Annotated in this window: 48 protein-coding genes, 2 tRNA genes and 2 pseudogenes (1 of these 52 running past the window's edge); 21 read left to right on the forward strand and 31 right to left on the reverse strand. The window is 39.8% G+C overall.

The features are described from left to right. Positions 1-288: 288 nt before the first annotated feature. Positions 289-2,136: an ABC transporter ATP-binding protein gene (locus I6E78_RS14250; protein ID WP_197182754.1), complete on the forward strand. Its 1,848-nt coding sequence runs from the start codon at positions 289-291 to the stop codon at positions 2,134-2,136. An 82-nt stretch (positions 2,137-2,218) separates the two neighbouring features. Here the strand turns inward: I6E78_RS14250 and I6E78_RS14255 are convergent, their stop codons facing one another. The 4 genes from I6E78_RS14255 to I6E78_RS14270 form a co-directional block, all read right to left on the reverse strand. Beyond that, complete coding sequence (locus tag I6E78_RS14255; RefSeq protein WP_197182755.1) at positions 2,219-3,595, reverse strand: NAD(P)-binding domain-containing protein; 1,377 nt, start codon at positions 3,593-3,595, stop codon at positions 2,219-2,221. Between the two features lie 352 nt (positions 3,596-3,947). Next, positions 3,948-5,384, reverse strand: a complete 1,437-nt coding sequence (nhaD, locus tag I6E78_RS14260) for a sodium:proton antiporter NhaD (protein WP_197182756.1) — start codon at positions 5,382-5,384, stop codon at positions 3,948-3,950. A gap of 365 nt (positions 5,385-5,749) precedes the next feature. Further along, positions 5,750-6,169: an MAPEG family protein gene (locus I6E78_RS14265; protein ID WP_011328379.1), complete on the reverse strand. Its 420-nt coding sequence runs from the start codon at positions 6,167-6,169 to the stop codon at positions 5,750-5,752. Between the two features lie 240 nt (positions 6,170-6,409). Next, the gene (locus I6E78_RS14270) at positions 6,410-7,492 is read right to left on the reverse strand and encodes an endonuclease/exonuclease/phosphatase family protein (protein ID WP_197182782.1); all 1,083 of its coding nucleotides are present in this window, start codon (positions 7,490-7,492) and stop codon (positions 6,410-6,412) included. Between the two features lie 533 nt (positions 7,493-8,025). On the opposite strand from I6E78_RS14270, the gene I6E78_RS14275 reads away from it, so the two are divergent. Together I6E78_RS14275 and I6E78_RS14280 are read left to right on the forward strand one after the other, a co-directional pair. Then, the gene (locus I6E78_RS14275; RefSeq protein WP_197182757.1) at positions 8,026-9,288 is read left to right on the forward strand and encodes a valine--pyruvate transaminase; all 1,263 of its coding nucleotides are present in this window, start codon (positions 8,026-8,028) and stop codon (positions 9,286-9,288) included. Positions 9,289-9,589: 301 nt separating this feature from the next. After that, positions 9,590-10,789, forward strand: a complete 1,200-nt coding sequence (locus tag I6E78_RS14280) for an Nramp family divalent metal transporter (protein ID WP_197182758.1) — start codon at positions 9,590-9,592, stop codon at positions 10,787-10,789. Between the two features lie 105 nt (positions 10,790-10,894). On the opposite strand, the gene I6E78_RS14285 is transcribed toward I6E78_RS14280, so the two are convergent. Continuing rightward, on the reverse strand, positions 10,895-11,335 hold the full coding sequence (locus I6E78_RS14285) for a hypothetical protein (RefSeq protein WP_058373532.1): 441 nt from the start codon (positions 11,333-11,335) through the stop codon (positions 10,895-10,897). Here I6E78_RS14285 and I6E78_RS14290 point away from each other — a divergent pair. Together I6E78_RS14290 and I6E78_RS18850 are read left to right on the forward strand one after the other, a co-directional pair. Then, positions 11,320-12,510 carry a PQQ-dependent sugar dehydrogenase gene (locus I6E78_RS14290; protein WP_197182759.1) on the forward strand — a complete coding sequence of 397 codons (1,191 nt, stop codon included), beginning with the start codon at positions 11,320-11,322 and terminating at the stop codon, positions 12,508-12,510. The genes I6E78_RS14285 and I6E78_RS14290 overlap by 16 nt on opposite strands. Positions 12,511-12,591: 81 nt before the next feature. Beyond that, entirely contained in the window at positions 12,592-12,717 is a 126-nt protein-coding gene (locus tag I6E78_RS18850; RefSeq protein ID WP_269435631.1) for a hypothetical protein, read from the forward strand. Positions 12,718-12,756: 39 nt separating this feature from the next. Here I6E78_RS18850 and I6E78_RS14295 read toward each other — a convergent pair whose 3' ends face one another. Further along, complete coding sequence (locus I6E78_RS14295) at positions 12,757-13,191, reverse strand: hypothetical protein (protein ID WP_197182760.1); 435 nt, start codon at positions 13,189-13,191, stop codon at positions 12,757-12,759. Between the two features lie 132 nt (positions 13,192-13,323). On the opposite strand from I6E78_RS14295, the pseudogene I6E78_RS18710 reads away from it, so the two are divergent. Beyond that, positions 13,324-13,635: pseudogene (locus tag I6E78_RS18710) on the forward strand (hypothetical protein); the annotation flags it as partial. Positions 13,636-14,055: 420 nt separating this feature from the next. On the opposite strand, the gene I6E78_RS14300 reads toward I6E78_RS18710, so the two are convergent. The 8 genes and pseudogenes from I6E78_RS14300 to lrp all read right to left on the reverse strand — a co-directional run bounded on the left by I6E78_RS14300 (position 14,056) and on the right by lrp (position 22,033). Then, positions 14,056-14,730, reverse strand: coding sequence for a hypothetical protein (locus I6E78_RS14300; protein WP_197182761.1), 675 nt, complete (start codon positions 14,728-14,730; stop codon positions 14,056-14,058). Between the two features lie 218 nt (positions 14,731-14,948). Beyond that, positions 14,949-15,020 (reverse strand): annotated as a pseudogene (locus tag I6E78_RS18915) (transposase); the annotation flags it as partial. A 201-nt stretch (positions 15,021-15,221) separates the two neighbouring features. Further along, entirely contained in the window at positions 15,222-16,526 is a 1,305-nt protein-coding gene (gene serS / locus I6E78_RS14305) for a serine--tRNA ligase (protein ID WP_011328389.1), read from the reverse strand. Between the two features lie 8 nt (positions 16,527-16,534). Further along, the gene (gene crcB / locus I6E78_RS14310; protein ID WP_041454454.1) at positions 16,535-16,915 is read right to left on the reverse strand and encodes a fluoride efflux transporter CrcB; all 381 of its coding nucleotides are present in this window, start codon (positions 16,913-16,915) and stop codon (positions 16,535-16,537) included. Continuing rightward, entirely contained in the window at positions 16,908-18,251 is a 1,344-nt protein-coding gene (locus tag I6E78_RS14315) for a replication-associated recombination protein A (protein ID WP_197182762.1), read from the reverse strand. The genes crcB and I6E78_RS14315 overlap by 8 nt, the downstream gene beginning before the upstream one ends. Beyond that, on the reverse strand, positions 18,244-18,870 hold the full coding sequence (gene lolA, locus I6E78_RS14320; RefSeq protein WP_197182763.1) for an outer membrane lipoprotein chaperone LolA: 627 nt from the start codon (positions 18,868-18,870) through the stop codon (positions 18,244-18,246). The genes I6E78_RS14315 and lolA overlap by 8 nt, the downstream gene beginning before the upstream one ends. Beyond that, positions 18,870-21,356 carry a DNA translocase FtsK gene (locus tag I6E78_RS14325; protein WP_197182764.1) on the reverse strand — a complete coding sequence of 829 codons (2,487 nt, stop codon included), beginning with the start codon at positions 21,354-21,356 and terminating at the stop codon, positions 18,870-18,872. Before I6E78_RS14325 ends, lolA begins: the two co-directional genes overlap by 1 nt. 197 nt (positions 21,357-21,553) lie before the next feature. Beyond that, positions 21,554-22,033, reverse strand: a complete 480-nt coding sequence (gene lrp / locus I6E78_RS14330; RefSeq protein WP_011328394.1) for a leucine-responsive transcriptional regulator Lrp — start codon at positions 22,031-22,033, stop codon at positions 21,554-21,556. A gap of 138 nt (positions 22,034-22,171) precedes the next feature. Here lrp and ald point away from each other — a divergent pair, with 138 nt between their 5' ends. Continuing rightward, complete coding sequence (gene ald, locus I6E78_RS14335) at positions 22,172-23,293, forward strand: alanine dehydrogenase (protein ID WP_179807343.1); 1,122 nt, start codon at positions 22,172-22,174, stop codon at positions 23,291-23,293. Positions 23,294-23,410: 117 nt separating this feature from the next. Here ald and pssA read toward each other — a convergent pair whose 3' ends face one another. Then, a complete protein-coding gene (gene pssA / locus I6E78_RS14340) occupies positions 23,411-24,736 on the reverse strand; it encodes a CDP-diacylglycerol--serine O-phosphatidyltransferase (protein ID WP_197182765.1) in 1,326 nt (441 codons plus the stop codon). A gap of 288 nt (positions 24,737-25,024) precedes the next feature. On the opposite strand from pssA, the gene trxB reads away from it, so the two are divergent. The 4 genes from trxB to infA all read left to right on the forward strand — a co-directional run bounded on the left by trxB (position 25,025) and on the right by infA (position 27,795). Beyond that, a complete protein-coding gene (gene trxB, locus I6E78_RS14345; protein ID WP_011328397.1) occupies positions 25,025-25,975 on the forward strand; it encodes a thioredoxin-disulfide reductase in 951 nt (316 codons plus the stop codon). Positions 25,976-26,072: 97 nt separating this feature from the next. Further along, positions 26,073-26,789 (forward strand): leucyl/phenylalanyl-tRNA--protein transferase, encoded by a 717-nt coding sequence (gene aat, locus I6E78_RS14350; RefSeq protein WP_011328398.1) that lies wholly within the window; start codon positions 26,073-26,075, stop codon positions 26,787-26,789. Continuing rightward, positions 26,782-27,486, forward strand: coding sequence for an arginyltransferase (locus I6E78_RS14355; RefSeq protein WP_041454455.1), 705 nt, complete (start codon positions 26,782-26,784; stop codon positions 27,484-27,486). The genes aat and I6E78_RS14355 overlap by 8 nt, the downstream gene beginning before the upstream one ends. 90 nt (positions 27,487-27,576) lie before the next feature. Next, entirely contained in the window at positions 27,577-27,795 is a 219-nt protein-coding gene (gene infA, locus I6E78_RS14360; protein ID WP_002962494.1) for a translation initiation factor IF-1, read from the forward strand. A 210-nt stretch (positions 27,796-28,005) separates the two neighbouring features. Here the strand turns inward: infA and clpA are convergent, their stop codons facing one another. Both clpA and clpS read right to left on the reverse strand, forming a co-directional pair. Continuing rightward, complete coding sequence (clpA, locus tag I6E78_RS14365; protein WP_011328400.1) at positions 28,006-30,267, reverse strand: ATP-dependent Clp protease ATP-binding subunit ClpA; 2,262 nt, start codon at positions 30,265-30,267, stop codon at positions 28,006-28,008. A 68-nt stretch (positions 30,268-30,335) separates the two neighbouring features. After that, positions 30,336-30,644 carry an ATP-dependent Clp protease adapter ClpS gene (clpS, locus tag I6E78_RS14370; RefSeq protein WP_011328401.1) on the reverse strand — a complete coding sequence of 103 codons (309 nt, stop codon included), beginning with the start codon at positions 30,642-30,644 and terminating at the stop codon, positions 30,336-30,338. A gap of 209 nt (positions 30,645-30,853) precedes the next feature. Here clpS and cspD point away from each other — a divergent pair, with 209 nt between their 5' ends. Next, on the forward strand, positions 30,854-31,072 hold the full coding sequence (gene cspD, locus I6E78_RS14375; protein WP_011328402.1) for a cold shock domain-containing protein CspD: 219 nt from the start codon (positions 30,854-30,856) through the stop codon (positions 31,070-31,072). 797 nt (positions 31,073-31,869) lie between these two features. Further along, on the forward strand, positions 31,870-34,092 hold the full coding sequence (locus tag I6E78_RS14380) for an NADP-dependent isocitrate dehydrogenase (protein ID WP_197182783.1): 2,223 nt from the start codon (positions 31,870-31,872) through the stop codon (positions 34,090-34,092). A 154-nt stretch (positions 34,093-34,246) separates the two neighbouring features. On the opposite strand, the gene I6E78_RS14385 is transcribed toward I6E78_RS14380, so the two are convergent. The 4 genes from I6E78_RS14385 to I6E78_RS14400 form a co-directional block, all read right to left on the reverse strand. Beyond that, a complete protein-coding gene (locus I6E78_RS14385; protein ID WP_197182766.1) occupies positions 34,247-35,488 on the reverse strand; it encodes an amidohydrolase family protein in 1,242 nt (413 codons plus the stop codon). Positions 35,489-35,500: 12 nt separating this feature from the next. After that, complete coding sequence (locus I6E78_RS14390) at positions 35,501-36,883, reverse strand: amidohydrolase (protein ID WP_058373548.1); 1,383 nt, start codon at positions 36,881-36,883, stop codon at positions 35,501-35,503. A gap of 100 nt (positions 36,884-36,983) precedes the next feature. After that, the gene (locus I6E78_RS14395; RefSeq protein ID WP_011328406.1) at positions 36,984-37,769 is read right to left on the reverse strand and encodes a hypothetical protein; all 786 of its coding nucleotides are present in this window, start codon (positions 37,767-37,769) and stop codon (positions 36,984-36,986) included. Between the two features lie 115 nt (positions 37,770-37,884). Next, positions 37,885-38,577, reverse strand: coding sequence for a hypothetical protein (locus tag I6E78_RS14400; RefSeq protein ID WP_011328407.1), 693 nt, complete (start codon positions 38,575-38,577; stop codon positions 37,885-37,887). 109 nt (positions 38,578-38,686) lie between these two features. On the opposite strand from I6E78_RS14400, the gene I6E78_RS14405 reads away from it, so the two are divergent. Beyond that, positions 38,687-39,547: a fructosamine kinase family protein gene (locus I6E78_RS14405; protein WP_197182767.1), complete on the forward strand. Its 861-nt coding sequence runs from the start codon at positions 38,687-38,689 to the stop codon at positions 39,545-39,547. A 135-nt stretch (positions 39,548-39,682) separates the two neighbouring features. Continuing rightward, complete coding sequence (locus tag I6E78_RS14410) at positions 39,683-39,886, forward strand: CPXCG motif-containing cysteine-rich protein (protein WP_011328409.1); 204 nt, start codon at positions 39,683-39,685, stop codon at positions 39,884-39,886. Here I6E78_RS14410 and I6E78_RS14415 read toward each other — a convergent pair. Further along, entirely contained in the window at positions 39,883-40,509 is a 627-nt protein-coding gene (locus I6E78_RS14415; protein ID WP_197182768.1) for a riboflavin synthase subunit alpha, read from the reverse strand. The genes I6E78_RS14410 and I6E78_RS14415 overlap by 4 nt on opposite strands. A gap of 171 nt (positions 40,510-40,680) precedes the next feature. Between I6E78_RS14415 and I6E78_RS14420 the strand changes: the two genes are divergently transcribed. The 5 genes from I6E78_RS14420 to I6E78_RS14440 all read left to right on the forward strand — a co-directional run bounded on the left by I6E78_RS14420 (position 40,681) and on the right by I6E78_RS14440 (position 45,389). Then, the gene (locus I6E78_RS14420; protein ID WP_011328411.1) at positions 40,681-42,036 is read left to right on the forward strand and encodes an MATE family efflux transporter; all 1,356 of its coding nucleotides are present in this window, start codon (positions 40,681-40,683) and stop codon (positions 42,034-42,036) included. Continuing rightward, entirely contained in the window at positions 42,014-43,066 is a 1,053-nt protein-coding gene (locus I6E78_RS14425) for a DUF3080 domain-containing protein (protein ID WP_197182769.1), read from the forward strand. Before I6E78_RS14420 ends, I6E78_RS14425 begins: the two co-directional genes overlap by 23 nt. Positions 43,067-43,180: 114 nt before the next feature. Further along, a tRNA-Val gene (locus I6E78_RS14430) sits at positions 43,181-43,257 on the forward strand. A gap of 120 nt (positions 43,258-43,377) precedes the next feature. Continuing rightward, a tRNA-Val gene (locus I6E78_RS14435) sits at positions 43,378-43,454 on the forward strand. Between the two features lie 414 nt (positions 43,455-43,868). Beyond that, positions 43,869-45,389 carry a catalase gene (locus I6E78_RS14440; protein ID WP_197182770.1) on the forward strand — a complete coding sequence of 507 codons (1,521 nt, stop codon included), beginning with the start codon at positions 43,869-43,871 and terminating at the stop codon, positions 45,387-45,389. A gap of 309 nt (positions 45,390-45,698) precedes the next feature. On the opposite strand, the gene I6E78_RS14445 is transcribed toward I6E78_RS14440, so the two are convergent. Next, positions 45,699-46,142, reverse strand: a complete 444-nt coding sequence (locus I6E78_RS14445; RefSeq protein WP_197182771.1) for a hypothetical protein — start codon at positions 46,140-46,142, stop codon at positions 45,699-45,701. Between the two features lie 403 nt (positions 46,143-46,545). On the opposite strand from I6E78_RS14445, the gene I6E78_RS14450 reads away from it, so the two are divergent. Then, the gene (locus tag I6E78_RS14450; RefSeq protein WP_192532103.1) at positions 46,546-47,277 is read left to right on the forward strand and encodes a FadR/GntR family transcriptional regulator; all 732 of its coding nucleotides are present in this window, start codon (positions 46,546-46,548) and stop codon (positions 47,275-47,277) included. Positions 47,278-47,342: 65 nt separating this feature from the next. Here I6E78_RS14450 and I6E78_RS14455 read toward each other — a convergent pair whose 3' ends face one another. The 8 genes from I6E78_RS14455 to I6E78_RS14490 all read right to left on the reverse strand — a co-directional run. Beyond that, on the reverse strand, positions 47,343-50,393 hold the full coding sequence (locus I6E78_RS14455; protein WP_197182772.1) for a TonB-dependent receptor: 3,051 nt from the start codon (positions 50,391-50,393) through the stop codon (positions 47,343-47,345). Between the two features lie 694 nt (positions 50,394-51,087). Beyond that, positions 51,088-52,068, reverse strand: a complete 981-nt coding sequence (locus I6E78_RS14460) for a class 1 fructose-bisphosphatase (RefSeq protein ID WP_197182773.1) — start codon at positions 52,066-52,068, stop codon at positions 51,088-51,090. After that, a complete protein-coding gene (fbaA, locus tag I6E78_RS14465; protein ID WP_011328419.1) occupies positions 52,065-53,147 on the reverse strand; it encodes a class II fructose-bisphosphate aldolase in 1,083 nt (360 codons plus the stop codon). Before fbaA ends, I6E78_RS14460 begins: the two co-directional genes overlap by 4 nt. Before the next feature lie 13 nt (positions 53,148-53,160). After that, the gene (gene eda / locus I6E78_RS14470) at positions 53,161-53,778 is read right to left on the reverse strand and encodes a bifunctional 4-hydroxy-2-oxoglutarate aldolase/2-dehydro-3-deoxy-phosphogluconate aldolase (protein ID WP_197182774.1); all 618 of its coding nucleotides are present in this window, start codon (positions 53,776-53,778) and stop codon (positions 53,161-53,163) included. Positions 53,779-53,835: 57 nt separating this feature from the next. After that, positions 53,836-54,768, reverse strand: coding sequence for a sugar kinase (locus tag I6E78_RS14475; RefSeq protein ID WP_197182775.1), 933 nt, complete (start codon positions 54,766-54,768; stop codon positions 53,836-53,838). Between the two features lie 73 nt (positions 54,769-54,841). Continuing rightward, positions 54,842-56,149 (reverse strand): MFS transporter, encoded by a 1,308-nt coding sequence (locus I6E78_RS14480; protein WP_011328422.1) that lies wholly within the window; start codon positions 56,147-56,149, stop codon positions 54,842-54,844. A 2-nt stretch (positions 56,150-56,151) separates the two neighbouring features. Further along, positions 56,152-56,496: a cupin domain-containing protein gene (locus I6E78_RS14485; RefSeq protein WP_011328423.1), complete on the reverse strand. Its 345-nt coding sequence runs from the start codon at positions 56,494-56,496 to the stop codon at positions 56,152-56,154. A 5-nt stretch (positions 56,497-56,501) separates the two neighbouring features. Continuing rightward, positions 56,502-57,671, reverse strand: partial view of a heparinase II/III domain-containing protein gene (locus I6E78_RS14490; RefSeq protein WP_197182776.1) — the 3' portion only. 1,047 nt of this gene lie beyond the right edge of the window; the window shows 1,170 of its 2,217 coding nt (coding positions 1,048-2,217); the start codon falls outside the window, past its right edge; its stop codon occupies positions 56,502-56,504.

The raw sequence follows: 57,671 nt of genomic DNA on the forward strand, positions 1-57,671 counted from the left end.
GGTCAGTTGTTTGTAATGTCTCATTGTAAAATCTCTTGCCTGAGAAAAAGCAGTTAGCTTATGAGCAACTGACCACTTAATCTAGCCAAAACAAGTTATGCACTTACAATTTGAATCTAGGTTATTATTTTTAACCTAATGGCTGATCATTGCAATCTTAGTATTGTTTTAATGCTTACTAATATTAATTATACCTTAGAGTATGAGTAATTAAGCCTCTACTAAGCTGCATTTAAAAACACAAAAATGCTATGATAGCTGCAATTACTTGCCATTTAAGCTATTAAAATGTATCGATTATTTGAGCGCATTACTAAGCCGTTCCCACAAGATAAACCAACGCAGCCACCTAACACGCTGCTTGCGTTTTGTCTTCATTACACCAAAGGCATGGGGCTGTCGCTAGCACTACTCTCGTTAAGTGCCGCCTTGCTCGCTATTTTAGAAGTATCGCTATTTAGCTATATGGGGCAACTAGTTGATTGGCTGGCAATTTATACACCACAAACACTCTTTGTAGAGCAGCAGTCCGAGCTGACAAAAATGGCCCTTATGCTCCTTGTGGTGCTGCCTGTAGTGGTGTTTTTTCATTCTGCAATTTTGCACCAGGCATTACTGGGCAATTACCCCATGTCGATTCGCTGGTTAGCACATAGATATTTATTGCGCCAAAGTGTTAGTTTTTATCAAAATGAATTTGCCGGACGCATCGCCACCAAGGTATTACAAACCTCTCTGGCTGTGCGCGAAGCTGTAACAAAACTACTCGATGTATTAATGTACATAATCGTTTATTTTGGCTCTATGTTGTTTTTAGTAGCCGAGGCCGATTGGCGCTTAATGTTACCCTTACTTGTTTGGCTTGTTTTGTATATTTGCATTCAACTTTACTTTGTACCGCGTCTTAAAAAAGTGGCTACCTCACAAGCCGATGCCCGCTCAGAAATGACCGGCCGCATTGTCGACAGCTACACTAATATTGCTACCATTAAACTATTTTCGTACACCCAACGCGAAGAAGAATACGCAAAACAAAGTATGGATGTTTTTTTACAGCCGGTGTACAAGCAAATGCGTTTAGTTACCAGCCTCAACTTTGTTATTCAAACTTTAAATTACTTATTAGTGTTTTCGGTCACTGCGGTATCACTTTACTTGTGGTCGCTAAGTGCCATTAGCGCAGGAGCAATTGCCGTTGCGATAAGTTTAGCCCTTAGATTAAACGGCATGGCGCAGTGGATCATGTGGGAAATAAGCAGCTTATTTGAAAATATTGGCACCGTGGCCGATGGCATGCAAACCCTCTCTAACCCAATTGCAGTAGCCGATAAACCCAATGCCAGCACTCTTAACGTTAGCCAAGGTGCAATTGAATTTAACAATGTGCACTTTAACTACGGCAAAGCAGCAAGTGAAACGCTGCGTGGCCCGGTTATTAACGGTTTAAACTTAAATATTAAAGCCGGTGAAAAAATTGGCTTAGTGGGTCGCTCTGGCGCGGGTAAATCAACGCTAGTTAATTTACTACTACGCTTTTACGACACCGACTCTGGCAGTATAAAAATTGACGGCCAAAACATTACCGATGTGAGCCAAGAAAGCTTACGCCGTTACATTGCCATGGTAACTCAAGACACTTCCCTGCTGCACCGCTCAGTAAAAGACAACATTTTATACGGCAGACCAGATGCCACTGAAGCCGAAATGATCGATGCCACCAAGCAAGCTAAAGCGCTAGAGTTTGTAACCGACTTAGTTGATAGCAAAGGTAATAAAGGCTTTGACGCGCAAGTAGGCGAACGTGGCGTTACCTTATCGGGTGGGCAGCGCCAACGTATTGCTATTGCGCGTGTACTGCTTAAAAACGCCCCTATTCTCATACTCGACGAAGCCACCAGCGCGCTTGATTCAGAAGTAGAAGCTGCTATTCAAGCAAGTCTTGATGATTTAATGACAGATAAAACAGTAATTGCTATTGCTCACAGGCTATCAACCATAGCGCAAATGGACAGGCTTATCGTACTTGATAACGGCGGTGTTGTTGAGCAAGGCACACATGATGAGTTAATAGCTAAGAATGGGATTTACGCTGCACTTTGGGCACATCAAACAGGTGGGTTTATTGGCGTTGAATAGTTTTTTTAAGTATTAACAACAAACTTAAAATATTAAACCATAACGAAAAATGCGTTATGGTTTAATATTGTTTTATTACGTGCTAGCTCGCTTTACTTTTTTCTATGGTGTGAGTAGCCGATAATTCTAAAAAGTATTCTAATGAATCATCAAGTACATCTAACCACGGCACAGGAAGCTCAGGTGCCAAGGTATTTGTTAAAGTAGAGCGATACGCTTTTTCTCTAAAACACATAATGTCTTGTTGTTTATCTTTTTGCCATTCTTTGAGAATATCTGCCTGTTTTTCAACTGCAAATTCAGGGTAATCTGTGGCATTAGTTAAATCACGAATATACGCTGCTTGATAATCAATAGAGCCTTCAACATTCGTTACTTCATCGTACTTAGCTAACCAATTTTTTTCATCTTCTTGTCGTGCTGCTAATGCTGGTATTTTTATTCTGTCTAAAATTTCGTCGCGTACATACCATGCTTGCGCATCAAACATATTAAAAGTGAAGTACTGATCTTGCATGCCTAAATAAACTAACTTAGGGTTTGGCTGCCAAAAAACACCCTTATACAAGTTTGCCGGATACAAACAGTTATGTGTTTGTAAACGTAGTTCGTCAGGTAAAAATGGAAAATGAAATAAATACCCAGTACACATAATCACAGCATCAAAGCGCTTACTAGTGCCATCTATAAAATGCGCAATGTCCCCTTCAAAGTGGGTCACAAGTGGCATTTCTGCAATGCCGTCTGGCCAATTATAGCCAAGTGCTTTAGTACGGTAGCTTATAGTTACCGATTTAGCGCCATACTTATAACACTGCGTACCTATATCTTCGGCAGAATAGCTACTGCCTATAAGTAAAACTTCTGAATCTTTAAATTCTAGCGCATCTCTAAAGTCATGAGCATGTAATACTCGACCAGAATACTCTTCTAGCCCTTCAAAATAAGGCATGTTTGGTGTAGAGAAATGACCTGTAGCAACAATAACATAATCAAACTCATTCACTTCCTGCTCGCCGGTTTTATGGTTCATAACCGTTACAGTAAACATTTGTGTTTCGTCGTCAAATGTAACCCAACGAACCGGGCACTCAAAGCGAATGTATTTACGAATATCTTGCTTGTTAATACGCCCCATTATGTAGTCTTTAAGCACTTCACGAGGGGGATACGAAGGAATAGGTCTACCAAAATGTTCTTCAAAAGAATAATCAGCAAATTCTAAGCATTCTTTTGGTCCGTTAGACCAAAGATAACGATACATACTGCCATGTACCGGCTCACCATTTCTGTCTAGCCCAGTGCGCCATGTATAGTTCCACATGCCACCAATATCATTTTGTTTTTCGTAACAAACAACTTCCGGTAAATTCTCAATACCGGCTAAACGAGCTGCTTCAAATGCACGTAATTGTGCCAAACCGCTTGGACCTGCGCCCAAAATAGCAATTTTTTTCATTATAAAAGTCGACTCCTAATAGCTAATACGAGCCTTACTATAACATTTTTTCATGCAAATTATTTGCCACAATAAAAATAAATCCTTTTTTATAACATTTACCTTTAAAAAAACATAAAATAAATCAATATTTTATTAACTAGCCGTCTATTATCACCGCAACTTATTTGGCTTAAAAAATTTAATCAGTAAGCACTCAGCCATTAGTTTATAACAGCTTAAATTTAAGTAATAAAAAAAGCGAAGATGCTGTTTATGCTCCTTCGCTTTTACTACCATTAAATACTTAAATTAAAGCTTTATAGTATTATTACTATGATAAAAAATAGCTTATAGGCGTTTGCTGGTATCTTTAAAATAATGATGCGTTAAGCCATAAGTGCAGCATTATGCTGGCCCCGTAACCTAACGCAATCACAGGCGTCCACTTTAGGTGACCAAAAAAAGTATAGTAGCCGCGTGCTTGCCCCATTAATGCCACTCCCGCAGCCGAGCCAATCGAGAGTAAACTACCGCCTACCCCCGCAGTTAATGTGATCAGCAACCATTGCCCATGCGACATTTCAGGATCCATAGATAACACCGCAAACATAACCGGTATATTATCGATCACTGCAGAAATCACCCCAAGAAAAACATTTGCCGTTGTAGTAGACCAATTGCCGTATAGCATCTCAGACATAAAGTTTAAATAACCTAAAAACCCTAAGCCACCCACGCACATAACAATACCGTAAAAAAATAATAACGTGTCCCACTCTGCCCGTTGCACTCTACTAAATACGTCAAATGGTACAACACTGCCTAGTTTAGCTAATCGTTCTTGATCGCCCAACTGCTCTGCATGGGCTCTTTTACGAGCCAGTGATCCTGGTAAAGTCATTCTTAAAAAATAACCAAAAAACTGTAAATAGCCTAGCCCCATCATCATACCTAATACTGGTGGCAGGTTTAAAAAGCTATGGCAAGCAACGGCAGTGGCTATGGTAAGTAAAAACAACACTAATATTCGCACTGCGCCGCGTTTTAGCTCAACCGCTTCGTATTGTGCGGTTGGGTGCTTATCGGCGACATAAAAGCTCATAATGGCTGCGGGCACTAAGTAATTAACTAAAGCAGGTAAAAACAGCACTAAAAACTCGTTAAAATGCACCAATCCAGCTTGCCACACCATTAGCGTGGTTATGTCGCCAAAGGGGCTAAATGCGCCGCCTGCATTAGCCGCAATAACAATATTAATACAGCTGATGTTTATAAATGGCTTATCACCTTCGGCAACTTTCATTACCACTGCACACATTAATAACGCGGTGGTAAGGTTGTCGGCAATCGGAGAGATAAAAAATGCTAAAAAACCGGTTATCCAAAATAAATTTTTATAGTTAAAGCCTTTACGGATCATCCAAGCGCGCAATGCATCAAATACTCCTCTTTCTTCTAGCGCATTTATGTAGGTCATAGCGACCAGTAAAAAGAGCATAAGCTCAGCAAACTCAAGTAAATTATGCCTAAATGCAGTTTCGGTAAGTTCAGTAATATCATGGCTAACGTAATAGGCACCTATTAATATCCAAATTAATCCTGCTGCAACCAATACTGGTTTCGACTTTCTTAAATGTAGCTTTTCCTCGAGCATAACCACGGTATAAGCAATTAAAAATATACCAATACATAACCAACCAATACTCGATGATGTTAAATCTAACTGCCCTTGCGCAGCCCAAACTGGCGAGCAAAAAAACAACATAGCAATACATACTATGTTGAACCCCCGTAGCAAATTCTTCATTTTACATTTCCTGTTTTAATTACATAAATCAGCTGGCTTTAATTACAATAAAGCAATTTATCTGCTTTATTGATACGCATTTTGGTGAGTATTTATTGGTTATTATTTTTTCACCACAATAAAATAGCACAGCATTACCAAGTGGCTATTGTACTGAGGTCTATATATGCATAGATGGTTGCTATATTGTAAATAGAGTGTGTGAATGGTGGTTGTGCAAGCTTTGACATTTATAGATTAATTATTTAAAATTCAATTGGTTATATTGTTTTTATTTAGTGCTTCGAAAGTAGTTTACAAAAAAACGAAGTTGCTATGTAAGCAACTTCGCTCTTGGTTAATTGTTGTTTGTTATTTAATTTGTATTAGGCAATTAACCTTAAACCTACCATTACTAGCATCACAACATTGGCAAGTACCCCAATTAAAAAGAAGTAGCTACGTGGGCTAGGATTTTTATTAGTAGCAATTGCGTAGTACAGCACCATATGAATTAATCGCGCAATAACGTATATCCATACACATAGTGCAAATATTGGGCTTTGATAATTTATTACAAAAGCAAACAACACTGTTCCTATAAATAACGCACTATTTTCAAGGGTATTGTGAAAAGTACGGTGTGCTCTAAATATAAAACTATCGTGAGATAAATCGTCACTTATTTTACCCGGCACTGCATTAGGCTGTTTTGCTTTACTAAAAGTTGCTACCGCCCACTGTACAAGCAACATAATTAAATACAGGTAAAACGCCAAATACGCCGAAAGTGCAATATTAGTCATAGTTAATTTCCTTGTTTTTATTAAAGATTATCAATTTTTAGATGTTTAACATTAATAACAGGCAAGTTTTAGGCCGAGTTTAATTATTTGATAGTTATACAAATAATTAAAGCTATCGTTTAAACTCAGTAATTTATTCCGACGTTTTTACATAAAAGCACTTAATACTTAAATTAAAAACCGTAAAAGTAATATTGCTAAACAAATATTCTTAGCAATATTAATCATTAAAATTATAGCCTACGACCTCAAAGTTAAAGTAACTATAACCACCCCATGGTCGGTACTTAAATCGTCTCGCTCAAATACTGGGTTAATTAAATGCCGATCGTAAGTGTTATAATCACTTACTTCAAAAAAGCTATCATGGTAGCTGGCATCAAATTCACTAGACAATAAAATATAGTCAAGCACTGAACTGCTCGCGCCATAATAATGGGTTGGCGTGCGTGGAGTTGCTGGCTTAGCCACATTATTTGCATCACCTTGCTCAATTATAACACTCACTATATCACCATCAACACGCAAGTCGTCTGTTGGTGCTTGTGGCTCAGCACTTGCCAATTGCGACTTTGTAAATAAGTCCCATGCATCATTTAAACAATATTTAGCAAGGTAAGTTTTAGCGTCAAAAGCAGAGGCAAAACGCAGTGTATTAGTAAGCATGTGGCTTAACACACCATCGGCTATGCTGTTATTAAAGTCGCCCATTAAAATCATAGGCTGCTGCGTAGCTTCGCGGCGCGCAATCATTTGTATCATTAATAATGTGGCTTCGCTGCCGCGCTGAATAGTTGATCCCCAGCCACCCGCTACATTCGCTTTTAAAATCTCAATTATGTTCTTTTCGGGCGAAAGTGCTTTATTGTGCTCATCAACCTCAATCATTGGGCGTTTAGATTTAAAATGCACCACATAACAATCGGTATTACCTATGTGCGGCAAAGTTACTGTGGCTCTTAATACCTTGCGGCTAAATGTAAAATCAGCACTAAGCCCAAGGGTAGCTACAAGTTCATTATCGTGCTGCACCGCAGCCACTTCAACAATAGGATATTTTGCGGCAATTGCCACTACGGGGCGTTTATAAATAAAGTCGTCAATCACCTCGGGCGTATCTACCACTGCAAAGTGCTCATAACCTTGCCCACGTACTAATTCTTGTAACGACTCAATACTAAACACTTCCTGAAAACCAATCACATCAGGTGCGTGCTCTGTTAAATAATCAATAACCCACTGCTGCTTTTTAGCCCACTGTTGCGCGGTATAAATTTTCTCAAACTCATAGTATGCATTGGGTGGCTCAAGGTAATTAAACAAGTTAAATGTGGCTATTTTTAGTTGAGTGTTTTTTATCAAAAGAGGTTCCACTGCTGTACATTTTAAAATAACAAACATCGCTGAGTTATTAGCCCTAATGCTTGCTTAAATGAATACGTAAAAGTATGTAATAGCAGTATACCCTATTGCTTATCGTTTTTAAGGCTTTAGGGGGGTGTTCAAAACCTGTGCTATTTCAGTAAATTAGTAAAAACAAGATCATACATGGTAAATCAATTCAATTTCATACATCAAACAATAGCATTACAAATTTAGCTGCTTACGTATTCGTACGCTTTATTTTTACCCTTGAGTATCGCTACGCGCTATTAAAACCAACCCCCCCCCCCTCATCTTTTACAAATATCTCCAAAAAGCACAGTGCCTATTTTATTACTGCTTTATTATGCTTATATGCAATGAGGTTGCAGTAACAACCTTTAAAACTACGCATTGAATAATTCTCAACTTACTATTTTAGCCCGTTATTTAGGCTATACTGCCCTTTCCATTACCAACAAACGCTATGTATTATGAACTACTCAAACTTTGGCACTAAATTTACACAACCCAACGGCATTACTCAGTTAATGGAAGACTTAGGCAGTGCTAAAAGCAGTAACAATCCTAATATTGTTATGCTTGGTGGCGGTAACCCTGCATTAGTACCACAAGTAAATGAGGTTTTTTTAAGTGAGTTACAAAAGCTCGTTGCCAGTAATAAAGTATCGCAAGTATTTGGCCTTTACGACGGCCCAACCGGTAACGACGAGTTTAGAGCTGCATTGGCAGGCCAACTAAGTAAAGAATATGCATGGGATATAAGTGCCAATAACGTAGCACTTGGTAATGGCAGCCAAGCTAACTTTTTTGTGCTGTTTAATATGTTTGCAGGCGAAATGCCTGATGGCAGCCATAAAAAGATTTTATTTCCCCTCGCGCCAGAATACGTAGGTTATGCCGACCAAGGTTTATCGGACGATATGTTTGTTGCCATAAAGCCCGATATCGAAATTTTAAATACCGGTAGCACATCTAAACAATTTAAATACGTTATTGATTTTAAAGCGGTTGAAAAAATATTAGCAAACGACAGCAGTATCAGCGCGCTGTGCGTATCGCGCCCTACCAATCCAACCGGTAATGTAATAACCGACGATGAAGTAAAACACCTTGATTTACTCGCTAAGCAATACAACATTCCACTCATTATAGATAACGCATATGGCGATCCATTCCCGGGCTGTATTTACACCGACGCAAACCTAACCTGGAACTCAAACATAATTTTATGTATGTCGCTTTCAAAGCTTGGCTTACCGGGTTTACGCAGCGGTATTGTGGTTGCAAACAATGAAATTATTAAAGCAATTGGCCGCGTAAATGGCAGCATGGTTTTATCGCCAAATAGTATAGGCCCAAGCTTAGTTACCCGTTTAATTAACGACGACGAACTACTGCCGCTGTGTCGTAATGTTGTGTTGCCTTTTTATCGTAATAAAGCACAAATAGCGATTGAACTGTTTGATGAAATATTTGCCGATATGAGTGTTTACTTGCATAAAGTTGAAGGCGCATTTTTTATGTGGCTGTGGTTTAAAGATGCAAAAATAACAAGCGAAACACTATACCAAAAGCTTAAAGAGCAAGATGTGTATGTAATTCCTGGACACAACTTTTTTATTGGCATTGACGATAGCTGGGCGCACAAGCACGAGTGTATTCGCATTAACTATGCAACCGATGAAGCAACACTACGCAAAGGTTTACAAACCATAAAGTATTTAATGGCGTAAATTAATGCTTATGCTATCTACGCTTTGGCTATAACTTAACATCCACTATAACGGCACGCTATTGAGCAAGTGTTGCCTTTATCCCTTATTTACCTCTGTAATACTGTACTCTTTTTGTGCGAACGCGCGCTATATTCTTTAAATTTATATATAAACTGTTATTCTACGCGACCTTTTTTACACGCTATTTACTAGCGGGTAGCATAAAAGGTAGTTCAGGCTGCAAACGCTTACTAAGTGGCAGTAATAAAACGCGCGCCCATACAGGTGCACACTTTAAACACCAACATACAGGTAAATTATGCGATTAGGACCAGGACTACTAGTCACCGCAGCCTTTATAGGACCAGGCACCATAACGACTGCTAGCGTAGCAGGTGCAAACTTTGGCTTTGCACTTATCTGGACATTACTTTTTTCAGTAATAGCCACTATATTATTACAATCTATGGCTGCTCGCCTTGGCGTAGCAACAGGCAAAGATCTTGCTCAAGCACTGCGCGCGCATATTCATACCCCAGTGCTTAAAATTCTCGCTAGCTTTTTGGTAATAAGCGCCATTGGAGTGGGCAGCGCCGCCTATGAAGCGGGTAACCTTAGTGGCGCTAGCATGGGTTTAATAAAGATATTTCCGACAATAAATGCGCAAATATGGACGCCGCTCATTGCTTTTATTAGCGCATTGTTACTGTACAGCGGAAAACATAAAGTGGTAGAAAACGCGCTCATTTTATTAGTGATTTTAATGAGCTTAGTGTTTATTTCTACTTTAGTTATGGCTGCTCCGCCTATAAGCAAAGTACTAGCGGGTTTTATTCCGACTATGCCTGAGGGCTCTGTTACCACTGTACTTGCACTGATTGGCACCACCATAGTACCTTATAATTTATTTTTGCATTCAGGAGTGCTCGCAGCAAAGTACAACAATAGTAGCGATAAACGTAAAATAATTAAGCAAACAAATATCGATACCAGCTTATCAATCACTTTAGGTGGAGTGATCACTTTGGCTATTTTATCTACCGCCTCGGTGGCTTTTTATGGTACCGACGCAGGTAAAGTTAGCGCAGCCAATATGGCTGTACAGCTTGAGCCATTATTAGGTGGCGCTGCCCATTACTTTTTTGCTATTGGTTTATTTGCTGCAGGTTTAACTAGTGCAATTACTGCTCCTTTAGCGGGAGCCTATGCAGTTTGCGGAATGCTTGGTTGGTCTAACAAAATGCAGAGTAGCCGTTTCAAATCGGTAGCATTAGTTATCTTATTGTTTGGCGCAGCTGTTGCCTCTTTGGGGTTAGATCCGGTTGCCGTGATCATTTTTGCCCAAGCTGCTAATGGCTTATTACTGCCTATTATTACTGTTTATTTACTCTGGTTGGTAAATCAAAAAGCGGTGATGGGCAATTACACCAATTCTGTGTTATTAAACCTTATCACTGTGCCTATATTACTGCTTATTTTTGGCTTAAGCAGCTACAAGCTGATTAGTTTGATTTTTTAATTAAACTAAAAACATCTAATTAAAAGCCACTGTTTATTAAAAACAGTGGCTTTTACCTTATTCACTATTATAAAAAACCTTACCTGTATCCTGCAGTAATTAAAATCAGATAATATTTGTTTTTGTTAAGCGTGAAAACACATAGCCACCGGCCGCACCTGCAAGTAATTGAGTGTAAAACCCCCAACCTCTTGCGCCCGCTATAATATGTATATTCATAATCGATTCAATGGCAATTAACACCATAGCAAATGCCACAATGCCAGCAATAACAAATAGCTGAGTACGGTATTTTTGAACCTTTTTATTAAGCTGCACCGTAACTAAAAAAGCGATGGCAAGTGCAATGGCAATAATAGCACCATAGGTAGGTAATAAGCCCAGCCAATCATCCAGTGTTAAACTAACACGGTCGCTAAAGCCCACTACAACACCTACATTAACTAATTGATTGACAACGTATTGGCTATGAAACAAGCTAGCAAGTGTGAATGTAAATAACCAAGAAACTAAAAATGAGGGCAATATACGTGTTAAAAATGACATGGTTATCTCAACTTAAAATAAAGTTTTTTTCTTATATAAGCCATGCTAGCAAAGGCTTACCCCGTAAACAATGTATCTCTTTTTTTACTCTGCTTTCGCTTTTTGCGTTTTCTGTTAATGCAGGCGCTGCGTTACCAAAAAAGCAATACAGTACAAAAACCCTTGCTACACAATTACAGTCTCCGTGGAGCATGGTTGAACTAGCAAACGGTACATGGTTAATTACAGAGCGCGATGGCCACGTAGTTATAATTAAAAATAATGCGCAATCAAGAGTAAAACTAAACCTAGAGGGCTTATACCTTGCAGGCCAAGGTGGCTTACTCGATATAGTATTATCGCCAGATTATAGCAATTCCAAAGAAGTAATTTTTACCTACGCCCAAGGCGATGCCAACGCAAACAGGCTTGTTGTTGCCAAAGCCACCTTTAATGGTACTCGTTTTTCAAAGCCGCAAATTATTTATAAAGTAGCTACCAATAAAAACACACCACAGCATTACGCTGGGCGCGCCCTTGTCCTACCCGACAATACGTTATTAGTTTCAACGGGCGATGGCTTTGACTTTAGAGAGCAAGCACAGGTTATTACCAGCCAGCTTGGTAAAATATTACGTATAAACTTAAACGGCAGTATTCCAACAGATAACCCATTTATTAACCATACAAATCCAAATGCCCATGCTGTTTACTCACTTGGTCATCGTAACCCTCAAGGCCTTGTATATGATTACGATACACAGCAAATTATTAGCCACGAACACGGCCCCGCAGGCGGCGACGAGCTAAACTACTTAACCGCAGGCACCAATTATGGCTGGCCAGTAATTACTTACGGTAGGGATTATTCGCAAGCGCGTATTTCACCTTTTACTCAATACCCAGGCATGCAAAAACCAAGTGTTAATTGGACGCCATCAATCGCCCCATCAGGCATGGCGTATTACGGCTCTAAGCACGCGGCTTTCCCTTCACTACAAAAACATGTGTTAATTACGACTTTGGTTGATAAAAAGCTCTACGCTGTAAATTTAGCTAATGGTGAATTTACCCAGTCTCATATATTCCCAGAGGCCACAGGCCGATTAAGGGATGTGTTTGTAACCACTGAGGGTAATGTAGCAATATTAACCGATGGGGAAGATGCAAAGCTGATGTTAGTTAAATCAAATTAGTTCACAAGAGGGTTAGGGAGACTTCGCTTTTAGGGGGGATAGCACCTTTTAGTAAGCCGCTTTAATAGGTTTAATAACTCTGTGGGTGGCGCCTTCGGCTTAACCAACCTACCTTTTGACGTAAGTCGGATAAGTGGCGAAGCCACGCCATCCGACAAAAGTGATGAGTTTACTAGAAACAACCCAACTTACCGCGTTATGCAGTAACCGAAAAATGTATTAAAGGTAATTACAGGAGCTTTACACCTAGTTTTTACCCGATTCTAATTTCTGTTTTAATAATTCAATAAGTTGAATATTAAGCCCGGTAATTTCACCTTCTAGCACCTTCACTTTTGCCTGCGACTCTTCATCATCTTTACTGCGTAACAATGCAGTTTCTTGCAGTAGTTTTTCAAGCTTCTCTTGTATTTCAGCAATTAGTTCATCAAGGGGGTCACCTTCAGATTGTGATGCTTGATCTACATCTTCATTACCTAATAACTTGCGAAACGCCGCTTGATTTTTATCTGCCAGACTTTTTTCCGCCCCCTCTTCAGATATGTCTACTTGGACGCCTTGAGCCACTCCCTTTTGCACTGTCTCTTTTTCAGAAACGTCATCAGCCACCACCTTTAAAATTTGTTTTTTCGGGTAAGTTTCTAAAGGTTTAGACGTTATATTAACTGACATTTTATTCATTGTAATACCCCTTATTTAATCAATTATTGGTGGCTATTGTTCAACTATAAATATAATGCTTTGCCAACTGTTATTTATTCTTGTATATAAAAATTTTGTGCCTGTCCTATTTTACTTGCTATTTTAATTCTCTGGCGATACTCGTGCACTAAATTTTTAAGGCAAACATTTGTTGAATGGGCAGGATTATCTGTGCGTTATTCATTTTGGGCAAAAGCATATTATCGGCAGCAAGAAACCAAAGGAAAACCCCATAATACCATCATCAGATCATTAGCATTTAAGTGGATAAGAATACTATTTAGGTGCTGGAAAACACATACGCCCTACGATGAATCAACTTACTTAATCGCATTGAAAAGTAAGAGATCACCGCTGTTAAAATTTACGGTGGAAAGTGANAGATCACCGCTGTTAAAATTTACGGTGGAAAGTGAGATTTAGTGCTTGCTGTCCACCTCAGGGCGTGTTGTTAGTTGCTGGTAGTTAAAAGCACCAATTTTACAGTAAGTTACCATGTTTTAGGGGTAGTAGGAAGAAGCAATAAATACTTCTGCACTACACACCAAAACATAAACTTTGAGCCTTAAAAACTAAAGACTTTTAAAGCATTAAACTACGTTTGGCGAAAACTGGGTTGGGCAAAAAGGAAGAGTAAATTGAACGGCACTTCCATCGCCAAACCAAAGAATTGAACCAAACGCAAAGCTATGCGATTTGCACTAAACGATAAATAAAATCATTCGATTTAGTGCGGACAACTAACGCCGTTTTAAGCGGCAAATTTCTGTTGGCTAAAATAAGTGAGGCACGAACAAAAAGCCAACTGTAATTTGTCCGACTTGAAAACCCTTGTTATACGTTTTAACTCCGAGGGTTGAAATTTGATTCAATTACATGAAAAGAATCTTTCAATTCAGGACGAATTTTAACAGCTAATTCATAGCAACATTGGCTACATATTGGTGAGTTAACATAACGCTCTGGGATACCTGAATTTTGAAACTCAGCAAGAGTTTCCTCATAAGAACTACATATAGATACATCTATTTCAGCAAACTCCCATGGGTAGTGATATTTAAAAGACTCTTTCTTACTTTTTTTATCTGCGCATGAAACACAAAGTAATCTATCAGGTACGTGATGAAAACCATCATATTTTCCAGATTCAACTGCCTTTAATATTTGGAGCTTTTTCTGTTCATTAGCAGAGCATTTTTTAAGAAAATTCTCTGTATTGTCGAATTCAATATTTGCTTGCAAATCACAAATAGTATCAGACAATTTACAACACCAAATATCCTCAGGAAGCTTAATGCAGCCTTCTGGACAATTAATTCTATTTTCATTTTCTGACGATGATTGAATCCACTCTTTACCTGAAAATTGTAATTGTTCAGACACAAACCTATTTGCTACAGCTAAAGCATGATCTTTATTCATCGCAGCATAAAAAAGAGAAAATATAGGTCTAAAAAACGTTAAGTGAAAGCCACCATCAACATGGCTAATTATTTTTACCAATGATTTAACTTTCACCAAAACCTCCGAAACGTATAACGAGCCTGTAGATTAACTCGTTTTTTTATTTGTTTTTATTGATAAACAAACCATAGCTGAGTTCCTATTTTGGTTCAATCGATTACTGTATTTTATGCAGAATATAAAGTGGGAGTTTGATGTTGTTTTAATTGGCATTTTAGAAGGTATTACTGGTGTTTAAGTGGCTTTATTGAGGTTAAAAGGGCTTACCCCTCTTAATGCATCGTGTTTTGCAGCTTTTCTATATTATGAACAAGGCAATACAGTTGCCATTGCGCATTCACTTGACACAGTAACAGATAAAAAATCGTAACAAATAAAAAGGACAGCGCATAACTTTGGCAAATAACTGTAACGCGCTAAAGCACGCCCTACATATTAGCTGAACCTTTTTACTTTTAACCTATAATAAAAAAGCCGCTGTTTGTAATTAACAGCGGCTTTCTTTTTAAGCTCATAAGCCTAAAACCTGACTTAAAGTTTACGTTTTATTGCTTGCCAATCACTTCAAGGCCACCCATGTACGGGCGTAATACTTCTGGTACTACTACTGAGCCATCGGCTTGTTGGTAGTTTTCTAGTATGGCGACTAGTGTACGGCCAACGGCTAAACCTGAGCCATTTAGTGTATGTAATAACTCTGGCTTTTTAGCCCCTTCGCGGCGAAAACGTGCTTGCATACGACGCGCCTGAAAATCAGCCATGTTTGAACATGATGAAATTTCGCGGTAGGTGTTTTGCGCTGGTAACCATACTTCTAAGTCGTAGGTTTTAGCTGAGCCAAAGCCCATGTCACCCATACATAAAATTACTTTACGGTACGGTAGTTCAAGCTCTTGTAGTATTTGCTCTGCATGACCTGTTAACTCTTCAAGCGTTGCCATTGAGTCTTCTGGTTTTACAAGCTGTACAAGTTCTACTTTATCAAACTGGTGCTGACGAATTAAGCCGCGAGTGTCGCGACCATAGCTGCCGGCTTCACTTCTAAAACATGGCGTGTGTGCGGTTAAACGAATTGGCAAATCGCTTTCGTCGTAAATTTCATCGCGTGCACTGTTAGTAAGTGGTACTTCTGCTGTAGGGATTAAGCTAAAGCCTGATTGCTGTTCGCCATCGTCGTTTACAAGGCCTAGCGTGTGGAATAAATCGCCCGCAAACTTAGGTAATTGGCTAGTACCGTATAGACTTGCGCTATTTACTAGGTACGGTACGTACATTTCTGTGTAACCGTTTTTGTCTGTGTGGGTGTCTAGCATGTATTGCGTTAATGCACGATGCATACGCGCTACTTGGCCGCGCATTACAGTAAAGCGTGCGCCACTAATTTTAACGCCCATTTCAAAGTCTAAGCCGTTTAAGTCTTGGCCTACATCAACGTGATCTTTCACGTCAAAATCAAACTTTTTAGGTGTGCCCCACGTTAGTATTTCAACGTTGTCGTCTTCGTCTTTACCTGCAGGTACTGATTCGTCTGGCAAGTTTGGAATTGCTAAGGCAATGTCGTTAATTGCGGCTAATACTACATCTTGCTGCGCTTTTGCTGCGTCTAGCTCGCTACCTAAGTTAGCAACTGCATCTAGTAGCGGTTGAGCGTCTTCGCCTTTGGCTTTAGCTTGGCCAATTGCTTTTGCGCTTGCATTACGCTGACTTTGAAGTTCTTGCGTTTTTACTTGTAATGTTTTGCGTTTTTCTTCAAGTGCCGTGACCGTCGCTACATCGAGTTCGTAACCGCGAGCCGCTAAGCGTGCTGCAGTTTGTTCGATATCTTGACGTAAAAATTTAGAATCTAACATGTTAGTTTTTAACCTTTTTGCATTACTAGCTGAAGGCCCAGCCAAGCCATAAAAATACACACCATCACGTTTAAGATGATATTGAGGGCCATTTTAATAAAGTGACCTTGTTGTAACAACAACAGCGAATCCATTGAAAATGTTGAAAAGGTGGTTAACGCACCTAAAAAGCCAACCCCGATCAGGGCTTTAGCAGGGCTTTCGGCGATTATATCTTTATCTAGTAAACCGTACAAAATGCCCATCAACAATGAACCCAGAATATTAACCGCCAACGTGCCAAAAGGGAATCCCCTACCGAGGAGTTTTAGCATGCTTTCGCTAATAAAAAACCGTAAACACGCTCCTGAGGCTCCGCCAAGGGCGATCATCATATAAAGTTTAATCATTTTCGTATCGTTTAAGTGGGCTTTGCGCGTCGCGCTCTTTTAAGTAATCGAGCTTTTGCTTAATTTTTTGCTCAAGGCCACGATCGCTCGGTAAGTAATACTCCCTACCTTGTATTTCTGGTGGTAAATACTTCTCTCCGGCTGCAAAAGCACCTTCTTCGTTATGCGCATAACGATACTCAGCGCCATACCCCAAGTCTTTCATTAAGTTGGTTGGCGCATTACGTAAATGCTCGGGCACGGGATAACTTGGCTCGTTTTGGGCATCGGCCTTGGCTTGATTAAACGCCATATACACCGCATTACTTTTAGGTGCGCTGGCTAAATAAAGTGTGGCTTGGGCAATTGCACGTTCGCCTTCGCTTGGGCCTACTCGCTGAAAAATATCCCATGCGTTTAGCGCCACTTCCATAGCGCGCGGATCGGCGTTGCCAATGTCTTCTGTAGCAATGGCAAGTAAACGCCTTGCTACATATAAAGGATCGCCACCACCGGCTAAAATACGGCAATACCAGTACAGCGCGCCATCGGGGGAGCTTCCTCGTACCGATTTATGAAAGGCCGATATTAAGTCGTAAAATTCATCGCCGCCTTTATCGTATTTAGCTAAATGTGTGGGCAGCACTTGGCTAAGTACATGCTCGTCTACCTTGTATTGGCCGTTTTGCTCCGTGGTTAAATCAACCGCTTGCTCTAGTAAGTTAAGTACTTTTCGCGCGTCGCCACCACTTGCTTGGCACAGTGCTTTTTTAGCGTTGTCGGCAATTATTATGTGTTTTTGGTTTAATTGTTCGTCTTGTTTGAGTGCACGATCTATTACTGTGTATAGGTCGGTATCGGCAAGCGATTTTAAAACATACACCCGCGCCCGCGACAAAATAGCGTTATTAAGGGCAAACGATGGATTTTCGGTGGTTGCACCTACAAATATAAACGTACCGTCTTCTATATGTGGTAAAAATGCATCTTGCTGAGATTTATTAAAACGGTGTACTTCGTCAACAAACATTAAGGTGCGTTGGCCACGGCTTTGTAGGTTTTCGCGCGCCTGCGTAACGCTGTCGCGAATGTCTTTAACGCCTGCAGTAACTGCCGACATTTGAATAAGCGCAGCATCGGCATGATTAGCTATTATTTGCGCGAGCGTTGTTTTACCTACGCCCGGCGGGCCCCACAATATTAAACTATGGCAGCGCCCTGCAACAATTGCCTGATGCAGTGGTTTATCGGCGCTGAGTAAGTGCTGCTGGCCAATGTATTCATCAAGCGTTGTTGGGCGCATACGCGCTGCGAGTGGGCGCACATCGGGCCCAAAGTTAAATCCTAAGTTACTCACCGTTACTCTGATCGTCTATTTCAACACCTTCAGGAGGCGTAAATTCAAAGGTGCTTTTATCAAGCGGCGTATTAACTTGTGCATCATTAAAAGTAAACGACGATAACTGCCCTGAATTATCGGTTACCACTAATTTAGCCAAACCTTGCTCGTTACCAGCAAAGGTTATATCTAGCTGCTCTACTTGGCTTTCTACGCCTTTGTTTGGCGTTACGCTAAAGCCGCTATTTGTAGCCAGTACGCTGTATTTTTCCCACTGCGCTGGGTCTTTTGAGGTAAGTAACACAAACGGCGTTGAATCTATAAGGCTGCTAGTTTGCATAATAGTTACTTGCTCAGCAAAGCTGTCGAAGTAATATGTTTTATCCCCATTAGATACAAATAATGTATCGTCTGGATTGGTTTGCTGCCAGCGGATCATCATAGGTTGTTGCAGGGCAATTGTGCCCTCGCCTTGCATTACTGCTTGGCCTTGTTTGTCTGTTACTTTTTGCGAGAACTGCGCTTTAAAGCTTTTTAGCGTTGCGAGTTTACCTTGTAATGCTTGGCTGTCGTCTGCAAAGCTTGGCGTAGCAACTAAGCTGCCAAGTACTAATAATAAGGTGTTAAGTTTTTTCATTAATTTGCTCCATTAGGTACTAATACATCGCGAGCGCCATTGTGGCCAGCTGAACTCACGATACCCGATGTTTCCATTTGTTCTACTAAGCGTGCTGCGCGGTTATAGCCAACACGTAATTTACGTTGCACAGACGACACCGATACTTTACCGGTTTCAATTACAAACGACACGGCTTCGTCGTATAGCGGATCGTTTTCTTCATCTGCGTTTTCGCTGGCTTCACCCGGTAATAAAATATCCTCGTTCGCGTCGCCATTAAGTATTTCGTCTATGTAATTTGGTTTAGCACGGGCTTTCCAGTCGTTTACTACTGCGTGTACTTCGTGGTCGTCTACAAACGCGCCATGCACACGCTCAGGAACACTTGTACCTGGCGGTAAATACAACATATCACCCATACCTAGTAAATTTTCGGCACCTTGTTGGTCAAGTATAGTGCGCGAATCTATTTTACTCGATACCTGAAACGCCATACGCGTTGGTATATTTGCTTTAATTAAACCGGTAATTACGTCTACCGATGGGCGCTGTGTTGCCAGTATTAAATGAATACCTGCGGCACGTGCTTTTTGCGCAATACGGGCAATTAGCTCTTCTACCTTTTTACCTACAATCATCATCATGTCGGCAAATTCGTCAATTACTACCACTATACTAGGTAGTTTTCCAAGCTCATCTGGGCCATCTTTCATGCCATCGGTGTCTTTAAATAATGGGTCCATTATTGGATAGCCCGCTTCTTTGGCTTCAAGTACTTTTTGGTTATAACCTTTTAAGTTACGTACACCCAAAGCCGACATTAGCTTATAACGACGCTCCATTTCGCCCACACACCAACGCAGTGCATTAGCGGCTTCTTTCATGTCGGTAACTACTTCACACAATAAATGCGGAATACCTTCGTATACCGAAAGTTCAAGCATTTTAGGGTCAATCATGATCATACGTACATCGTCAGGCCCCGATTTGTACAGTAAGCTTACTATCATCACATTAACGCCCACTGATTTACCCGAGCCTGTAGTACCGGCTACCAGTAAATGCGGCATTTTGCCAAGGTCGGCACATACCGGCTCCCCGGCAATATCTTTACCTAATACCATAGTGAGTGGTGATGGGTTTTGCTCAAATTTAGGGGCGTTTATTACTTCTGATAAACGCACTATTTCGCGATACTTGTTAGGCAGCTCAATGCCTACATAGGTTTTACCCGGAATAACCTCAACCACGCGCACACTAATTGCCGAAAGCGAACGGGCTAAATCTTTTGCTAAACCGGTAATTTTAGACACCTTTATGCCGGGTGCTAAATCTAGCTCAAAGCGCGTTACAACTGGCCCTGGGTATACTGCTACAACCTTTGCTTGTACGTTAAAGTCGAGCAGTTTTGTCTCTACTAGTCGCGATACTGTATCGAGCTCTTCTTGCGAAATAGGGTTTTTAGCTTTGTCGGGTCTGTCGAGTAAATCAAGCGATGGTAATGGCCCTAGTGGCGGCTCTTGATTAAGTAATTGTTCAAATTTTTCTTTGGCTGTTGGCGGCGGCTGATACGCAGCTTTTGGCTTGTTCATTGGCCTTGCTGGCGATACTACTGTAGTTACAGGCTTTTCTGGCTCTACTACTGGGCTCTGATCAAGTGCATTAAGTGCAGCTTCTGTATCCATTGGATCGTCATCTATGGCGCTAAAGCCAATTTCTTGATCGAGAATATCATCTAGCTCGTCAAACGGCATAAATTCGTCGCTAATTTGCGGCTCATTAAATGGCGTTTGCGGTTTGTTAATTGATTTTTGTTTATTTACTTTTTTGGTGTTTGTATTATCGGCTTGCTCGTTGGTGTCTGGTTCAAATTGTGCGTCTATTTGCTGATTATCATTACCTGCTAAACGCTCTCGGTTTAACCAGCCTTTTATATAATTGCTAATGTAACGATAAAAACGTACGATTAAATCACCTAAATAATCAACAAAATCTACCCACGAAACGCCCGTTAATAATGTTAAACCGGCAAAAAAGAAGCACAATAATAGTATTGAAGTACCGGTAAAGTTAAATGCTGGCATCATTGCCGATTCAATCACATCGCCCACTACCCCGCCTGATGAAAAGTTATAAATATCATCAAAATTAATGCTGCTAATAGCGGTAGCTGAGGTAATAAATAAAGCAAAACCAATAACACGCAATGCTAAGGTGGTGTAGTCGAGTTGTAAAATTCGGTGCGGTTGTTTAAATAGTAAATAACCAAATATCTGAATTGCGGCCGGTACTAAATAAGCCAACCAGCCAAAAGTGAGTAATAATATGTCAGCAATCCATGCACCCGCAGCGCCAGTAATGTTTTTTACTTCGCTAAAGCTAGTTTGCGACCATGCAGCATCCGCCGGATCAAAGCTGATTAAGGCACATAAAATAAATATTGCTGTAAAAGTGCTGATTATCAGCCCTGTTTCTAATAGCCTTTGCACACCGTTTAGGCGCATAATTCCCTATTCCTCTTTATTATTTTTACACTCACTTAGCAGTGGAATACCTTAGCAGGAAATGTATTTTGTTGCACTTTATCTTAACCTTGATGGCCTGATTATGAACAAGTTTTTATAATTTAAACTTATATTATGCGAAACTAATTATAAATTACTATATTAGCCTATAAATAACACACATATTGTAAATCAGCTTAAGCAACATAGGGGCGAATAATTACGCCTTCCTCGCCTTTTACTTCTTCCATTACTACATAAGTACGACTTTCGCTAACATTGGGTAACTTTAAGAGTATATCGCCCAGTACTCCTCGGTATTCTGACATGTCGTTTACCCGCGTTTTAAGTAAAAAGTCAAAATTACCCGATACTAAATGGCACTCTATTATTTCGTTATGCTTTTTAACTGCAGCACTAAATTCGTCAAATACATCTGCCGATGTTTTAGTAATAGTTACCTCAACGTATACCGATAAACCTTGACCAAGCTTAGCCGGATCAACCACAGCCTTGTAACCAAGTATATAACCTTCTCGCTCCAACTTTTTTACACGCTCTAAACAAGGTGTCGCACTTAAGCCAACTCGTCGGGCCAGTTCCACATTAGATAACCGCCCATCCTGTTGTAATTCCACTAATATTTTGCGATCTATTCTATCTAATAGTGTATGCATACTCACCTAGTTTATTATTCTGTTTAAAAGCCAAAAACAGATATTATCACTATAATATGTTAAAAAAAAGGTAAGACACACTAGCAACTCATGAATATAATAGTGAAAAAACTTATCCCGTTCTAACAAGGCAAAATTATGATTATAGGTGTACCTAAAGAAATTAAAAACCATGAATACCGCGTAGGTATGGTTCCTGCTAGTGTTCGTGAGCTCGTTAATCACGGCCACCAAGTATTAGTGGAAACAGATGCGGGTATGGGCATTGGCTTTACTAACGACGATTACGTACAAGCCGGTGCTGAAATTTTAGCAACACCTGCTGATGTATTCGCAAAAGCCGAGATGATAATTAAAGTAAAAGAGCCACAAGCGATTGAGCGTGCCATGCTGCGCGAAGATCAAATTCTTTTCACTTACTTACACCTTGCCCCTGACTTACCACAAACTGAAGACCTAGTTAAAAGCAAAGCAATTTGTATTGCATACGAAACAGTCACAGACTCTCGCGGTGGCCTTCCTCTTTTAGCACCTATGAGTGAAGTAGCAGGTCGTATGTCTATTCAAGCAGGCGCACAAGCGCTTGAAAAAATAAATAAAGGCAGTGGTATGTTACTTGGTGGCGTACCGGGCGTTGAGCCAGCTAAAGTAGTTATTATTGGCGGCGGTATGGTTGGCCGTAGCGCTGCACTTATGGCGGTTGGTTTAGGTGCAAACGTAGTAATACTTGATCGTAACATTGATGTATTACGCGCACTAGACGCACAGTTTGGCAACAAAGTACGCGCTATTTACTCAACTGCCGACGCACTTGAAAAACACGTACTAGAGGCAGATTTAGTAATTGGTGGTGTACTTATTCCAGGTGCAGCTGCACCTAAACTAGTAACTGCTGCGCACATTAAAGCCATGAAACCAGGCTCTGCAATTGTTGACGTTGCCATTGACCAAGGTGGCTGTATTGCTACCTCTAAAGCAACTACCCATGCTGATCCTACGTTCATTGTTGATGACGTTGTTCACTATTGTGTTGCTAATATGCCGGGCGCTGTGCCACGTACTTCTACGTTTGCACTTAACAATGCAACCTTGCCGTTTATTATTAACCTTGCAAACAAAGGTTATAAAAAGGCATTGCTTGACGACGCTCACTTCTTAAAAGGCTTAAACGTAATAAAAGGCCAAGTAACTTACAAAGAAGTAGCTGAGGCGTTTAACATGGAATATGTTGATCCTCGTACTGCGCTAGAAAACGTTTAATTTAGCGTAAAGCACTCAAGCATTAACTTACTTGAGTGCTTTAGAGTAAACATTAGTGCAAACAAAAAAAGCAGCTATTAGCTGCTTTTTTGTTGTATAGATTTTAAATTTATAAGCTTATATAAAACGTTTAATTATAAAATCTACTTTTACACGTTTTGCTTGGCCAAGTAACTTTTTAACCGCTTGCGGATAATCGTCCATGGTTTCTAAATCATCTGGGCCAGTTAAACGGCGACAGTGCTGCAGAATTTCTTGCTTTTCGTTGTCAATATCTTGCATTATTGTTTGTTGTGGATCTTCAATTAAAATACCATTTTCAACATCTAGTCCCCACGCCCGCGGGTTAAGGTTATGACCACTGAGTAAATGTACTTTTCTGTCTGAACAAATGCCTTTTAAATGAAACGAATTACTGTCGTGCTTCCATAGATAAACGTTTAAATTACCGTTATCAATATGGCGTTTTTGTGTTTTAACAAATTTATGCAAAATAGTTTCGTATAAATACGGCAACGCGCCTATTTTACTAAATGGCTCGCTAGGCGGTACATAAAAGTCGTTAGCCGTTTTATCGCCTACTACAATAGTGACTTGCTTACCTTGTTTTAATAAGCGGCGTAATGAGCGCATTAATGGCGCCGGAAAATTAAAGTAAGGCGTGTACAACACTAGCTCTTGCTCGGTGGCGTCAAACATGGTTTTAATTAAACGATTAAGTTCGTTATTGCGTCGCCCTAATCCTAAAAACAAACGAATACCTAAGGACTGAGTATTATGCAGCTCGGCGCTGTTATACCTTGCTGTTTTTAAATCACGCATTAATTGCTTTTGATCTAATCTAAAGTCATTAAGCTTTGGCAGCGGGCGGCTATCAATACGCGGCACTGCATTTGAGCTAAGTAATGTTGTTTCAATAAAGTCTATTACAGCATCGCACAATGCGTTTTGCGTAACTAAAAAGTAACGATCGAGGCGATAACGGTCGTTATACTCTAAATACACATTATTTATACTCGCGCCGCTATAAAGCAAGGTGTCGTCAATCACAAAACCTTTTAAATGCAATACGCCAAATAACTCTTTCGCTTTTACTGGTACGCCGTATACCTGCACGTTCGATTGAAACTTTTCGAGGTAATCACAATATAAACTGGCATTCCCCTCAGATTTTTCGGCACCAATAAGGCCACGTTGCGCGCGATGAAAATCTACCAGCACTTTTATTTCAAGCGCTGGGTTAGCTAATGACACCTGGTGCAGTGCCTCTAAAACTTCACGTCCGGCTTCATCATCTTGTAAATAAAGCGTGGTTATATAAATTCGTTTTTTTGCGTTGGCAATTAAACGTAGCAATTGCGTACGGTAGTCTTGCGCATTGGTTAAGACGTTAAGGTCTTTTGAAGTCAACCCAAATGCGGGTTTTTCCTGCCAAAATAACATAGTTGCCTATTCACTTAGGTCACATAATCTTTCAGTGACAAATCAAAATTAGGTAAAACATATCAAAAAAAATCAAACCGGTCATGAATTAACGCAGTTTTGTTGCGTATTAGTCTGTTTATTGAACTAATTTTACTTATTAGACATAAATTACTCCATTTTAAGTACACAATATTGCACAGCTTTAAAATTTGTTAAAAAAATTAATCACGGATTTTGTTTACTTCCTGCTTGTTTTTCTTAGAATCGAGCGCATTACAGAGTGAATTAAACGTTTAGGAAAAAACCATGACTGAAGCAAAACATTGTAAGTTACTTATTTTAGGCTCAGGCCCCGCTGGTTACACTGCCGCAGTTTACGCAGCCCGCGCAAATTTAAACCCAGTATTAATTACTGGTATGCAACAAGGTGGCCAATTAACCACCACTACCGAAGTAGAAAACTGGCCTGGCGATGCGCATGGCTTAACTGGTCCTGCGTTAATGGATCGTATGAAAGAGCATGCTGAGCGCTTTGAAACTGAAATTATATTTGATCACATAAATAAAGTAGACGTGTCTAAACGCCCTTTCACTTTAACTGGCGACCAAGGCACTTACACCTGTGACGCACTTATCATTGCAACAGGCGCGTCTGCTAAGTACCTAGGCTTAGAGTCAGAAACAAATTTTCAAGGCCGTGGCGTATCTGCGTGTGCGACCTGTGATGGTTTTTTCTATAAAGGACAAAAAGTAGCGGTTGTTGGCGGCGGTAACACAGCTGTTGAAGAAGCGCTTTACTTATCTAACATTGCCGATGAAGTGCATGTAATTCACCGTCGTGATAGTTTCCGTAGTGAAAAAATACTAGCCGACCGCCTTGCTGAAAAAGCAGCAAACGGTAATGTGGTAATGCATTACAACCGTACGCTTGACGAAGTATTAGGTGACCAAATGGGCGTTACCGGTGTGCGTATTAAAGATGCAAACTCTGATGCAACCGAAGAGTTAGACCTAGCGGGCGTATTTATTGCTATTGGCCATAAGCCAAATACCGATATGTTTGTTGGCCAACTAGAGATGAAAGACGGCTATATAATTGTTGAGTCGGGCCTTAATGGCAACGCTACACAAACTAGCGTACCAGGCGTATTTGCCGCTGGTGATGTGTCGGATCATATTTACCGCCAAGCAATTACTTCAGCCGGAACAGGTTGTATGGCAGCATTAGATGCTGAGCGCTTTTTAGATAATCTATAAGCTGTTAAGTGTTTAGTGAAAAAGGCTGATAAATCAGCCTTTTTTTATGTCTAAATTATAGTTACACTTTTGTTATTCGTTTTTATTGAAGTATTGTATGAAAAAGCAGCTGTACCAGCTAAGTAATACCGATATAGCATTTCCACCTATAGAGTGCGCTCTCGACTCCCCCGACGGTTTACTCGCTATTGGTGGCGATTTAAGTTTAGCGCGGCTAAGTAACGCTTATAATAATGGTATATTTCCGTGGTTTAGCGAAGACGAGCCAATAATGTGGTGGTCGCCCAGTGAGCGCGGCATTGTAGAGCTCGATAATTTTCATATTAGTAAAAGCCTGCGCAAGCATTTAAAAAAGCACCCGGTCACCGTTACTATAAATAATGCCTTTATTGAAGTGATTGAAGCATGCTGCGAGCAACGCATTGATACCGATGGTACGTGGATCACCTCTGACATGCTCACTGCGTACATTAACGCCCATAACGCAGGCATTGCTCATAGTGTAGAAGTGTGGCGCGAGGGAGAGCTTGCAGGTGGCTTATATGGCATTATGCAAAATGGTGTTTTTTGTGGCGAGTCGATGTTTCATCATCAAACAAACTGCTCTAAGCTGGCTATGTGGGCGTTGGTTAATTGGCTTAAGCGCCATAACGCGCATTTTATTGATTGTCAGCTCGAAAACCCCTATTTAATGTCGTTAGGGGCGACAGTGATCCCACGCCCTGCATTTTTAGCTAAACTACACGCAGCGCAAAATTATAAAGTAGACCCTGCTATGTGGATACCACAGGAGCTTAACGCTATTTATGAATGAACATATTCCTGCACGCGCTGGTTTAAGCCAAGAGTTTGCTTGTAGTTATTTACCCAACCGCCAAGAGCAGTTATTGGTCATTCTTGATCCAAGTTGCTACAGCAGCGATAAATTTGAGTCTTTGCTGGCGTTAGGTTTTCGTCGCAGCGGTAACCAAATTTACCGCCCGCACTGTCCAACTTGCAGCGCATGTAGCTCTGTACGTGTATTAGCACAAGAGTTTATTGAGACAAAATCGCACAAACGTAAACTAAACAAAGCAAAAACACGCTTTGAAGTTAAATATTCTAACCAAGAGCGCCCGCAATACTACGCGCTGTACAGTAAATATATTAGTTTGCGCCATCAAGACGGTAGTATGTATCCTCCTGATAAAACACAGTTTCAGAGTTTTTTATTATGCAGTTGGTTAAACATCACTTTTATAGAACTTTGGGATCAAGACAATTTAGTTGCGGTTGCCGTAACTGATTGTATGGACAAGGCTATTTCAGCTATTTATACTTTTTTTGACCCCGACTATGAGCAGTATAGTTTGGGTACTGTGATGATTTTACAGCAGCTAATATTTGCTAAAGCACAAAATAAGCACTACGTGTACTTGGGCTACCAAATAGACGAATGTCCTAAAATGAACTACAAAACGCAATTTTTACCGGCGCAAAAACAAGTCAAAGACCAGTGGTTGACTATTTAATTTGCAAAAATAGCCGCTGCGCCTTTACTTATTGGCGTATTTTGGGCAGAATCTGCAGCGTTTAACTATTAAAGAGGTGTTACGCTAAACATGGCGAAAGAAGACGTAATCGAAATGCAAGGGACAGTCCTTGATACTTTACCAAATACAATGTTCCGAGTTGAGCTAGAAAATGGTCACGTAGTTGTGGCTCATATTTCAGGCAAAATGCGCAAAAACTATATCCGTATTTTAACCGGCGATAAAGTAACGGTAGAAATGACTCCTTACGATTTATCGAAAGGTCGTATCGTATTCCGTGCTCGCTAAGTAAGTGCGTAAACGAGATTTAGTTTTTGGCTAGTGTTTCACTAGCTTTAAGCGTTTATTAAATGTAATTGATGGATATTAACTAGCAATTACATTTAATAAACAAAAAACCCAGCCTTGCTGGGTTTTTTGTTGTCTATAAAACATTACAAAAAAGGCCTGCTTTTTAAAAGCAGGCCTTTTTATTTAACTCATTTAGCGAATATTAAACTAAGCTGGTGTTAAATCACTTTGATAATCAAAGCGAATTTTTTTATCTTTAACCGATACTTTAACCGTACCGCCTTCAACAAGTTCACCAAAGAGTATTTCGTTGGCTAATGGTTTTTTAAGCTGCTCTTGGATAATACGTGCCATAGGACGTGCCCCCATCGCTTTGTCGTAACCTTTGTCAGCCAACCATTCTCGTGCTTTAGCACTTAGTTCAAGATTAACTGACTTTTTATCCAGTTGCGCCTGAAGCTCCACAATAAACTTATCAACCACAAGTAAAATAACGTCTTTATCAAGGTGATTAAACCAAATAATGTTATCTAAGCGGTTTCTAAATTCTGGTGAAAATACTTTATTAATTTCACCCATTGCATCGTGCGTATGGTCTTGCTCGCTAAAACCAATTGACGCACGCGTTGTTTCTTGCACGCCCGCATTGGTGGTCATTACCACGACTACATTTCTAAAATCGGCTTTGCGGCCGTTATTATCAGTTAATGTACCGTGATCCATTACTTGCAGCAATATGTTGTAAATATCTGAGTGCGCTTTTTCAATCTCATCTAACAGTACTACCGCATGCGGGTTTTTAATTACCGCTTCAGTGAGTAACCCACCTTGCTCAAAACCAACATAACCTGGTGGCGCACCAATTAGTCGACTTATTGCATGGCGCTCTACGTACTCCGACATATCAAAGCGAATAAACTCAACACCCATACATTTAGCTAGCTGTTTAGTTACCTCGGTTTTGCCTACCCCTGTTGGGCCTGCAAATAAGAACGACCCTACCGGTTTTTCTTCGTTGGCTAAACCAGAGCGCGATAAGCGAATAGCCGATGTAAGCGCATCAATAGATTGATCTTGCCCAAACACCAACATTTTTAAATTGCGGTCTAAGTTTTTTAGCGTTTCTTTGTCGCTAGATGACACACTTTGCGGTGGAATACGCGCCATTTTAGCCACAATGTTTTCTATATCGGCAACGCCAATGGTTTTTTTACGTTTAGAGCTAGGCAATAAACGTTGGCTTGCACCGGCCTCATCAATTACGTCAATTGCTTTGTCGGGCAAATGGCGTTCATTAATATATTTTGCACTTAGCTCTGCCGCTGCTTTTAATGCTTTTTGCGTATAACGAATGCCATGGTGCGCTTCGTAACGCTCTTTTAAACCATTTAATATTTTAGTGGTATCGGCAACACTCGGCTCAAGCACATCAATTTTTTGAAAGCGACGTACCAAAGCACGGTCTTTCTCAAAAATATTTTTGTACTCGTTATAAGTTGTCGAACCCATACAGCGTAATTGCCCACTAGAGAGTAGCGGCTTAAGTAAGTTTGATGCATCCATAACTCCACCCGATGCCGCGCCGGCACCAATAATGGTATGAATTTCATCAATAAATAAAATAGAACCCGGTTGTGCTTGCAACTCTTTTAGTAAGCTTTTAAAGCGTTTTTCAAAATCGCCACGGTACTTAGTACCTGCCAATAATGCGCCCATATCAAGCGAGTAAACAACTGCATCGGCAATTACTTCGGGTACTTGCTTATTTACAATACGATACGCTAAGCCTTCTGCAATTGCTGTTTTACCAACACCTGCTTCGCCTACTAATAGTGGGTTGTTCTTTTTACGACGACACAACACCTGTACAGTACGCTCTACTTCACTATCGCGCCCTATTAATGGGTCAATGTGGCCTTCGAGCGCTTGTACGTTTAAATTAGTGGTAAAGCTGTCGAGCTTGCTTGCTTCTTCGCTTTGCACTTCTTGTACGTCTTCGTGAATATCGTCGGTGTCATCGCCTAATTCATCATCGCCTTTGGCAATGCCATGCGAAATAAAATTAACAATATCGAGACGTGATATATCGTGTTTTTTAAGTAAATAGACTGCTTGGCTTTCTTGTTCAGAAAAAATAGCCACCAGCACGTTTACGCCTGTCACTTCGTTTTTACCCGATGATTGCACATGAAAAACAGCACGTTGCAATACACGTTGAAAACCAAGAGTTGGCTGAGTTTCACGCTCTTCTTCTAAATCTGGAATAACCGGCGTGGTTTCGTTAATAAACTCAAGTAGTTCAGTTTTTAACTCTGCAACATTTACTGCACAGGCACTTAGCGCTTCCCCAGCAGATGGATTGTCCAAAAGCGCAAGTAAAAGGTGTTCTACCGTCATAAACTCATGACGACGTGTACGCGCTTCGCGAAACGCGCTGTTCAAAGTAAGTTCTAAATCTTTATTTAGCATTGGCAACCCCTTACAGAGATAATAATTTTATACCATTACAATCGAACGAAAGATCATTCGTTTGGTATTTATTCCTGCTCACAACTACATAGCAGTGGATGCTCGTTATCCCTTGAATACCGGTTAACTTGTTCAGCTTTTGTATGGGCTACATCTGAGCTAAATACGCCACAGATCCCCTTCCCTTGTTGATGAATTTGCAGCATCACGTCGGTTGCTCTATCGCTATCCATATTAAAAAACGTCATCAGGACCTCAATCACAAAATCCATCGGCGTGTAATCGTCGTTATTTAAAACAACTTTATATTTTCGCGGTGGTTGCAGCTTTTGCTTTTCCTTGTCGCGAACGATGTCTATAACACCTGAATCTTTCATACCACTCATAATTAAATATAGTCTTGTCTTTGTAACTCAAGCAAACTTGAATAAAAAAATAAATAAAATGTTAATAAATAGATCAAAACACTTGACTGACTGGCTAAATAAACTACAGTCAAACATAGATTGATTAAACCTTAGTCAGTCTAGCAAATTATACAGTTTAGATTAACTAAATTAGTGAACTTATAGAAGGATGTAGAAGTATGGCTTGTGGTAAAGTCAAATGGTTCAATAATGCCAAAGGTTTCGGTTTCATCGTAGAAGACGGCTGCGAGAATGATATTTTCGCTCATTACTCAACAATTGTAATGGACGGCTATAAAACACTTAAAGCTGGTCAAGATGTAACATTCGAATTAGAACAAGGCCCTAAAGGCTTACATGCTAAAAATATAGCGCCTAACGGTGATATTATTGAGTGACTGTTATTTTGTTCTACTAAAGCGAGTGACCTGCTTAGATCCTCGCTTAATTCCTTCAACATCTTTTTTATCATCTCTTCTTCTGTATTAATAGCCTCATTATCTGCAAATTCAACCCTTTTCCTTGAATTTATTTTATCTACCCCAATATTTTCTGTATTGAATGTTAAATATCAATTTGTATTAAATACACGGGCATACCAATAACATTAAATTAATGAGTAATTTCGGCGCAAAAAAAATGGCTTAACAATAGGGTTAAACAATGTATCCCATTGTTTTACCTTAGTTATTTTAAAAGTAACCAATAAGTCATTTAATACGCAAGCATGCTCATATTTTTAATAAAATTGGCATTTACTATAGCGACAAGTAAAAAAGCTTAATAATTAAGCATAAATTTAAATGTATAGTTATTCTATATGAAAATTTTAATGCCATTATGAAACTTTAGTCCGTTAGAACGATCAATGTTTTTAATTCAATTGGTATAACTACTTGGATGGTGCTTGCAAAAACTAGCCCTTTTAAACCAAGCTTGTTACACTCTTTACCCTAAAAATAACGTATTAACGCTAGCCTAAAGGCTAATTTATTTTTATTAAATGTTTAGTTATAAATACGGTACTAGCTGGTCAGGTGTGACTATTTTGCTTTATATAAATATAGGGCAATAAACACCTAACTGACTGCTCGTTGCTCCATTATTAACGCTTTAATGTATTACCAATACTGGTGGCAATGATTTCTTTGCATTGTTGAATATGGTCGTTATGGCCAACTATCTAGGAATGATGATGACATCAAAAATTATCTATACAAAAACGGACGAAGCTCCGGCACTCGCAACTTACTCGTTGCTACCTATCATCCAAGCATATACAAATGCGGCAGGTGTTGAAGTTGAAACTCGCGATATTTCATTAGCAGGTCGTGTAATTGCAAGCTTCCCTGATTATTTAACACCAGAACAACGTATTAACGATGCACTGGCTGAACTTGGCGAACTGGCTAAAACACCAGAAGCTAACATTATTAAATTACCAAACATCAGCGCCTCTGTACCACAGCTTCGCGCGGTAATTAAAGAGCTTCAAGCTAAAGGTTATGCACTTCCAGAATACCCTGTTGAGCCTAAAAACGATGAAGAAAAAGCAATTCAAGCTGCGTACGACAAAATTAAAGGCAGTGCAGTAAACCCAGTACTACGTGAAGGTAACTCAGATCGTCGTGCACCTGGTTCTGTAAAAGAATATGCACGTAACAACCCGCATTCAATGGGTGCGTGGAGCAAAGATTCTGAATCTTACGTTGCTAGCATGAGCGAAGGCGACTTTTTTGGTTCTGAGCAATCAGTAACAGTTGATACAGCAACTGATGTGCGTATTGAACATGTTGCAACTAACGGCGACGTTACTGTGCTTAAACAAAGCACACCGCTTTTAGCTGGCGAAGTTATTGATGCATCAAGCATTAGCGCTGCTAAACTGCAAGCTTTCTTAGCTGCTGAAATTGATACTGCTAAAGAAAAAGGCGTTTTATTCTCGCTTCACATGAAAGCGACAATGATGAAAGTATCTGATCCAATTATTTTTGGTCACGCTGTAAAAGTATTCTACAAAGATGTATTTACTAAGCACGGTAAACTTTTTGAAGAGCTAGGTGTTGATGTAAATAATGGTTTAGGCGATGTGTACTCTAAAATTCAAACATTAGATGACGCTAAGCGCGAAGAAATTGAAGCAGACATTCAAGCTGTTTACGCTAACCGCCCTGCTATTGCTATGGTTGACTCTGACCGTGGCATTACAAACTTACACGTACCAAGTGATGTGATCATCGATGCGTCTATGCCTGCTGCAATTCGTTCAAGCGGTCAAATGTGGAATAACGATGGTAAATTACAAGACACTAGCTTTGTAATTCCAGATCGTTGTTACTCAGGTATTTACCAAGCAACTATCGATTTTTGTAAAGAAAATGGTGCGTTTGATCCAACAACTATGGGTAGCGTTCCAAACGTTGGCCTTATGGCGCAAAAAGCTGAAGAATACGGTTCACACGACAAAACGTTTGAAGCTAAAGCAGATGGTTCTATCCGTGTTGTTGATGCAAACGGTACTACTTTACTTGAGCACAGCGTTGAGCAAGGCGATATTTGGCGCATGTGTCAGGTTAAAGATGCACCAATCCAAGATTGGGTTAAGCTTGCAGTAAACCGTGCACGCGCAACTGGCGTTCCTGCTATTTTCTGGTTAGACGAAAACCGTGCACACGATGCGCAGCTAATCAAAAAAGTAAATAAATACCTACCAGAGCACGATACAGCTGGCCTAGATATTCAAATTTTAGCACCGCTTGAAGCAACTTTATTCTCTTTAGCGCGTATTAAAGAAGGTAAAGACACTATTTCTGTAACAGGTAACGTTTTACGTGACTACCTTACAGATTTATTCCCAATTTTAGAGTTGGGTACAAGTGCTAAAATGCTGTCAATTGTTCCACTTATGAACGGTGGTGGCTTATTTGAAACTGGTGCAGGTGGTTCTGCACCTAAGCACGTGCAACAATTCGAAAAAGAAAACCACTTACGTTGGGATTCTTTAGGTGAATTTTTAGCACTTGCTGCATCGCTTGAGCACCTAAGCGTAACTACAGGTAACAACAAGGCACAAGTACTTGCTGATACCCTAGATAAAGCAACTGGTACTTTCCTTGCAGAAAACAAGTCGCCTTCACGTAAAGTAAAAGAAATTGATAACCGTGGTTCTCATTTCTTCCTATCTTTATTTTGGGCACAAGAACTTGCTAAGCAAAATGACGACAGCGAACTTAAAGCGCAGTTTACGCAAATTGCTAGCGACCTTGAAACTAACAAAGAACAAATTGTTAGTGAGCTAAACAACGCGCAAGGCCCAGCGGTAGATTTAGGCGGTTACTTCCAGCCTAACGACGATGCTGCTTTTAAAGCGATGCGTCCAAGCACTACCTTTAACGATATTTTAGCTAAATTAGTATAATATTGAATTAAATTTAAAAGCCGCTTACTTGCAAAAGTAAGCGGCTTTTTTGTGTCTAAATTTTACAAATAAAAAGGCCGCTATTTATAAAATAGCGGCCTTTTTAATAGTAGCTTTAACCCCTAATATATAGGGTTTTTAGCTTAGCCTCTGATTATTTAGTATATGCGCGTGGCATACTTGACTCAGTTGTGTAACGGTCACGCAGTTTATCTTGGCGAGATTGTGTAGATACCTCAACCCCATTAATAAACATTTTGCTCACGTGGCTGCTAAGCTCAAACGGATCATTGCTCCACATAACCACATCGGCCGCTTTACCTACTGCTAGGCTACCTGCATTAATGCCAAATACCTCAGCCACGTTCGCTGTAACTGCTTTTAATGCGCCTTGCTGGCTCATACCATACGATACAGCATTACCCGCATCAAAACGTAGTTGGTAAACGTTATGACTGGCATCGCCGCCCACTGTTAGCAGTACTTTTACGCCGGCCTTTTCAAGTAAACCTGCATTATTTAAACTCGCATTTAATGAGTCAAAACTACCAGGTAAACTATCCATAGCACTAATGATCACTGGAATGTCTGCTTTGGCTAAACGATCTTTAACTACGACAGCATCTTGCGCACCATTAAGTACTAAGTTAATCCCAAACTGCTGTTTTACTTTAATAAGCTCAACTATATCGGCAGCGCGAGATACATTAACGATTAATGGCATTTCACCGCTAAGTACTTTAACCATTATTTTATCTTCGGCGGTTGGCTTTTTGTCATCTTTTTTAGCTTTTTTACCGGCTTTAGTTTGATGTTCATCTAGCTTATTTATAAGTGTTTGCAAAGTAAACGCACGCGAGCCTTTACTACGTTCACCTAAATTAACCACTAGTGCCACTTGTTTTTGCAGCACGCTTTCAAAGCTACCACTTAAATCAACTACACTTGCAAGGCCTGCAAAAATACTCTCACCGCCCTGTGGGGTGATCACATCGCGCGTTATTCCGCCTTTACGTGCGTAAGGAATTAACCCCGAGTGGCCGTTAAAAGCTAAACTTGCATCAAAATCAATACCGGCTTTTTCATCGCCGCCATCGCGTGAGCCTGCAACAGCACCCACTTCAACTAAACCTAACTGGTTAATACTGGCAATAAAGCCAGGCGTTACTATTTGGCCTTTAGCATCAATAATTTTATCGGCTTTTACAGCGCTTGGATTAATGGCAGAAATTTTGCCATCAGTCATTACAATGCTCGCGCCCTCTAACACACCTTGCTCTGTTGAGGTGTGTAATGTAGCGTTAATAATTGCCAGTGACTGCGCATTAACCGCGCCTGATGCTAATAACCCTGCAGCAACCAGAGAAAGCGAAAACGAACGTGATAAATTTTTCATTCTGGGTGCTCCTTATTGTTGACCTAACATAAAATCACTTGTTGCTTGATACGCGCTGTCGTTTCTATCGTAAACTTTTGCACCATCAACAAACACTTGCTCAGCTTTAGCGTAAACACTAAACGGGCTTTGGTTCCAAATAACCACATCGCCCTGCTTACCCGCTTCGAGTGAGCCTGTTTTATCATCAATTCCTAGTGATTTTGCCGCATTAGCGGTGATCCACTTAATTGCGTGCTGCTCCGAAATATCAAAACCATTTTGATTAGCGCGGAACATTACCTTAGCGGCCTCTTGGTTTAAGCGCTGAATAGTCGTATCTGAATCAGAATGAACTACCGCACACGAGTTTTTAACCGCATCAACAATGGCCACATTTTCTTGCACCATGTCGTAGGCTTCCATTTTAAAGCCCCACCAGTCTGGCCAAAGCGCTGCACATGAACCGTTTGCAGCTAGCATGTCGGCAATTTTATAGGCTTCTATACCATGATGAAAAGTACCCGCGTGATAATTAAATTCTTTTGAAAGGTCAATCATCATCGCCATTTCTTCTGCTTTATAGCAATGGTTATGAATGCGCACTTCGCCCTCTAACACTCCTCGCAATGTATCGTATTTAATATCGCGGGTAGGTGCTGCTGGGTTTTTACCCGCTGCATAATCGCTATCGTATTTATCCCACGCGCGTTTGTATTCTACAGTTTCGGCCCATGCCATTCTGTAACCGGCCATGTTCCCCATACGGGTTGACGGTAACGTGCCTTTGCGACCATAAACGCGTTTTGGGTTTTCGCCACACGCCATTTTTAAGCCGTACGGCGCATCTGGAAATTTCATTGCTTGCATTGTATGCGCTGGTACGTTTTTAAGTGTTACGCCGCGCCCACCAAACAAGTTAGCAGAGCCAGGTAATATTTGTAGTGAGGTAATACCGCCTTCGCGAGCACGGTTAAAGCCTGGATCTTGTGGCCAAATAGAGTGCTCTACCCATACTTCTGCTGTATTTGGGCTGGTCATTTCGTTACCGTCTTGATGCGACTCAACCGAGGGACTTGGATATGCACCTAAATGTGAGTGAACGTCAATTATACCCGGTGTTACCCACTTGCCTTGAGCATCAATTGTGGTATCTGCTGATGCAGTTAAATCTTTGCCTACTTGTTGTACTTTACCATCAACAAGTAATACATCGGTATCATCTAAGCGCTCGCCCGTACCAGTTAATACAGTGGCATTAGTGATCAGCGTGCTTGATGTAGCAACTACTTTATAAGTACTTGGGTAAGGGTTTTTGTTTATTGTTATTTTATCGTCTTGTGGGCCGTTTTCTTGGCAACCAACAAGTGCAGTTGCTAAGCCAATAGCTAACAATGAGGGAGCAAATTTTTGCATGTTATTCGGTTCTCCTGTTTTTTTGCTACTTTAGCTAAAGCTAACTAATAAAGCTAAAAAAACAGGCCAAAAACCAATAAATTGAGATGAGTTGCTGTAATTACTTTTTTATATAATTGTTATAAAGTTTCTCTAGTGCGCCTTCGGTTGTTAACACTGGATCTTTTTCCATAAAGTGTTTAACAGTGCGAGTTACAAAATCAGAGTTTTGTTTGTGCAGCTTTGAAAAATCTTTAATTAACGTGTTGCCATCTTTAGCGGCAGTTACTTTGTCATGCCGATGACGATACTGGCTAAGTGCTTTGTTAAAATCACCTTGATAGTCTTCAACCAATATTTTATAAAAATCACTTTTATCAACATTTAAGTCGGTAATGCAGTAGCTTAGTGCCTCTTTAAAATCAGTAAATAACATGCCTTCTACGTCAAATTCTTTGGTTTTTTCCCGCACTGTGACCTTAGCCTCTTCAGTGGCGTAACTAAAGCCAGTAAATGCTAAGCGCTCTGCGGCTTCTTTACCTAGTTTCATACCCGCTTGAATGCTGTGCGCAAACTCGTCGCTCATATCACCCAGTTCACTCTCTTCCCACATGTTATAAACACGCAGTGGTTTAGCGTATTTATTAGAAAGCTTTTTTTTCATTTTAGTAAAGCGCTCATCTATCGTCATTAACCTTTCGTTATGTAGTAGCGCATAGCACTCATAACATGCCGGTATTGATACAAAGTCGGCTTCTTCACCTAGGTCAATAATGCTTTGTAGCATGTGTAATGGCGGACAATGGTCGCGCTCTGTCGCTTCACAGCCACAATAAAAACATTGGTTAAAGTGCTGTTGGTCGCATGCATACGCCTGCTGATAATAACTGGCTAGCGTTTTACTCACAGTGGCTCCTTTTAATTAAACACTAAAAATTAGGGGGCGATAATAACAGTCTGAAAAAATATGTCAGTAGCTATAAAATACTTTTAATAAAATTATCTTATAGCTCAGACTATATTTAAATCACGGCTGCGATTAACCCAAACAATCCACCAAACACGCCGCCCCATACAACTAACCAACCTAAATGCTCGCGGATCATGGTTTGAATAATCTCTTTAACCATTTTAGGGGTTAGCTCATCAAGGCGCTCATCAACTAATTTAAGCACTGTATTGTGTAAACTTTCAGCACTATTACTTTGCGAAAGTGTTTGACTAACTAAGGCTTTAAAGTTATCAGTTTGAGATATTTCTCCAAGCGACAGTTGCATTTTTTCAATGAATTTTTCACGCATTGGCTCAACCGCCGCACTGCCACCAAACATAGCAAGCATGCTGCCAAACTGAGATTGCTCAATTACCTCTAGTAAACTGTCGAATGCGGGGTTTAAATCAACATTATTTATTATTGGTTCAAAGTCGATATTAGGTTGCGCTTTGCTGAGTAAGCTATTAATTTTTTGCTCTGAAAAAAACTCAGTTAAAATTAAGTTTCTTATTGCTACTTTAAAGCTTTGAAACTTTAACGCGATTACTCCCGAACCATATAAAAAAGGTACTTTTTCGAACAGCATATGAATAGCTAATAAATTAGTCACTGCTCCAGAGAGTGCAAATAAACCAACCGACAGCACAATTGCCTGATCAAATATAAAGCCGAGAACAACAAATATACCCGCTAGCAAATTGGTTATTAAACTTTTATTCATTTTTATTCCATTTCAGTGATTTATGGCATTAATTTTACAACGATTAGTTTGTTAAATTAATACCTTTTTGCCATAGTTTAAGTATCGGTTTAAAAAGCGAGCAATTGTTATGTGGAAAACAGTAAACGAGCAAATAAGCCAAGCCATACATTATGACTTTAAACATACTCATAAACAGCAACTTCAGAGCACCAACACAGACAAACTTTTTCATATAACCAATGGTACGCACAACTATTTAGTAAAAGTAGCGTTAAAAAATGAGCTTGAGCGCCTAGAAAGCGAATCGCTTGGTTTAAAGCTGCTCACAGAAAACGGGGTGTTTATAGTGCCTGATTGCATTACAACAGGTGCAAATATAGAGTTCTCGTTTATTGTTTTAGAGTGGTTAGAATTTGACAAACAACCACACCCCACATGGAACGCAATGGGAAAAGGCTTAGCAATGTTGCATCAAAAGCATCAGCAAGCCATGTTTGGTTTTGATGTAGATAATTATTTAGCCACTACAGTACAGCCTAATAGCTGGCATAAAAAGTGGTATATATTTTACGCCGAAGAGCGCATAGGCTGGCAATTACAATTATTGGCAGAAAAAGGCATTATATTTATAGAGCCAGAGCGATTAATTAATTTAGTAAAAGAGCAATTACACAGCCACCCCGTAGAGCCATCATTATTACATGGCGATTTTTGGCGTGGCAATGTAGGGTTTATAAATACAGTACCGAGTATATTTAACCCTGCCTGTTATTATGGTGACCGAGAGGTTGATATAGCCATGAGCGAGCTATTTTCACCACTGCCAGATGATTTTTACAGCGCTTATAATCAACAATATCCGTTGCTAGCAAGTTTTGAGCAACGTAAATTAATATACCAGCTTTACCCTATTTTAAACCACGCTAATATTTTTGCGGGGCATTACCTTACCCAAGCAAAACAACACATAGAAAGGTTAATAAAGTAATCCTAATAAACTAAATTAAACGCAGTAAACATTTAATCCCGACTATATTGAGCTTATACCAATAGCATTAAGTAAGTGATTAATTAGTGTAATTATATTATTGAAAGCCTACTTAATAATGTACATGGAGTGATTATGAAAAACTTTGTATCGCAACGTATTTCATGTCCGCACTGCGGGCATCATATTCATTTAGATTTAGATGCCAGCATGGGAGATCAAGACTACATAGAAGAGTGCAGCGCCTGTTGTAACCCTATTCATTTAAACATGCACATTGACCATGCTCGTAATAAACTAGAATTACATGTAGATAGCGGCGACGAACAAATATTTTAACTCTGCTGACGCAAGTAGTTCTCGACCGTATTTATTATGGTATAGGTTTGCTGATCTACCTCAATATTAAACTCATCACCTAGCTTAGCTGCATCTAAGTTGGTAATAGCGAGGGTTTCGGGAATAAGGTGCAGCCAAAAGCCCTGCTCATCAACATTACCTACAGTTAAACTTGCGCCATTTATAGCCACAAAACCTTTATACAATACATACTTTTGCCACTGCGGCGGTATGCGCAATTGCATTTTATAATTACTTTGCTGTTTAACTATTTGCACCACTTTAGCCGTACAGTGAATATGGCCAGATACAATATGCCCGCCAAGTTCAGTACCAAAGGTTACTGAACGCTCATAATTAACTAAACTGCCCAGTTCAAGCTTACCTAAGTTAGTTAACTTGAGTGTTTCATCAATCACATCAAAATATACCTGCGCCATTAAATCATCATCACTTGCTAATACTTTAACAACCGTTAAACAGCAGCCATTAATAGCAATACTCGCCCCTAAATTTAGTTGCTGTATATATTGCTTTTCAACCGCTATGGTTAATTGCATCACGCCATTTACTTGGTTAGCCGACACGACTCTCGCTTGGGTTTGTATAATTCCTGTAAACATATAATCTCTTAAGTTTATTACAAAATTGGGGCTGTTAAGCCTTTGCTGCTTAATAGCCTCTAGTTTAACGTATCAAGTTATAAAATCATGCACTCTTAATAATTATCTTAATGGATTGGCACCCCGCAATAGATTACAATTATGCCCTGTATTATTTCTTAGCTGTTTGTTATGACATTTAGTAATTGGGAAGCTAAACGCTTACTTTCCCTTGCCATCCCCGTTTTTTTAGCTCAGGTTACCCTTGTTTTAATGTCTGTCGTCGATACGATAATGGCAGGCCAAGTAAGCCCAACTGATTTAGCTGCTTTATCTATTGCCACTGGTATTTGGAACCCATTATTACTTGCACTGCAAGGTATTTTACTCGCTTTAACCGGTGTTATTGCACAGTTTGCGGGGGCCAACGATAAAAAAGGCATCAGCCATTATTTTCAACAAGCTTTATATTTAACTGCGCTGCTATGTATTGCTGGGTTTGGTATTGCTCAATTTGCCGATATTATTATTTTAAAACTCGACACCAGCCCTGCTATAGCAACACTTGCCAGTGATTATATTCGCTTTGTTAAATGGGGAGTGTTTGGCTTTTTAATTTTTACCGTTTACAGAAATATGACCGAAGGTATGGGCATGACCAAACCCGCTTTTTATATCAGTCTGTTAGGTTTAGCGGTTAATATTCCGGTTAACTATATTTTTATTAATGGCTTATTTGGCCTACCCGCTTATGGCGGCGCAGGCTGTGGTATTGCTACTGCATTAGTATTAACTGTAATGGCAATAGCCCAGGTTATTTATTGCCAAATGAGTAAAAAAATAGATGCTAAAGGCTTAATGACTCCATTTGAAAAACCTAATTTAACCACTATTGGCATTATCACTAAATTGGGTATTCCTATTTCATTAGCTACTTTTTTTGAAGTAACCTTATTTGCCTGCATTCCATTATTTATAGCCCATTTAGGCGCCGTAGCCGTATCTGGCCATCAAATTGCCGCCAGTGTTACCACTTTATTGTTTATGATGCCGCTTAGCCTTTCTATTGCTATAAGCATACGCATAGGTAACTTATATGGTCAAAACCATTTAAAACAACTAAAAGTTGCTGTTTCAACTAGCTATATACTGGCAGCGCTCATTGCCCTATTTGTTGCCGTAACTACCTTTTTAGGCCGCGATTTAATAAGCCAACTGTATAGCGACAGCCCCGAAGTACTGGCACTGGCTTCATCAATCATGATTTTAGCCTGTATATATCAATTACCTGATGCACTACAAGTTGCTGCAAATGGCATATTACGTGGATTAAAATACACCGCACCTATTTCATATATTACATTTGTATCGTATTGGTTAGTTGGCTTTGCACTAGGCTATGTATTAGCCAGAACCGACTTAATCGTCCCAGCAATGGGCCCACATGGTTTTTGGTTGGGCATTATTGTTGGCTTAACACTCGCTGCTGTATTGTTAATGTACACAGTACATAGACGTTTTAAATATGAACCATCTTTGCAAGCTTAAACGGCTATTAGTAAAGCCACTGCCAATAATCTGTTTATTGGTAGTGTGCTTTATTGCATTAACCGCTTGTAGCGATAAGCCCAGTAATGCAAATCATACTTATATCCAGCGACTAGCTAACACGCTTGATTTACAGCCAGTAACACCAAAACCGCTAGTGCCACTAAGCTTAATACCATTAACTGTATTAAGTGATAGCAACATCACCTTGGGCATTATTCAACTTGCCAGTTTAAGCCACTGCAAACTTAACGTCCTCATTAGCGAGCATAATAACCAACTCGGTAAAACCGCCACAGCGGCAAGCATATTAATCTATCAAATAAAATTTATACAAAGTGCGCAGCAGTGCTTAACTTCGCTTGAAAAAGACTCTTCTATTTATAAAAAGATTTTGGCGGCAACCGAACACAAACAAAATAACTTAATGCACTACTTTAATAGCATGCTCTATAAAGAGTCCGAGCTTAATCGCATTTGGCAACTGAGCTCGCGAGAGCTTTCAATAACCCCAGCAGGCTTTAGCGACACAGTAAATGCCGTAACAAAGCTGGTAAATATTAAACAACAAATAACCAAGCAGCAGTTTGCACAAATAAACTCCGAGCATTTATTTGCCGCACTAGAGCAGCTTAATAAATACCAGTTTAACCAGCAGCTAATTCAATCAGCAAGAACGCAAATAGCCCTAAATAACAGTGCTACCCAATTTATAAACACCATAAATATTAGCCAGCTATGCCAAGCAGGTAAAAATAATAACCAAGCGCAAATTGTAAATAATATCTTTAAAAAATATTACTTAGGACAAGTGCAACCTTACCAAGCACAGCTCGCCGGCTACTTAGAAACCCTGCAACCGCTATATCAACAACTTTGGTATAAAACAGCAATCACCAGCAAACCAATTAATAATTTACTCCAGCCCAATGCAAACAGTAACTTATTGAACCAACTAAAATACTCAGCTAAAAACCATGTACTTTGGTGGCAAGTTTTTTATAAAACGTGTGAAATCAGCCCAATATGAATAAAAAAACGGCAAATAAACGCAAAAACTATAAAGCTGCTTGATCCAACTCCCATCACGCTATATATTAGCGCCCGTGCTACCTAGTTAGCACTTAGCTTAAATTAAAGTAATACGACTGTAGCTCAGTTGGTTAGAGCACTACCTTGACATGGTAGGGGTCGGTGGTTCGAATCCACTCAGTCGTACCAACATTTAAGAAAAAGTATAATTGAAGGAAAGAGCACTACCTACTCTTGATCACCCGGTCCAAGAGTCAGTGATTCAATTCATTCAGTCGTACCAACATTTAAGAATCCTAAAAAAATTGTACGACCGTAGCTCAGCTGGTTAGAGCGCTACCTTGACATGGTAGAGGTCGGTGGTTCGAATCCACTCGGTCGTACCAATTCAAAGTAATGAGAACATCTAAAAAGAACACTCCCAACTCTTGCTCACCTACTCTAAAGCTCTACGGTTAAAACCAACTCAATCACACCAGCTAACTCTTTCATTTCAAGCAGTTAAATACCCCAAGTAGTTTATTTAATTCTTAATACTTAATACTTAATACTTAAGCATAATTACTAAAAGTATAAACTTTGGCTGCAACTAAAGCTTTGTTTAATGATAATTTGATTTGCATGTTTCGCTATCAAAGATAAGCCTATTCTAAAAGCCTTTTTATAAAAATTTAAATACCATTTTTTACAGGGATCTATCTCGGCTAATTCTCGTACTATACTATTTGGGCTATTAGTATAGTATTGAGTAATCAGTGTATTTTGTTTTCATTCTAAATAATCATTAAAGGAGCAATTGTATGAGTGATAAAAGATGTCCTTTTGACCATACCCCTCTCACCACTAACAGCGGTGCGCCTGTTGTTGATAACCAAAATAGTATGACCGCTGGTAAGCGTGGGCCATTACTTGCTCAAGACGTTTGGCTAAATGAAAAGCTGGCAAATTTTGTACGCGAAGTTATTCCAGAGCGCCGTATGCATGCAAAGGGCTCTGGCGCGTTTGGCACATTTACTGTTACTAACGACATTAGTAAGTATTCTTGTGCAAAAATATTCAGCGAAGTTGGTAAAAAAACCGAAATGTTTGCTCGATTTAGTACGGTAGCAGGTGAACGTGGCGCTGCTGATGCTGAGCGTGATATTCGTGGGTTTGCATTAAAGTTTTATACCGAAGAAGGCAATTGGGATATGGTTGGTAATAATACCCCTGTATTCTTTTTACGTGATCCACTTAAATTCCCAGATTTGAATAAAGCGGTAAAGCGCGATCCTCGTACTAATATGCGCTCTGCAACTAACAATTGGGACTTTTGGACTTTATTACCTGAAGCACTCCATCAAGTAACGGTTGTAATGAGTGATCGTGGTATACCTGCCTCGTATAGACATATGCATGGTTTTGGCTCACACACCTATAGTTTGTGGAATGAAGCCGGTGAGCGCTTTTGGGTGAAATTTCATTTTCGTACACAGCAAGGTATTAAAAACTTAACCGATGCAGAAGCTGCTGAAATAGTTGCTATGGATCGTGAAAGTAATCAAAAAGATTTATTTGAATCGATTGAGCGCGGCGACTTCCCTAAATGGAAAATGTATGTGCAAATTATGCCTGAAGCCGAAGCTGATAACGTGCCGTATCATCCTTTTGATTTAACTAAAGTATGGCCTAAAGCTGATTACCCACTGATTGAAGTAGGTGAGTATGAGTTAAATAAAAACGCTGATAACTACTTTGCTGACGTAGAGCAAGCTGCTTTTGCACCGAGTAATTTAGTACCTGGAATTGGCGTATCACCAGATAAAATGCTACAAGCCCGTTTAATTAACTACGCTGATGCACAGCGCTACCGTGTAGGTGTGAATCATAATCAAGTGCCGGTAAATCAACCTCGCTGCCCTGTTAATAGCAATGCGCGCGATGGACAAGGCCGTGTTGATGGTAACTATGGCGCAAGGCCACACTACGAACCTAATAGCTTTGGCCAGTGGCAAGAGCAGTCACAATATGTTGAGCCGCCACTTAAAATTAATGGCGATGCTAAACATTACGACTTCCGTGAAGACGATAGCGACTACTTTAGCCAACCACGCGCTCTTTTTAACTTAATGAATGATGAGCAAAAACAAGCGCTATTTAGTAATACGGCGGCACAAATGGGTGATACCTATGACTTTATTAAATATCGTCATATTCGTAACTGTAATCAGTGCCATCCTGCCTATGGTGAAGGTGTTGCTAAAGCCCTTGGAATGACGGTTGCTGATGCAATAAAAGCACGTGAAACAGACCCTGCAAAACATTTACCTGGCTGCTTATAAACTATTAGCTATATCTAAATTTTGATATTACAGCTAGAAACACAGTTTTGATAAGCAAGGATGCTTTGTAATATTTGCTGCCCTTAAAGGGCAAATGATTTTATTGGCTTAATAGTGTAACCCGGTCTATTTGTGAGTTTTATGCTAAAACGCAGTTATTGCTAGCTGGCTTTTCTAACAAAAAGCCAGCTAATTACAGCAGTAATAAATGTAGTTAACCTTAGTCTGTGGTTTAATTTATATAACCCATTTAAATAATGCACTTGTATATTCTCCCTTATACCAGTTCCACTACATAATTAACCTTCTCTATTCATGACAGCTAATCATAAAAAACTCAAAACCGTTTTGCTGCTCGCTTAAGTCTTGATTAAAGCCAGCCGACACATATAAAAAACCATCATCTGCTACAAGCTGTTTAAGCTTATTTACACTATCAGAAAAGTCATCCATAAAATTAGTCTCGGAGTTTTCAAGCAACTTTTTATGCCCAAATAAAGCCTTTGGTGTGTACTGATTTGATTTAACAAATTCAGTTAACGTATCTTGATTAGAAAAGGTTTTAAAACCATGTTTACACTCGGCTAAAAGTGCTAATAAATCCGCAAAGTCAACTTCAACAAATGTTGACTCTTCCATTACCCGAATAAAGGTTAAAATTAAATCATTTGAAAAAGTATCACCAAACTGACTTTTAATTGAATCTGCTATGTCATTTTTAACTTCAAGCGGGAACGCTTTATAACTTTTCATACTAAACTCCTTTTATTTATATATTTAACTTATGGCTTTAAATAAACCATGTATTTAATCGCTAAATTTTTAATTGCTTATAAATGCATTTTTAAAGTGTTGAATAGGCTACCTCAAACCACAGCATTATGCCTTAGATTTATTTGTAAATAAGATTGATTAATAAATGCGTTTTTGTTTGCAATAATACGCTAGGTATTTATCAATAGAGAAATGTATATCAATACCTTACATGAAAAGTGAAGCCAATTTGACAAGCTTCTTGAAGGGAGTTATCTTACCAATTAGTATTATAAAATTACCAATTAACTTACGATTACAAAGTAGGCGTAAAGTAGCCTTATTAATTTTCTATTGTGGCAACATTATGAATTTACAACAATTTAAATCAGAGGATATGAAAATGAAAAGGCGCAGACGTTTTTGGACAATTGTTGAAAAATTAGAAGCCGCGATAGCTCAAGGTATTTATCCTGTAGGTACACGGTTACCAGCAGAGCGTGAGTTAGCCGAAATTCACCAAGTAAGCCGCCCAACTATACGCGAGGCAATTATTGCACTTGAAGTCAGAGAGCGCGTTGAAGTAAAAACGGGATCTGGTGTTTTTGTTACTGACACTAAAAAGTCAGAAAGCTTCGCTAAACCAATTAGTGCATTTGAGCTAACTCAAGCCCGTGCTTTGGTTGAAGCAGAGGCTGCAGCACTGTCTGCCGCAACGATACAAAGTGAAGAGTTAGCGTTGTTAAAACAAACACTTGATGACATGCGTATTGCTGAAACTGCGAATGCAGCCGATCAACGTTTTCATGAAATTATCGCGCAATCAACCCGCAATAACGCTATTGTTTTAACAATTAATAATCTTTGGAAGTTGAGATTAACCGAACCTGAAATTATCTCGGCTCATGAAGATGTTTGTTCGCAAAGTAACGAGCAACGAATACAAGAACACACTGCTATATACGAAGCAATTGCATCGCATGACTCATCAGCAGCAAGAAAAGCAATGCATAACCACTTTAACCGATTAATTAACGCATTATTTGCAGCGAGTGAAGCTAAAGCGCTTGAAGAGATAAAACGTAAAACAGATGAAACCCGTGGATTGTATTCTATTACCCATTTAACCCACTAGGTTAGTGTGTTCACCAAATAAAAAAGGCTCTAAATTAGAGCCTTTTTTGTGTTAGTTGCTTTAATTTAGAACTTAAAGCTCATACCCAAGAATAAGCGTGGGCCATAGTCATTCACTTCACCTAAGTTCCCCTCAACAAAGAAGTCTTGTGATTTAGGTGCACTAAATAAGTTAATTGCCTCTGCTTTAATTCTAATGTGCTCATTAATTTTATAAGATGCGCGCATTTCCCACACCCCTACCCCGTCTACATAACGTAAGCGAGTACCATTAGATGTGTAAGGTTGGAAGTATTCGCTACGGTATTTGTAAATAACCGCGGTATCAAATCCACCAATTTGGTAGTACAACTGGCTACTAAATACATGCTTAGAGAAGCCAGGTACTGAAGCTGGTGGAATAATACCTGCTTGCAGTTGAGTTGAATTTCCATCTACATCAGTTTCATACGTGTCGCCGTATAAACTATCTTGGAACTCAAAATCAGTGTCGGCAAAGTTATAACCAAACTTCATACCAATTCCGTTATCCCAGCGATATGAAAATGAGGCTTCAAGGCCTAATATTTCGCTATCTTCGTCAGAGGTTACAGAGTTAGTAATGGGTAAAGATACTGTTTCACCGCCCACAATAAAGTCTTCAATAACTGTTTGCTGTTGAAAACCGCCTTGAAACTGTTTGTAGTAAAGGCTTAACGCAAAAATCGAGTCTTCATTTGGGTACCATTCAAAAGCGGCATCGTAGTTCCACGACATAAGTGGTTGAGTATTTGGGTTACCAGAACCATTTACGCCTACTAGTAAATCACTAATTGATGTTGCAGTACCTTCTTTATCTTCTTCAAATGTACGGCTGTAACCTAAATTTGATGGATCAGCACGCGACATACCACGGTATATACCCGCCCGAAGTAAAATATTTTCACTGTAATCAATAACTAAGTTAAAGCTTGGTAAGTATTTAGTGTAATCGCCACCACTTTGTATTCTATCTAATGAGCCTGAACTTGATTCAACAAGAGAAAGCACACCTGTGTCACTAGTTACTATATCAAAGCTATTTCTAAAACCAATCGACGTAACTTCTGTATCTACAATACGAAGACCAAAGTTACCGCGAATAAACTTACCAAACATTTCAGTATCATAATTAGCCATTAAATATACTGAGGTTGTTTTTTCGGTTACATCTATTGTACCTGTATTTTCGTACTCAACATCGGGGTAAGCAAACTGCCCGTCTACGTTAGAGCCGGCAACTGCTTGAGAAAAACAAACGTTATCGTAGGTTGCCCATGATGAGCCTGTACCAGTGCCTATTGCATTACCATCAGCATCTATATTGGTTACAATATTGCCATCAGATACGCCTGATAAAAAACCTGATTCAGGGAAGTCGATTTGACATCCTTGTAGCACATTAAGCGCATCTGTGCCTGAATCTAACGTAAATTCGTTTCTTGAACCATTACCTTGGCTGCCACCAAATTGCACAAAGCTCAATTCAGATGTTCTAATGCCGCCCTTAATACTAGTAAAAACATTACCCTCGAGTAAGTAATCAAAATCTAGTCGAGCTGACATAACTTCGTTCTCACGAACGTTTTCACGATCTAAACGTGTTCTTAAGCTATCTGTAAAGTTTGAAATATCGGTAACATCAAAGTCTGTTAACGTAAAGTGAGGTATTTCTGTGCCCATATCCCAGGTAAAGAATTTTTGGCTTGAAGTCCTACCGCGGTTAGATATTTGCAGCTCTTCTCGTTCAGTTTTTGAATAGGCTAAATCTAAGTCAACTGTTAATCTATCGGTAACAGTATGTTCAATGTTTATGCCGTAGCCTTGGTAGTTTTCTTCACGAGAAAATTGCTCACCCGCCGACTCTATGCGCTCTTCACCTTCCCAATGCAAAATACCACCTACATCATTGGTAACCAATGTAGGGCCTGTTATACCTGGTGTAGCACGTTTTTGTAAAAAGATTAGATCGTGACGCGCTTCTTGTTGTGTTCTATCTGATATTTGCGTATCAATGTTAATATCCCACGCAGCTGATGGCTGGTACTGTAATGCAAAAAACACCGCATCACGCTCATCAGACGTTTCGTTTTGACGAAAGCTGCGGCTACTGCCAGTCCAAGCATATGGAGTACCGTCACTTTCTGCTTTACCTGTTTGCGAGTCTATTTTGGTTTGATAACCTTGGTTTTTTAATTTATCGCCCGCTACTTGGTCTTCACAGTCGCCAGCTTTACTGCGATAAAATCCTTCATTGGTATTGTTAGGATCGTTTATACAAGCCCATAATGATGAACCCGATGGGCTAGAGCTTCTATATTCAGCTTCTGGTTGGCTAATATCTTGGCGCTGCACACCAAACGACACACCAACGGCTTGCCCATTGTCAAATTCAAACTGATCTACATAACTAAACGTACCGCGATAGCCCATATCACTTTGTAGTGAGTTATCTACGTTACCTTCATCTGGGTTGTAATTTAATTTAACTTCGCCAGATATACTTTGCTTACCAAAATCGAGCGGAGTAATGGTTTCAAGTGCAATTACACCTGCTACCCCACCTTCTATCATTGATGCGTCTTGGGTTTTATATATGGCTACTTTTTTTACCAGCTCAGATGGAAACTGTGAAAAGTTAACTGAGCGATCACCACTACCATTAGTCGCTTCACGGCCATTAATATGTGTTGCACTTAAGAAAGGACCAAGACCACGAATAGTTATTTCTGTTGCACCGCCATTTTCACGATGAGAGGCAGCTCCAGTAATAGATTCAAGTGCTTCACCGATAGATAACGCCGGTAAATCACCAATGTCTTCTGATGAAAGGCCATCGACCACAGTAGTTGATTCGCGTTTAATTGCTATTTGGTCTTGTATAGTTCTACGAGTACCTGTAACACTAATAACTTCAACGTCTTCTTTTGCTTGAGTATTTTCAACGGCTTCCTGTCCATTTGCGGAAAATACAAATGAGCCTAATACACCTGTAATAACGCTGTTTTTAATTAATTTAGCTACTGGGCTAAGTTTAAATCGATTACGAACTTGTTTGTACGCTTCAACATTATTTATATGTTTTTTGTTCAACGCCATTACAAATTCTCCTTTCTAGTTGTGTGTGAAGTGTGTTGCTAGCCGTTTATTTGTGTAAATGAACTAAGGCAGCTATTTTTTTGTAAAGGACTTTTATTACTGCGTTTATTATTAGGTATGGTTTTTTCTTTAACGCTGAAAATTTGTAAATCAATTTTTCACGCTACAAACCCACTTACATTACCAAATAAAAACCTATACATTACCAATTTGTATAAATAAAACCCTTCGCTGTTAACCAGCTTGGTCATATAACCATAATAAAATAACTTTTGCCACTAAAAACAATCAAAAAAAGAACAATTAATTCACAAAAGAATAACGAAACAAGCTTGAAACGCCCACAAACAACTTACCAACAACGACTTCTTGTTATTACCAATTTATTACCCTGTCTTGGTATTTACTTGAGGCTATTAATTTAAGTAAGGCTTTTAAGTGTGATTTATTAAGGTATGAGTAATTAAGGAGTAATAAGGAGGAGCAAAAAATAAAATTAACGCGAGTTTACCCTCTAATGGGCTCGATAACTGCTTATGCGTTATTTTAGCCTTACACCCATACAAGAGCCGAGTAAGCCGACTCAAGTAAACTTGGGGTAATGCGCGCTACCTACATCTATGTGGGTAACGCACAAAAGAGCAACCAAATAGCGTGTATTGGCCTTAACACATCGCTACACGTTTTATATACACTAATATTTAGCATTACTGTTATAAACAGTGCTATTAAAATATTCAGCTGGCGCTATAGAGCCTAAAACAACAGGCACTCGCTGGTGCAAGTTAGTCGGGGCTATATCTAATATTCGGGCTCCTTTTGAAGTGGCTTTACCGCCGGCATTTTCTACTAATAAGGCTAATGGGTTTGCTTCATAGAGGAGTCTTATTTTTCCATTTTCATTACCAGCGCGGTTATCTTGTGGATATAAAAATAACCCGCCACGGCATAAAATACGATGTACATCTCCCACCATAGCAGCGTTCCAACGCACTGAGCTTTTATCAAAGCTTTTACATGTATATAGCAACTTGTCAAAATATACCTGTGTAGGCTCATCCCAATAGCGATAGTTAGCCATATTTACGGCAAACTCACTGCTTTGCTCTGGCACACTAAGTTGGCTATTTGTTAGTAAGTAACCGCCGTGTGTAGAGTCTAATGTATAACACCGTGTAGGGCCGCCAGTACTCATTACAAGTAATGACGAGGGGCCGTAAAGCACATAGCCCGCGCAAACTTGGTTTGCACCTAATTGGTTAAATTGCTCATCGCTATCATAGGGCACATCATCTCGGGCTAAATAAATAGTAAAAATAGTGCCTATTTGGCCATTTACATCTATGTTAGAAGAGCCATCAAGTGGGTCAAATGCCACTATAAACTTTCCCTCTGGGTTGGCTCCGACTGCGTGATCTTCTTCTTCTGACGCTACAGTTCTCACTGAGCTGTCCTCTAGCAAAATATCTTTAAGTAGTTGATTGGCTATTACATCAAGCTTTTTTTGCACTTCACCTTGAATGTTTTCATTTAAGGTTGAACCCAAAACACCGGCTAATTCACCTTGGCTTACTCTAAAAGCAATTTCTTTGCTGGTCGCTAAAATTGTGCGAATAAGTAAAATAAGGTCGGTTTGTACGCCATCTTCTTTTAATACTGTATTTAGTCTTTTCATGCACTATACCTATTTACACAATTTAGATCGTTAAAACACTGAACAAGCCTTGCAACCATACTTTGCTCTGAATGGCGAAGCCATACACGTGGATCATAGTATTTTTTATTGGGTTTATCGTCCCCATCTGGGTTACCAATTTGGCCTTGTAAGTACGCTTGCTTGCTAGTGTAATAATCTAAAATACCGGTCCAACACGCCCATTGGGTGTCGGTATCAATATTCATTTTAACTACGCCATAGGTTAAAGACTCAACAATTTTGTCGTACTCTGAGCCACTACCACCATGAAATACAAAGTTAATTGAGTTAGGGGGTAAATTAAATTTATTTGATACGTAAGCTTGTGAGTCTTTTAAAATGGTTGGTGTAAGTACCACGTTACCCGGCTTATAAACACCATGAACGTTGCCAAAAGACGCCGCAATAATAAAGTTAGGGCTTATTTTGCTTAATCGCTCATACGCGTAAGCAACATCTTCAGGTTGCGTATACAGTGCAGAACTGTCTAGGTGAGAGTTATCAACACCATCTTCTTCGCCACCGGTACAACCAAGTTCAATTTCAAGCGTCATCCCTATTTTGCTCATGCGCGCTAAATAACGCGCACATATCTCGATATTTTCTTCTAAAGGTTCTTCAGATAAATCTATCATATGCGAGCTAAAAAGTGGTTTGCCCGTTAACTCAAAGTGCTGTTCACCTGCATCGAGCAAACCATCTATCCAAGGTAGTAACTTTTTAGCAGCATGATCTGTATGTAGCATTACGGGTATTTCATAATGCGCAGCAACTGTATGTACATATTTAGCCGCACTAACTGCGCCAAGTACTGCAGATTGTTGCTCTGGTAATACCAAACTTTTACCACAAAAAAATTGTGCGCCGCCATTAGAAAGCTGAATAATAACAGGCGAGTTCATTTTTTTTGCAGCTTCAAGCGTTGCATTAATAGACGTTGTACTAACAACATTTACCGCAGGTAAAGCATACTGATTAGCACGTGCATGTTCGTATACAATTCTTACATCGTCGCCAACTACTACACCTGGCAATATTGCCGGGGCTAAATCTTTCATTGTTTGTTCCTTACTACTTTAATGCTTGAATACACGAGTCAGTAATTGCTTGCCAGTTTTCTTGTGCAACCCACTCTTTATTTGCGATCCAAGTACCACCCACAGCAAATACATTATTTAAAGATAAGTAATCCATTTTATTTTTCTCGCTTACGCCACCTGTAGGACAAAAGCTAGCGGCTCTAAATACTGACGATACAGCCGATACGAATGGTGCACCACCAGCGAGCGATGCAGGGAATAATTTTTGCTCTTCAAAACCGTACTCAAGCGCCATTAAAATGTCACCCGTGTTAGACACACCAGGAAGTACCGGCACATTGCATTTTGTTAGCGCGGCTAATAATTGCGGAGACACTGCTGGCGTAACAATAAAGTCGGCACCTGCTGCAAGTGCGTGCTCTAAAATGTCAGTATTTATTACTGTACCAGCACCTACTTTAAGCGCTGGCACCTGCTCTTTAATAGCTTTTAATGCATCTAACGATGCATCAGTTCTAAGTACTACTTCAACCAAAGTAAGGCCAGCATTGGCCATAGCTTGAGCTATTTTAACGCCTTGCTCTGGTGTGTCGGCTTGAATTATAGGCAATAATGTTTGCCCTGACATAAGTTCAGAAAAGCGAGTCATAACCTTGTTCCTTTATTAAAGATAATGCGGCCGAACTGATGCGGCCTTTAAATTTAGTTAAATAGCGGCTTCAGCCATTGCTAACTGAAATATATCTTTTGGCACAATAGCCCCAGGTTGTTGTATAACTGCACCGGCGGCTTTTGCAGCAAGTTGTACTGCGTTTTCAATAGTTAGCCCCGATAAACGCGCACCTAAATATACACCGTTAAAAGCATCACCCGCGGAGGTTGTATCAACAACATTTTTAACCGGTATAATAGTATGGCTTTGAAGCGTATTGTCGTGTTTTGTCACAACTGATGCTGGACCATTTTTAACAACAATTTCTTCAATTTTATATTTTTGTAAGTATTCAATAACCGCATCTACGCTATGCACATTATAAAGCGTGGTTAAATCTTCAACGCCTGGCAGGGTAATGTCTGCAACAGAAAACGCTAAATGATACTGCGCTTTCGTCTCCTCTGTGTTTTTCCATAAACGCGCTCTGTAATTGGGATCAAATACTATTTTTACTCCGGCATTTTTGAGCTGCGTTACAATTTGCCAAAAGCGCTCACGCGCTCCTTCTTCTATTACAGCAAGTGAAATACCCGAAAAGAAAAACATATCACCTTGTGAAAGTTGCTCAACAAGATCGGGAGTTAAAAAATCAACAATCTTTTTAGCGGCAGCATCACTGCGCCAATAAATAAAGCTACGCTCGCCATGCTCGTCCGTTTCTATGTAATACATGCCCGGTACTTTGGTATCGTGAGCAAATACAAACTGAGTGTCTAACTGTTCGCTTTTAAAGCGTTCAAGCATTTTTTTACTTAAGTTATCTTGGCCTAAAGCGGTTACAACAGAGGTCGAAATTTGCGCAAAGCTACGCTTTAAATAAACGGCAGAATTATAAACATCACCTGCAAATGATTGGTGCAGTGTTGCCTCACTCATAGCTCTAAGCTCGACCATGCATTCACCAAGAAAGTAAATATTTTTCATTTTGGAAGTTATCCTATGTAGTTAACTGCTATGCGCTTTATAAAACACAGTGGCATAGCAGTTAGTATCGAGATTATTGAGGCTTTTTAAGAGGTTCTATTTTTGGAATAAGGATCCAAACAGCAGCCATTGCAATAATTGCTAATGAGGCACCAATAATAAATGCTGGCGCATAATTACCATCGGCAGTAAGTATAGGAACCAAAGATGTAAGGCCTACAGCACCTAACTTTGCCGCCATACCAGAGAAACCTGATAGTGTGCCCACAGCCTTTTTACCCAGTAAGTCACTCGGTAATGTTTGTACGTTACCAATGGCTGTTTGAAAACCAAATAAAATAACCGCCATAATAAGTACCGCTGTTACTGGGCCACCTGGGTTAGCCATTGCAAGCAGTGCCGGTAGCATAATTAAACAGCCCAATGTTATGGTAAGTTTACGTGTTTTATCGGTATTCCAACCAGATTTGAGCCTGTTTTGCGCTAACAAGCCACCAAACCATGCACCAAACATAGCACCAACATAAGGCACCCATCCGTATATACCAATAGATTTAACATCCATGCCATACACTTCGTTTAGATAAATAGGGATCCAAAAAACAAACAGCCACCAAATAGGATCAATCGCTGCCGAGGCAATAATTACGCCCCAACTTTGCTTACGACACAACAGTTCTGCGGTAGAAGGGTTGTATTCTTCTTCCTCTTCGTCTGTTACATCGCCATTATCATCAACACGTCTTTGGCCCGTTAAAATGTACTCACGTTCTTGAGCTGTAAGCCAAGGGTGAGAGCTAGGCGGCGCTTTAACTAAAATTAACCACGGCACTAACCAAAGAAAACCTAAAACACCAATAGCAACAAACACCATTTGCCAGCTAAAGTAAATTGTTAAATAGGCAATTAAAGGGATGGCAATAATACCGCCAATTGCCGCGCCAGAATTAAAAATACCCTGTGCTAAAGCACGTTCTTTAGTCGGAAACCATTCAGCGTTACCTTTAGCAGCACCTGGCCAGTTACCTGCTTCGGCCACACCTAAAATAGCGCGGAAAAAGCTAAAACTAAGTACACCTTGAGCAAATGCATGTGCAATTGTTGCAAGCGACCAAACACCAATTGATAAAACAAAGCCGAGTCGTGTGCCTACCCAGTCAAATATTTTACCAAATATGGCTTGGCCAAAAGCATAAGAAAACACAAACACAATAGAGATATTAGCGTATATTTGTTTACGCTCTAACGCCGATTCATCCGGGAATAAATCCTCAACTATGTCTGGCCAAAGTACACTCAGTGCCTGGCGATCGATATAATTGATAATAGTGGCAAGCGCAATTAGCGCGATAACCCACCAACGTAAGCCTTTAAGTTGCATAATTATTCCTCAATAAAGTCTTCACGAGCTGGGCTAAAGGTATCAATTAAAATACCACCCGTTGGGCAGGTTGCGCCATGATCAGCGAAAGGAGGTATTAAACAACTATCACCGGGCTTTAATATTTTAGTCACGCCATCAATATTAAAATGAAATTCACCTTCAACAACATAAGTAACTTGGGAGTGCCTATGCGCATGGTTATAGCCAATAGCTCCTTTTTCGAACCAAATTTTAACGGCCATTAGTTCTTCGTTATAACCCAGCATTTGACGCTTTAAGCCATTACCTAAGTCTTCAATTTCAGTTTCGTTGCCAAATGAAAAGTGTGCACTTTGCTTTTGCATCCTGTTTACTCCTGGTTATTGTTCATCGCATAAACGCCCAGTCGGCTATTTAAGGTGAATACTTTATTTTGAAATTTAAATGTATTTTTTATTGTGCTATGAGCTTTATTTATAGCCACTAAATACGATTTACCTTTAATACTCAGCTGTACAAGTACTAAGTCATCTTGCTCGGTATATTTAAGTGCCGACACTCGACTAACCGCTTCTAATGTATATTCTTTACTTGGGTTGTATTCACCATGGGGTTCTAATACCGATATAAACGTATGCTGCTTTTGCGCGTTTACACGGCGAATAAAACCGTTTTCATTGCGTAAATTAAATTGCGGATCGTTTGCACCAATTTGAGTAAACAAAAACGTCTCGTCACCCTTCACCAAACTGGTTTGCGTATAAAAACGACCGTTATCGTTAAGCCAAGTTACTTTAGCTAAGCCACTTTGTGGTTGTGCCTGCCCTTTTAGCCATAAGTGCTGATAACCATTTTTAGACCCAAGTGCAGCAAGCTGAGTTGTACTGGCTTTTAATTCAAAGCTGGTATCAATAAGCTGACCTTTGTAATGCAGTGGTAAATCAAATTGATGCGCGTTATCGGCAGCAACATTAAATACATCCAGTGCAATGCTGCTTTTAAGCTCTGGTAAATTAATTAATGCCAAGGTGCGCTCAAGTTCAACACCTTTATACGCGGTGCTTATTTCGCCACTTGATACCGTGCCAAACTCATTGGTTTCGAAAAAGTTTAGTGTTGGATGGTTGTTATTACCCACATCTACATTGGCATTAAAGTGTGTGGTTTCGTCAACCACAACAGTATTGTGTGCAACTGTATGCTTAGCATAGGTTTCGTTTTCAGGTAAGTAGCGCCCGCCGTATTTGGCCTCTACATTTAAAAAACGAGCGGCGCCATAATCAGATACAATTTCGTTACCGTGGTCATAAAACTGCCACGTTAACTTATCAAAATGACCGTGGCCTAAACCTTGTGCTGCTGGCTTAAACAATAAAGCCTGATCGCCGCCTACTTGGGTACGCATAACCACTAAAGCACCTTGCTTACCGTCATTACCATCACCAAAAGCAACCGATTTAAACGAATAAGGTTTTGCCATATCGCTATCGAGTGCTTGTGCTACTTTTAAGCCATCGCCAGAGAGAATTATTTGCTCTTG

Source organism: Pseudoalteromonas sp. NZS127 (assembly GCF_015864805.1).
GTDB lineage: Bacteria > Pseudomonadota > Gammaproteobacteria > Enterobacterales > Alteromonadaceae > Pseudoalteromonas > Pseudoalteromonas nigrifaciens.

Bases quoted from the DNA above. Each gene is read 5' to 3' on its own strand.
- I6E78_RS14250 (WP_197182754.1), top strand. From the start codon at position 289: ATGTATCGATTATTTGAGCGCATTACTAAGCCGTTCCCACAAGATAAA.
- I6E78_RS14255 (WP_197182755.1), bottom strand. From the start codon at position 3,595: ATGAAAAAAATTGCTATTTTGGGCGCAGGTCCAAGCGGTTTGGCACAA.
- nhaD (WP_197182756.1), bottom strand. From the start codon at position 5,384: ATGAAGAATTTGCTACGGGGGTTCAACATAGTATGTATTGCTATGTTG.
- I6E78_RS14265 (WP_011328379.1), bottom strand. From the start codon at position 6,169: ATGACTAATATTGCACTTTCGGCGTATTTGGCGTTTTACCTGTATTTA.
- I6E78_RS14275 (WP_197182757.1), top strand. From the start codon at position 8,026: ATGAACTACTCAAACTTTGGCACTAAATTTACACAACCCAACGGCATT.
- I6E78_RS14280 (WP_197182758.1), top strand. From the start codon at position 9,590: ATGCGATTAGGACCAGGACTACTAGTCACCGCAGCCTTTATAGGACCA.
- I6E78_RS14285 (WP_058373532.1), bottom strand. From the start codon at position 11,335: ATGTCATTTTTAACACGTATATTGCCCTCATTTTTAGTTTCTTGGTTA.
- I6E78_RS14295 (WP_197182760.1), bottom strand. From the start codon at position 13,191: ATGAATAAAATGTCAGTTAATATAACGTCTAAACCTTTAGAAACTTAC.
- serS (WP_011328389.1), bottom strand. From the start codon at position 16,526: ATGTTAGATTCTAAATTTTTACGTCAAGATATCGAACAAACTGCAGCA.
- crcB (WP_041454454.1), bottom strand. From the start codon at position 16,915: ATGATTAAACTTTATATGATGATCGCCCTTGGCGGAGCCTCAGGAGCG.
- lolA (WP_197182763.1), bottom strand. From the start codon at position 18,870: ATGAAAAAACTTAACACCTTATTATTAGTACTTGGCAGCTTAGTTGCT.
- I6E78_RS14325 (WP_197182764.1), bottom strand. From the start codon at position 21,356: ATGCGCCTAAACGGTGTGCAAAGGCTATTAGAAACAGGGCTGATAATC.
- lrp (WP_011328394.1), bottom strand. From the start codon at position 22,033: ATGCATACACTATTAGATAGAATAGATCGCAAAATATTAGTGGAATTA.
- ald (WP_179807343.1), top strand. From the start codon at position 22,172: ATGATTATAGGTGTACCTAAAGAAATTAAAAACCATGAATACCGCGTA.
- pssA (WP_197182765.1), bottom strand. From the start codon at position 24,736: ATGTTATTTTGGCAGGAAAAACCCGCATTTGGGTTGACTTCAAAAGAC.
- trxB (WP_011328397.1), top strand. From the start codon at position 25,025: ATGACTGAAGCAAAACATTGTAAGTTACTTATTTTAGGCTCAGGCCCC.
- aat (WP_011328398.1), top strand. From the start codon at position 26,073: ATGAAAAAGCAGCTGTACCAGCTAAGTAATACCGATATAGCATTTCCA.
- I6E78_RS14355 (WP_041454455.1), top strand. From the start codon at position 26,782: ATGAATGAACATATTCCTGCACGCGCTGGTTTAAGCCAAGAGTTTGCT.
- infA (WP_002962494.1), top strand. From the start codon at position 27,577: ATGGCGAAAGAAGACGTAATCGAAATGCAAGGGACAGTCCTTGATACT.
- clpA (WP_011328400.1), bottom strand. From the start codon at position 30,267: ATGCTAAATAAAGATTTAGAACTTACTTTGAACAGCGCGTTTCGCGAA.
- clpS (WP_011328401.1), bottom strand. From the start codon at position 30,644: ATGAAAGATTCAGGTGTTATAGACATCGTTCGCGACAAGGAAAAGCAA.
- cspD (WP_011328402.1), top strand. From the start codon at position 30,854: ATGGCTTGTGGTAAAGTCAAATGGTTCAATAATGCCAAAGGTTTCGGT.
- I6E78_RS14380 (WP_197182783.1), top strand. From the start codon at position 31,870: ATGACATCAAAAATTATCTATACAAAAACGGACGAAGCTCCGGCACTC.
- I6E78_RS14385 (WP_197182766.1), bottom strand. From the start codon at position 35,488: ATGAAAAATTTATCACGTTCGTTTTCGCTTTCTCTGGTTGCTGCAGGG.
- I6E78_RS14390 (WP_058373548.1), bottom strand. From the start codon at position 36,883: ATGCAAAAATTTGCTCCCTCATTGTTAGCTATTGGCTTAGCAACTGCA.
- I6E78_RS14400 (WP_011328407.1), bottom strand. From the start codon at position 38,577: ATGAATAAAAGTTTAATAACCAATTTGCTAGCGGGTATATTTGTTGTT.
- I6E78_RS14405 (WP_197182767.1), top strand. From the start codon at position 38,687: ATGTGGAAAACAGTAAACGAGCAAATAAGCCAAGCCATACATTATGAC.
- I6E78_RS14410 (WP_011328409.1), top strand. From the start codon at position 39,683: ATGAAAAACTTTGTATCGCAACGTATTTCATGTCCGCACTGCGGGCAT.
- I6E78_RS14415 (WP_197182768.1), bottom strand. From the start codon at position 40,509: ATGTTTACAGGAATTATACAAACCCAAGCGAGAGTCGTGTCGGCTAAC.
- I6E78_RS14420 (WP_011328411.1), top strand. From the start codon at position 40,681: ATGACATTTAGTAATTGGGAAGCTAAACGCTTACTTTCCCTTGCCATC.
- I6E78_RS14425 (WP_197182769.1), top strand. From the start codon at position 42,014: ATGAACCATCTTTGCAAGCTTAAACGGCTATTAGTAAAGCCACTGCCA.
- I6E78_RS14440 (WP_197182770.1), top strand. From the start codon at position 43,869: ATGAGTGATAAAAGATGTCCTTTTGACCATACCCCTCTCACCACTAAC.
- I6E78_RS14445 (WP_197182771.1), bottom strand. From the start codon at position 46,142: ATGAAAAGTTATAAAGCGTTCCCGCTTGAAGTTAAAAATGACATAGCA.
- I6E78_RS14450 (WP_192532103.1), top strand. From the start codon at position 46,546: ATGAAAAGGCGCAGACGTTTTTGGACAATTGTTGAAAAATTAGAAGCC.
- I6E78_RS14455 (WP_197182772.1), bottom strand. From the start codon at position 50,393: ATGGCGTTGAACAAAAAACATATAAATAATGTTGAAGCGTACAAACAA.
- I6E78_RS14460 (WP_197182773.1), bottom strand. From the start codon at position 52,068: ATGAAAAGACTAAATACAGTATTAAAAGAAGATGGCGTACAAACCGAC.
- fbaA (WP_011328419.1), bottom strand. From the start codon at position 53,147: ATGAAAGATTTAGCCCCGGCAATATTGCCAGGTGTAGTAGTTGGCGAC.
- eda (WP_197182774.1), bottom strand. From the start codon at position 53,778: ATGACTCGCTTTTCTGAACTTATGTCAGGGCAAACATTATTGCCTATA.
- I6E78_RS14475 (WP_197182775.1), bottom strand. From the start codon at position 54,768: ATGAAAAATATTTACTTTCTTGGTGAATGCATGGTCGAGCTTAGAGCT.
- I6E78_RS14480 (WP_011328422.1), bottom strand. From the start codon at position 56,149: ATGCAACTTAAAGGCTTACGTTGGTGGGTTATCGCGCTAATTGCGCTT.
- I6E78_RS14485 (WP_011328423.1), bottom strand. From the start codon at position 56,496: ATGCAAAAGCAAAGTGCACACTTTTCATTTGGCAACGAAACTGAAATT.